Below are 57,671 nucleotides of genomic sequence, written 5' to 3'. Positions count from 1 at the left end.
AGGTAACATTGTTGACGTGCTTGAGCTGGCTTTCCGCCGCGACGAGCGCATCATCCGGTTTTTGACCACCGTGCTCGATAAGCACGCCGTGGACTATAACAACCGTCGCCGCAACGGCGAGATGAACCTGCAAAAGGCTGCGAAGGAAACCGAAAGCGTAGCCCAATAACCCAGTAGTAACATGGCAACTCCCGCATACAACCGGAACAACGACCGGTCGGCTATGAACAAGCCGCAGGACACCCGCAAGAAATACTGCCGCTTCAAGAAAAACGGCATTAAGTACGTGGACTACAAAGACCCGAACTTCCTGCTGAAGTTCGTGAACGAGCAGGGCCGCGTGCTGCCCCGGCGTCTCACCGGCACCAGCCTGAAGTTTCAGCGCAAAGTGACGCAGGCCATCGCAAAGGCCCGCCACTTGGCTCTGATGCCTTACGTAGCCGACGCTTTGAAATAAATTATGAGTTATAAGTTTTGAGTTTTGGGTTGCTCTCTGGGCAATTCTTAGCTCATAACTCATAATTCAGAACTCATCATTCTGAACAAGACATGGAAATTATCCTCAAAGACGACGTTAAGGGCCTCGGCTACAAGAACGACATCGTGACCGTGAAATCGGGCTACGGTCGCAACTTCTTGTTGCCGCAGGGTTTGGCCATGCTGGCCGACAAGACCAATAAAAAAATCACGGCGGAGAACGTGCGCCAGGCGGCTCACAAAGCCGACAAAATCAAGGGCGATGCCCAGGCCATTGCCGACCAGATTGGTGCTGCATTCCTGGAAATTCCCGCCAAAATCGGCGAAAGCGGCAAAATCTTCGGCCGCGTAACCACCCTGCAATTGGCCGAAGCGCTGAAAGCAAAAGGTGTGGATGTGGACCGCAAGCGTTTGTCGTTCGACCAGGAGCCAGCGGCTGCCGGCGACTTCACCGCAACGGCCAACCTGCACAAGGAAGTTAAACACACGGTTAACTTCCGCGTTGTAGCTGAGTAGTTAGTACTCAATAATTAAGTAAAAAAGCCTTGCCTTCTGGCAGGGCTTTTTTATTACCCCTCGGCCTAAACTACAGGTTAAGGGCTATTTTTGCTTCGATGTTTAGAACTGAAATACCAATTGCCCCGGCTACTGACCAGCTAGCACGCACCGCGCAGGTGCTTACCGTGGGCTCCTGCTTCGCCGATAGCATCGGTGCGCGGCTCGCGGCCAACAAGGTCAAAACGTTGGTAAACCCCTTTGGCACCGTGTTTCAGCCCTTGGCGCTGGCGCGGTTGCTGCGGGCGGCGGCCGGCGAAGACGTAGACTGGCAGCAGCACCTGGTGTATGCCCGCGGGCGCTGGCAGAGCTACGACCTGCACGGCAGCATCGGGGCCGATTCGCCGGTGGACTTGCTCCTGCACATTCAGGAGTTGGTGCGGCGCACCGGCGATTTTCTGCGGCAAGCCGACGTGGTATTGCTGACGCTGGGCACCGCCTGGACCTACCGCCTGCGCGAAACCGGCGAGCTGGTGAACAACTGCCACAAGCAGCCCGCCGACCTTTTTGTGAAGGAGCTGTTGACGCCGGACGAAGTCATCAATGCCCTGGCCGAAACGCACGCATACCTACGGCGCATCAACCCCAATCTGCGATTTGTGGTGACGGTGAGCCCGGTACGGCACCTGAAAGACACCTTGCCGCTGAACTCGGTCAGCAAATCGGTGCTGCGATTAGCGACTCATATTGTGAGTGACTTGCTGCCGGGCGTGGCCTATTTCCCGGCCTACGAGCTGCTGGTGGATGATTTGCGCGACTACCGCTTTTACGCTTCCGACATGCTGCATCCGTCGGAAGTAGCGGAGGAATACGTTTGGGATAAGTTTGCCCGAACGTATTTCGATGCCGATTTTGGTCGGTTCCGGAAGGAATGGGCGGCCGTTCGGCAGTCGCTGGGCCACCGCCCGTTGCACGAAGGGGCCCCCGAGCACAGGCAGTTCCTGGTGAACACCATGGAAAAGCTGGAGCAGCTGAGCCTGCGCAGAGTGGAGGTAACCACCGAGCTGAACGATGTACGTGCCAGAATAATGGCTTTGCCGGTACCGAAGCAGCCGGAACCCGTCGTTGTTCTGGAGGACGATGAAGAGCGGGTTGACATCGGCGAGGATGCCGGGCCTGCCCGCACCGATGTTGCCACGGCTCCGCTTATGCCCCCGGCGGCGCTTGTTGAAGGGCGGCCGCCACGCTTGTCGCCGGAAGAATTCCGGGCGCAACGCGCGGCGCGGCCGGCCCGGCCCGAACGTGGCCGCCGCGATGGCCGAGGCAAAGGCCAACCGCAGACGCCTTCCGAAAACGAGCAGTTTCAAGTGGCTGCTTCTCTGGTTCAGGACCAGTCGGAAACCACTGCTACTGATTTGCCGGTCGTGTTTGTGCCATCTGAGCTGAGCCAGGCCGAAGAAAGCCTGGAGCAAGCCGCGAACAACGAAGCGGGAACGGATGAAACCGCGAAAAAGAAGAAGCGCCGCTCGCGGGGCGGCGCCAAAAGAACCGCCCGCAAAAACGCACTACGCTTAGCCGCTGGCGAGACCATGCCGGAAGACGAATCTGGCACTGGCTTGCAGGAAGCGAATGCGGACGACCTTGGCACCACTGCCAGCGACCAATCGGAAGACCATCAGACTCCGGGCACCAACCCGGCGCCGGTGCAAAGAGGCGGGCGCCGCAATGAGACTGGGCGCGTGCAGCGGAAGGAGTTGTTTGCGGCCGGTTCTACCGCAGCTCCAGATTCGGCTATATCGGCTGAGGACGTAGCAGCGGTTTCGGCAGCGAATGAACCGCAGGCTGAGGCTCCGGCAACGGCGTTGGACGCACCAGCCGCCGCTCCTCAAAAGTCTCGTAACAACCGCAACCGCGGCAGAAAAGGCAGCGGGCCAGCCGGCGACGGCGCAGCAACCGGCACCGAGGCTCCGCGCCCCGTTATCGAAACCTCGCCCGCGACGAATGGCAATGCGGAAGACCTTTCCGGTGCTGTAGAAGCAACAGATGCGCCAGCCCGAAACCGCAATCAGCGTGGAAATCAGCCTGCCGCAACTGAAGCAGCCGCTGCTCCGGCCGAGACTGCGGTTTCGGCCGAGGCGCCGGCAGCCGCTCCGGCGCGGCGCTCCAATCGGGCAAAGCGGGCAGTGAGCGGAGCCAGAGCTGAAAAGCCAGCCGTCGATACGCCCGTTATTCCGGTGGCCGATGCGCTCCAGCTCCGCACGCAGGTGGCGGCGGGCCGCATGACGGGCTCTTCGGCATCCCTGATAGAACCGGACGCGCCCGTTAAAGCACCCGCAAAACGTACTCCTGCCACAAAAGTAGCGCCAGCGGAAAACACGCTTTCTGAAAAAGTGCCCGCTCCCAAGAAGATGGCTACTAAGAAAACTGTAGCGCCAACTCCAGTACCAGAGGCTAAGCCGACGCCTCCCGTGGCCGAGGTAAAAGCACCAGAAAAGGCTCCGACAGCAAAGAAACCCGCTTCTGCCGCCAAGCCTAAGCCTGTGGCTAAACCTAAAGCCACACCAGCGGCAAAGCCTGAAGCCAAGCCCACCGCCAAAGCCAAGCCCGTGGCAAAGCCTAAAGCCAAACCCGCCGCCAAAGCCAAACCAGTCGCTTCTGAGAAACCAGTAGCAGCGAAGCCTAAGGCTCCCCGCAAACCGGCGAAACCCGCTTGATTTGAGTGGTCAGATTTTGATGTTTTCCTACCGGACAACTGATAACGAGCAACCGACAACTAGCTTTTTTAAATGTCTACTTACTTCCAAACCCGGCCACAATGGCCGGGTTTGGTGTTTTAGCTCTTCCTTATTATCATGGACCACGCTTCGCAGTTGCCTAACCGTCTTGCTCAGGAAACCAGTCCTTACTTGCAGCAGCACGCCTATAATCCTGTGGACTGGTACCCGTGGGGTCCGGAGGCGTTGGGCCGGGCGCAGGCGGAGCAAAAGCCTATTCTGGTGAGCATCGGTTACGCGGCCTGCCACTGGTGCCACGTAATGGAACGGGAATCCTTCGAAAACGAAGCCGTTGCGGCGGTCATGAACGCCAATTTCGTTTGCATCAAAGTAGACCGGGAAGAACGGCCCGACGTGGACCAGATTTACATGGATGCGCTGCACGCCATGGGCTTGCAGGGCGGCTGGCCCCTCAACGTATTCCTGACGTCGGCCGCCAAACCCTTTTATGGCGGCACCTACTTCCCCCAGGGCAACTGGGTGAAGCTGCTCCAGAACATCGGCGAAGCCTATGCCGGCGAACACCGGGCGGAGTTAGAGCAATCGGCCGAGCGGTTTATGGAAGTCATCGGCGGTAGCGAGCTGCAAAAGCATCAGGGGCAACCGGCAGATGGTGGGGTTTCAGATGAGGAATTCAAGCTTTTGACCTACAACCTGGAAGTGCAATTTGACCGCGAGCGGGGCGGCATGAACCGAGAACCGAAGTTTCCCATGCCCAGCATCTGGCGCTTTTTGCTGGGGGCGCACGTCGTGAGCGGCAGCCAGGTGCTGCTGGACCAGACAGTGCTAACGCTGCGCGAAATGGCCTGGGGCGGCATCTACGACCAAGCGCACGGCGGCTTTGCCCGCTATTCGGTGGATGCGGAGTGGCTGGCGCCGCACTTCGAAAAAATGCTGTACGACAATGGCCAGCTGCTGAGCCTCTACAGCGAGGCGTTTCAGGCGACGCAGAACGAGCTGTTTCGCGACGTTGTGTACGATACCGTGGAATTCATTCGCCTGGAGCTGACCAATGCCGAAGGCGGCTTTTATTCGTCGCTCGATGCGGACAGTGAGGGCGAGGAGGGCCGGTTCTACGTCTTTACCAAGGACGAGCTGCGCGGAATTATTGGAGACGAGGAGCCGCTTTTCTCCGATTATTACAACTGCACGGCGGCCGGCAACTGGGAGCACGGCCGCAACATTCTGCACCGCCGCCAAACCAAAGAGGACTTTGCCACCTCCCACCAGCTAACGTCCGGCGCGGTGGCGGAACTGGTAGCGGGTTGGAAGCAAAAAATTATGGCTGTGCGCGCCACCCGCGTCCGCCCCGGCCTCGATGACAAAATCCTGACCGGCTGGAACGCCCTCATGCTTCAGGGCCTCACCGATGCTTACCGGGCCTTCGCCGAGCCGGAATTCCTGGCAATGGCCGAGCACAACGCCCGCTTCATCGAGGCCAACCTGCGGGAGGGCGCCTGCCTGTTCCGGACCTGCAAAAACGGCCGCCCCAGCATCAACGGCTTCCTGGAAGATTACGCCTTGGTCATTCAGGCCTATATCAGCCTCTACGAAGTGAGCTTCGTGGAAACGTGGCTGCGCGAAGCCGAAGCGCTGACGGAGTACGTGCTGAATAACTTTTTCGACTCTGCCGAAACGCAGTTTTTCTACACCGACAGCCGTGCCGAGCCGCTCATCGCCCGCAAAAAAGAGCTGTTCGACAACGTGATTCCCGCATCGAACTCCGTGATGGCGCACAACCTGCACCGCCTGGGCCGCCACCTGGAAAACGCCCGCTACTCGGACCTGGCTGCCGCCATGCTGGCCCAGGTGCGCCAGCTGGTGGTGAAAGAGCCGCAGCACCTCACCAACTGGGCCGCACTGTACGCAGCCCAGCTGCGGCCGGGTGCCGAAATCGCCATCATGGGCCCGGAGGCCCGCGCTTTTCGTCAGGAACTAAGCCGGCATTTTTTGTTTGATACGGTAATAGCGGGCACCAAAACAGGTTCAGCCCTCCCCCTGCTCCGGCACCTCAAGTCCGGCACCGCCGGGCGCACGGCCATCCACATTTGCCGGAACCGGGCCTGCTTGGCGCCGGTTTATAGCGTGGCGGAAGCTCTGGCAGCCTTGTAGCGCCGCGCGGTGCCCCGGCGCCTGCCCTGCTTACCTTTATTATCCGCCCCCTTCTCCGCTGCTGTTTTGAGTTTCACGCTTGATTTTATCACCCCCGCCGCCGCGCCTGCCGCCGACCGGGTGACGCTGTTTGCTGACGTTATTCTGCCCCTGCCGCTGCCCCGGCTCTACACGTACCGCGTGCCGTATGAGCTGAATGACAACGTGGTGGTTGGTGGGCGCGTTATCGTTCAGTTTGGGGCCAAAAAGACGCTCAGCTGCATTGTAGCGGCCGTGCACGAGCAGGCGCCCAAGGAATACCAGGCCAAGTACATTCTCGAATTCATCGACGATGCGCCCGTGGTGACGCAGCCGCAGCTGAAGCTGTTTCGCTGGATGGCCGACTACTACATGTGCACCATTGGTGAGGTGATAAACGCGGCCCTGCCCTCGGCGCTCAAGCTCAGCTCGGAGTCGCGGATACAGCTGCACCCGCGCTTCTCGCGGGAGGAAAACGAGTACCCGCTGAGCGCGCAGGAGGAGTTGATTGTGGACGCCCTGGGCACCACCGAAGATGGCAAAGCCCTGACCTTTACCGAAGTGGGCGAGCTGCTGGGGATTACCTCTTTTCACAAGGTGATAAAGTCGCTGATGCACAAGGAGGTCATATTCCTCTTTGAGCACACGGCCGATAAATACTCGCCCAAAGTGGTGAAAAAGGTCCGGCTGGCCCATCATTTTGTGTCGGAGGCTTCCATTGAACAGCTGTTTAACAGCCTCGCCAGCAAGCCCAAGCAGCTGGATGTGCTGCTGAAGTACCTGCAGCGCGTGCCGGTGCACCAAAACGAGTACTCCAATCAAAACGGCATTGAGAAGGCCTACCTGACCAGCAGTCCGCACCTGTCGGCCTCGGCCGTGAACACGCTCATTAAAAACGGCGTACTGGAACAGTTTGATGTGATTGTGAGCCGCTTCCCGCTGGAAGACGAGCCCACGGCCCAGCTGCATTTCACCCTCACCGAGGCCCAAACCACGGCGCGGGACGAGATAATGGCCCATTTTGGGGAGCGGGAAATAACATTGCTGCACGGCGTGACCGGCGCCGGCAAAACCGAGATTTACATCGACCTCATCCGCAAGGCTTTGGAGAGCGGCGGGCAGGTGCTGTACCTGCTGCCCGAAATTGCCCTCACCGCCCAGATTGTGACCCGCCTCATGCGCGTGTTTGGTTCGCGGCTGGGGGTTTATCATTCCAAATTCTCCGACAATGAGCGGGTGGAAGTGTGGAATGGCGTGCTCTCGGGCCGGTTTCAGGTGGTGGTGGGCGTGCGCTCGGCGGTGTTTTTGCCGTTTGATAACCTCTCGCTGATTATCGTGGACGAGGAGCATGAGTCCAGCTACAAACAGTACGACCCCGCCCCGCGCTACAACGCCCGCGAAGTAGCCCTGATGATGGCCAACTTCCAGGGCGCGAAAACGCTACTGGGCTCGGCTACGCCGGCCGTAGAAACCTATTATCAGGCTAAACAGGGTCGCTACGGGCTGGTGAGCCTCACCAAGCGCTTTGGCGAGGCCGGCATGCCCGACATTGAGCTGGTGGACACCCGCAAGGCCCGCGAGCAGAAAACCATGCACAACCACTTCACCGCCGACCTGCTGGGCGAGGTGGAGCGCACCCTGGGCCGGCAGGAACAGGTGATACTCTTTCAAAACCGGCGCGGCTATGCGCCCGTGGTGGCCTGCCAGGACTGCGGCTGGATACCCAAATGCACCAACTGCGCCGTGAGCCTGAGCTACCACAAGCACAGCCACGAGCTACGCTGCCACTACTGCGGCTACCACGACAGCATGGTGACCAAGTGCCCTGCCTGCGGCTCCCGCGCCGTAAAAACCCAGGGTTTCGGCACCGAGAAGATTGAGGATGACCTCAAAATCATGCTGCCCCAAGCCAACATTCAGCGGATGGACCTGGACACGACCCGCGCCAAAAACAGCTACCAGCAAATCATCGGCGACTTCGAGAAGCAGAACACCAACGTGCTGGTGGGCACGCAGATGGTGACGAAGGGCCTGGACTTCGCCAACGTGAGCCTCGTGGGCATCATCAACGCCGACAGCATCATTCATTACCCCGATTTCCGGGCCCACGAGCGGGCCTACCAGATGTTTGTGCAGGTGAGCGGCCGGGCCGGGCGCAAGGGCAAAAAAGGTAAGGTTATCATCCAGACTTCTGACCCCACGCAGGTGATTTTCGACAAGGTGATTCGCAATGATTACGCGGAGTTTTACAACTACGAAATCATGCAGCGGCAGGAACACGGCTACCCGCCCTTCATGCGCATCATTAAAATGACGGTGAAGCACATGGAGCAGGGCCTGGGCGAGCAGGCCGCCATTTTGCTCACCGAGCAATTGGTAGAGCGCCTGGGCCGCGCAGCCGTGCTGGGCCCGGAGGCACCCTACATCTTCCGCATCCGCAACTTCTACCTGCAGGAAATCACCATCAAACTTGACCGCGCCCATACCGCTTTGAAATGGGCCAAGGAGCAGATTTGCGCCGCCATGGACGTGGTAAAGGACCAGAAAGAATTCAAGCAGGCCCGCCTGGTGGCCGATGTGGACCCGATGTAGACCGCCGCAGATAAAGTGGTAGTGTCAGTCAAAAACAAACCCCGTCTGCGGTTGCAGACGGGGTTTGTTTTTAGTTAATTATGGGGCAATTAAACTTCGTCCAGTAGGTAAAGAACGATGAGTATGATGCCAACGATGGACAGAATCAGACCCAACAGGCCAATGATGCCGCCGATGCTGCCACCTACGGCACCACCTACGATGCCAACCAACAAGCCAACCAAGAGCAGAATTAAACCCTGCCGCAGCTTGCCTTCAAGTCTGCTGGTAGCCGCGATGTTTTCGTGCTTTTTCATGGCACCCGACTTCTGAACGAGCTTATCAATCTTGCGCGTCACGGTGTTGAGCGCGATGCGCTGGGCAAGCGTGGTTTTGGGGGCAGGAGCGGCAGCAGCCGTAGTGCTGGCCACAGCTGGAGCGGCTACCTTGGCCGTTTTGGCGGCGGCTTTAGGCTGAGCTACGGTGGTCGCTACGGCCGCGGGAGCAGACGCAACAGCAACTTCCTGGGCTACCACTGCTTCGGGCGTGGCAACAACGGCGGCGGTTTCAGCCTTAGCGGGAACCGGCGTAGCTACCCGGCTCACGCCGTGGTAAGAACCGCCCTTGGGCAGCATCGCGTAGTCGGCCCGGCTGCAGCTGCCCAGCGTGAGGGCGCAAGCGGCGAGAGCAATAAGCTTCGCGAAAGGAGAAAAAGTGTTTTTCATATGAAAAGGGGGAAATGAAAAATGGAAATGTGCGTTCTACGGCCAAATGTAATGTGAGACGAACTTATCCGACCTTTTTTTGACACAAAAAAATACTTATTGAATTTCGACAGCATAAGTCGCTGGAAGTGAAACTGCCAGACAGACAGCTGAACGCTCCCCCTCGAATTGCTGTTGGAAAACCGTAAATATGCTTACTTGCGAAACATATGAGTTATTTTTTGTTGACATGGCAGCGGGCAGTATGGGTTGCGGTAGCTGGTAGCAGTGTGGGACTGGTGGGTTTTGGCTGCACCCAGTTGCCTGCCGAAACGCGCCCCTCGGCAAGTGCCGAAGGACGCCTGCAGGCCATGGTGAAGAGTGACACCAGTGGCTACGTAACAGCTCCGCCCCGCGACCTCAACGGCATCGGCACCTATTATATGGGCCGCCAGATTGCCCACGTCATGGGCCACGAAGGAGCCGACTGGCTCGAGCGTAGCGACCGCCGCCAGGAAGAAGGGACCGATAAACTCATCAATGCGCTGAAGCTGAAACCGACCGATGTGGTGGCCGACATCGGAGCCGGCACCGGCTACTTTTCCTTCCAAATGGCCAAAAAGGTGCCCAAAGGGCAGGTATTAGCCGTTGATATTCAACCCGAAATGATTGCTACGCTGCAAGCCAACCGGCGCGAACGCAACGCGCCCAACGTGCGGCCGGTGCTGGGCACCACCACCAGCCCGGCCCTGCCAGCCGACAGCGTGGACCTGATTCTGATTGTAGATGCCTACCACGAATTTGACCGCCCTCGCGAAATGGGCCGGGCCATGCGCCAGGCGCTGAAGCCGGGTACTGGCCGCCTGGCCCTGGTCGAGTACCGGGCCGAGGACCCCAACGTGCCCATCAAACGCATTCATAAGATGAGCGTGGAGCAGGCCCGCAAGGAAATGGCCGCCGTGGGCCTGGAATTTGTGGAAGCCGTGGAAACCCTGCCGCAGCAGCATCTGCTGTTCTTTCGGCGGCCGAAGTAGGCGGTTTTGGCCGGGGTGCCCGACCTTTGCGCCATGACTGCCCCGCACCCGCGCCACCTCTCCATTCAGGATTTCACTTACCCGCTCCCGCCCGAGCGCATCGCCCCCGAACCCTTGCCAGACCGGGCCGCCAGCAAGCTGCTGGTGTGCCGCAACGGAGAAATCACCGACAAAAGCTTTCGGGAGCTACCGCAGGAGCTGCCGGCCGGGGCCCTGCTGATATTCAATGATACCCGCGTGGTGCGGGCCCGGCTCCTGGCCCGACGGCCCACGGGCGGGCAAGTGGAGTTGTTTTGTCTGGAACCCGTGGCCCCGCACCGCAGCTTGGAACTAGCCCTGCAACAAACCGGGCACTGTACCTGGCGCTGCCTGGTGGGCAACGGCCGGCGCTGGAAAGACGGCCCGGTTACCCTGGAATTCACTACCGCAGAAGGTGAGTCGGCTACCCTATGGGCCGAGCGCCGGGTACAGGAAGCTGGCACCGCTCTCGTTGACTTCCACTGGCTGCCGGCCGAGCTACCTTTTGCGGAAGTGCTGCGGGCCGGCGGCCACCTGCCCCTCCCCCCCTACCTCGGCCGAACCGACACGCCGGCCGATGCCGTGCGCTACCAAACCGTGTACGCGGCTACCGAAGGCGCCGTAGCGGCGCCCACCGCCGGGCTGCACTTCACTCCCGAAATTCTGGCGGAGTTGGCCCAGGAAGGGTTTTCGACGGGGCACGTAACGCTGCATGTGGGGGCGGGTACCTTCCAGCCGGTGAAGGCCGACCAAATGGCCGACCACCCCATGCACACCGAGCCGATTCTGGTTTCGGCCGCTTTGCTGCGGCAGCTGCTGGGCCACCGGCCCCGGCCCGTGCTAGCGGTGGGCACCACCAGCCTGCGCACCCTGGAAACCCTGTATTGGCTCGGCGTAGGCCTTTTGCAGTTGCCTCCACCGGTCCTGGCCGCAACCGAGACGGCAGCGTTGAACGTGACGCAGTGGCAGCCCTACGAAATGGCGGAAGCCGCCGCCAGCATCAGCCCCGAAGCCGCCTTAACGGCACTGCTCGACTACCTGGCTGCGGCGGGTACCGACACCTTGCAGGCCAGCACCCGCCTGCTAATTGCGCCGGGCTACCACTTCCGGTTGGTGGATGGGCTCATCACCAATTTTCACCAACCCGAGAGCACCCTTTTGCTGCTGGTGGCGGCGCTGCTGGGGCCGCAATGGCGAGCCGTGTACGACCACGCATTGGCCCACGACTACCGCTTTCTTAGCTACGGCGACAGCTCGCTGCTGCTTCCGGAGGAGAAGAAGTAAGGAGATTTAAAAACATCTGTTCCAGTGCCGCGTAGAAGGCCGCACTTATCTTTTTAAAATAGTTTCTCATGAAAAAATCGTTTTTGTTGTTCGCTGGCCTGGCCCTCGCCACCACTGCTGCCAACGCCCAGGATGTTACCCCAGCCAATACCACAACCGAAGTCGAAGTACGGGACAATGGCACGGTGAAAACCACTACTAAGACGGGTAAAACCAACGTTGGCGAGGCCCTCGACAACACCAAGGATGCCGCCGGCAACATTGCCGACAAAACCGGCAACGCAGTGAAACGTGCCGCCCGCAAAACCAGCAAAACGGCAAAGCGTGCTGCCCGCAACACCAGCAACGCCGCGAAAAAAGGCACCCGGAAACTCAAAGAGAAAACCGAATAAGCCTTCGGTTTTACGCTGCGACAGCAACCTGTCATGCAGTAGAGCCCCATTTTCAGGCAGCTCAAATTTTGGTCACAAAAAAGCCCCAACACACTGTTTGGGGCTTTTTTTGTGACCAAAATTTGAGCTTCTGAGATTTCGCGAGCCCGCCTTTTTATGCTCATCTCAAGCAAAGGGCTGCAAATTCAGCAACAGGGATTATTTAAATCTCAAGCCCGCTATACGGATGCTTTTTCGTGCGCTTCATGACGCACCCGTTCCAGAATGCCGCGCCCAAACAGGCTCATCCCGGCGTTGAGGACGACTAGTGCGCCGGTACCGGCGGCCACCCACTGCCGGGTGGGCGCTTGCTGGTCTTTGAGGCTGCCCGCCCAATGAACCAGGCAGGCGCCCGCTCCGATGGTAGCCAGGCCCAGGGGCGAAAAGAGCAGCCATTTATTTTTGTGCGTCATCAGATAAATCAATTATAAATGAAGTACTTAAAGTTCAGCATCGCGAAAAAACGAAGGCGGGCTTCCGTTCACCGCGTACCTTTCGGCTTTCTGCTTACGCACCACCCCCGGCCGTGTTACGGCACCGGGCCCGCGCCTTTGCCATGACGCCCTACGAACAGCTCCTGCACCTTGCCTTCACCGCGCCCAACGACGTGAAGTATTACCTCACCCCCACCACCCTGCGGGCCTACGACCTCCTGCAAAAGGCCCCGACGCCGGAGCGGCCCTTCCGCTTCGAACAGGTGCGCCTGGGCGTAGCCATGAGTTTGCTCAAACTGGTATCGGAGCTTGGTGAGCACGACGAGAGCCGGCAGGTGCTCGACGTGCTGCACCGCGCCCTAAGCGAAGCCCGCTCCCCCGAAGACATCGACCGCATCGTAGGCCGCGAAGCCCGTCTTTTTGACCGCCTCTACGAGAACCTGTACGTGAACGAGCAGGGCGAGGAGTTGCTTAACCTCTTCGGCCGCACGCTCGATGCCGACGCCCCGGAGCTGCTGGAGGAAGTAGCCCAGGAAGCCGTAGACTTGGCCCGAACCCTGGATTTCGGCTCTGAGGACGAAGAATAGCGCATGAGGAAAGCACCATGCTATGCTTACTGATTTCCTCGTTGCTACTATCCGCACTACTCGGACAGATTGCATAGAAAGACGCTTGGCAGAAGCTGCAAAATTCAGCTTCTGAGGCCCCGGCACAAACACCGCGCAACATCAGTTACGCAGCAACAAGAAGGGCCGTGACACATGTCACGGCCCTTCTTGTATTAAAAGGTGAATATGCTACAGGTAAAACTCGTTCTGCACCAGGTTCGGATTCACGTCGCGTTCGCGCTGAGGAATGGGTAGCACCAGCCGGGGCGCATTGAATGGGAACGCGCCCACGTTTTGTTTGAGCCGTTTGAGGTCGTGAATGCGGAATCCTTCAAATGCTAGCTCCAGACGACGCTCCAGCAGCACGGCGTTCAGGGTGGCGCTGGCAAGGGGCGCGGCGCCGGCGCGGGCCCGCACCAGGTTCAGGTCGGCCAGGGGCGTGTCGCCTACCGACGTACCCAAGCGCACGTTCCCTTCAGCCCGAATCAGGTACATCTCGGCCAATCGAATTAGCTTCACGTTGCTGTATTGTTCGTCGAACTTCAGGGTGTAAACGTCGTCGAAAAACTCGCCCCGCTCATCAGTGGCGCCATAAAGATTGATAAAATCATCGCTCACTTCAATGTCGCCGCGCTGGCTACCCGAATAGTAGGTATTGAGGTCGTTTAATCCGTCCTGGGACGTGATTTGAATCGCAAATATGTCCTCAGAGGTGTTGGTGGTGGTTTCAAATTCCTCGGCGAACGAATTGGTCAGGTCATAACGATTGGAAGCAATGACGCGGTTGGCGGCGTCGCGGGCTTCGGCAAAGCGGCCCTGCTGCAGGTACACCCGAGCCAGCATGGCCGCAGCGGCGCCTTTGGTGGCGAAGAATCCGTTGCCCGCGGGTAGCTTAGCTTCAGCGTCAACCAGGTCGGCTATGACCTGGGCATACACTTCGGCTACGGTGTTGCGGGGCACCCGCGAGGCTTCGGTTACCGCCAGCGTGGGCGTGAGCACCAGCGGTACCCCCAGGTTGGTTTGGGGGTTGCCGTCGTTCCAATCACGGCCGTACAGTCGCACCAGCTCAAAATAAAGCGAGGCCCGAATGAACTTGGCCTCGGCCTCTACCCGGTTTTGGCGCACGGCAACTACCTTGTCCTTATTAGCCAGCACGTTGTTGGTACCGTTGATGGCATTGTAGGCGTCAATCCAGGTAGCGGCGGCAAAGGTGTTGCCCACGAGTATCGTTTTTTGAATGAACTCGCGGGGCTGGGTGAACGTGCCGACAAAAGCAATGTCGCCGTTATCGCCCAGCAGCTCGGCCAGAAACTGAATGTAGCCCGCGTACAGGCGGTTGCTGCTGAGGGCACTGTAGGAGCCCACCAGAGCGGCCTCCACGTCGGCAGAGGTCAGCAGGGCTTTTTCGGCTCGGACCCGGTCAATGGGTTCCACGTCGAGCTTGCCATTGCAGCCAGCCAACGGACCCGCAGCTAACGCGGCGGCCAAAGCGAGGAATTGTAATATCTTTTTCATGAAGAGTATATTCGAAAGGGTGAAAAACCGACCGTTGTCAATAGCGGCTACGCGGGCCTAAAAGCCCACGTTGACGCCAAACGTGAAGGTTTTGGCTTGGGGAGCCGAATAAAAGTCGTTGCCTTGGGCAATGTTGCCGGTGTTGGCGCCACTGGACAAGTAGTCGGCATTGACTTCCGGGTCCCAGCCCTTGTAATCGGTAAAAGTCAGCAGGTTGACGGCGCTGAAGTAAAGCCGGGCCGACTGTAGGCGGGCCGGTTTGAGGAAACCCGACGGAATGTTGTAGCCCAGGGTCACGGTTTTCAGGCGCACGTAGGAACCATCGGAGAGGAAGCGCGACGACTCGCCTCCGCCGCCCGTGCCGTACACGTCGAAGAGCACGGCGCGGGGTACGTTGGTGATGTCGCCGGGCTTCTGCCAGCGGTCCAGCTGGTCGCGGGTCAGGTTGTCGAAGCCGCCGCCGGCGTTGGCCGACTGGAACTTGCCGCCGCCGTCGTACACGTCGTTGCCGAACACGCCCTGAAAGGTGAAGCTCAGGTCGATGCCCTTGTAGCCGAACGTGTTGGTAACGCCCCCGCTCCACTTGGGGTTGGGGTTGCCGATGAGCACCCGCTCGGCATCGGCGTAGCTGCTGGTCGTGTCGCGGTTGAGGCTGCCGTCGGCATTAGGCGTGTTCAGGTAGTACACCGCCGAGCCGTTGCGGGGGTTCACGCCGGCGTACTCCTGGCCGTAGAACGCGCCCAGCGGCTGGCCCTCGATGGCCCGGTTGAGAAAGCCGCCCTCAATTACCTGCCCGTCGAGGTTGGTGACCTTGTTGCGGTTGATGGAAGCGTTGAAGCTGGTGTTCCAGGTGAAGTCCCCGATGAGGTTGCGCGTGTTCAGCACAAACTCGATGCCCCGGTTTTCCAGCTTGCCCACGTTACGAAACTGCCGCAAAAAACCAGAGGTGCCGGGCACGTTCACGTTGAGGGCCAAATCATTGGTTTTCTTTTGGTACACGTCCACCTCGCCGCTCAGGCGGTTGTCCAGGAATCCAAACTCCAGGCCGACATCAACCTGAGCCGTCGACTCCCATTTAAGGTCTTTGTTTTCGAGTTGGCTGGGGCGCTGGCCGGGAATGCCCGCGTAGCCGGCGTCGCCGGCAAACAAACCCAGCGAGCCAAAGTCGCCAAACTCCTGGTTGCCGGTCAGTCCGTAGCTCACGCGCGGCTTAAGAAAACTAAGCACGTTTTGGTCCTGTAAAAACGATTCTTCGGTGATAACCCACCCCACGGAAGCGGCTGGGAAATAGCCGTACCGTTGGTTATCGCCAAAGCGCGATGAGCCGTCGACGCGCAGGCTGGCGCTGACCAGATATTTGTTGGCAAACGCAAAGTTACCGCGTCCGAAATAAGACAACAGCGTGTTACGCGTCTCGTTGGAGCTACCGGCGTTGATGCTGGCTGCGCTGGTGATGGTTTTATAAGCATCGCTGGCAAACTGCTGGCCCGATACGCTATTGGACTTCAGGCGACGCTCTTCGAAGGCCATGCCCCCTACCACTTCCAGGGTGCTGGTTTCGTTGAAGGTTTTGCGGTAGGTAAGGAAGTTATTGGTGGTGTAGCGGCCCACGGTCACGCGGCGGTTGAAGCCATCGCCGTTGTTCGGGCCGCTGTTGCGGGCCGTGATACGGCCGGCAAACTGGTTTTCTTCCTGATTCAGCAAGTCCAGGCCCAGTTCGCTCCGAAACGTAAGGCCAGGTATTAGTTCGTATTGGGCAAACACGTTGCCCAGCGTGCGGTACACCGTGGCCACATAATCGGACCCAATGAGGCTCAACACGGGGTTGTAATACGTGGGAAAGTTGGTATTGGGGTTGCCGGTCACCGGGTCCAGGGCTCCACTCGTCAGGCCCGTGCGCGGGTCGATGGTGGGCGAGATGGGCGCCAGCGCCACAATCTGCATGGGCGTGCTAAAGGCGTTGTCATTGGAAATTCGGTTGTTGCGCGTCCGGCTCAGGGCCACGTTAACGCCGAAGGAGAGCTTGTCGGTGGCCTTTTGGTCGAGGTTGATGCGGGTTCCGATTTTCTCAAACTTGTTGCCAATCAGGATGCCGCTCTGGTTGCTGTAGAGGCCCGAAATAAAGTAGCGGGTTTTGTCGTTACCGCCGCTCGCGTTCAGGTCGTACTGGCTAAACGGCGCACGCTGGAACGCTTCTTCCTGCCAGTCGGTGTTCACGACGCCGGTTTTGTAGTCGTCGTTACCGGCGGAGTAGCGCCGCAGGCGGCCCTCGGCAAAGGCCTCAAGGCCGGCATTGCGGCCGGCTTCGCGAAAATAGTCCACGTACTCGGTGGCATTCAAGAACTCCTTTTTGTTGGTCGGCGTGCTCAGGCCAGTCTGGTAGCCCAGCGTGAAACGGCTGTCGCCAGCTTTGCCGCGCTTAGTAGTGATGAGTACCACGCCATTGGAAGCCCGTGAACCGTAGATAGCCGAAGCCGAGGCGTCTTTCAGAATGCTAAGGCTTTCGATGTCGTTCGGATTCAGGTCGGCGATGGGGTTTGTGGCCGCGTCGGTGCCCGAAAGGTTTTCCGAAATCAGCGGGATGCCGTCGATAACATATAGGGGCTGGTTGCCGCCGCTCACCGAGCTGGTGCCGCGCACCCGCACCTTGATGCCCTGGCCGAGCTTACCGCTGCTGTTTTCTATGAATACCCCCGCCGCTTTGCCCTGAATAGCCTGCTCGAAGCTGGGTACCGGCGCGTTGGCTATCTCCCGGCCCGAAATCTGAGTCACCGAGCCCGTCAGGTCGGCCTTCGATTGGGTGCCGTAGCCCACCACCACCGCCTCGCTGAGCTGCGTGGTGTTGATTGCCAAGGTCACATTAATAGTGGACTGCGAGCCTACCGGAACGGTTTGGGAAGTATATCCTACCGAGCTGATAAGCAGCGTTGCGCTGGGCTGCACCGTGAGGCTGAACGCCCCGTCGGCGTTGGTGCTGACGCCGTTGGTCGTGCCGCGCTCCAGAACGGTGGCGCCAGGTACCGCCGTACCGTCGGCCCCGATAATACGGCCACTAATGGCTTGCTGGGCCCAGGCGGGCGCCGCCAGCAGGCACGCAAGCAGCAGCGAAAACAACTTGAGATGAGTAAAAATTTTGTGTTTCATGGGAAAAAAGTGTTGGTGAGTGACTAGAAGAATGGTTACTACATGGCTTTTTTTGAAATACAAGAACAACTTCAAGACAAGCCTAACACGCTTCATTAAGCAATTGGCCCTTTTGGGCATTGTTTGAAGAATAGTAATTATACAAATCATTTTCTGTATATACAACCTGCGGCCAGGCGGATACCCGATGATGGGCGACGGGCTGGAGGCCAATTCTTAGCGCAACATTGCCCCGAACCAGCACTGCCTAGCCGACTGTCCTGCGAGTGCTTGCGTGGCGTGCCTACCTTTGCCCCGTGCGGGACTCTGCCCGCTGTTTTGCCTTTCCGCCTCCATGCCCACCATTCATTACCTGACCACCGCCGAAGCCATTGGCGATGCCGCCGCCCACTTTGCCACGTTGCCCCGCATTGGCATCGATTTGGAGTTTGATGACATGCGCCACCGCTACGGACGCCATCTGGCGCTGATTCAGGTATTTGACGGACAGCAGGCTTACCTTATTGACCCGCTGCCACTGGCAGATATGGCCGCAGACCTCGAACCGCTTTTTGCGGTGCTGCGCGACCCGGCTGTGGCCAAGGTGTTCCACTCCTGCAAGTCGGATATTCTGTTGCTGGACGAGGTGTTTGGGGTGAACTGCCGCAACATTGTCGATACCAGCGTACAGTTCACGCTGCTGGCGGCTGAGGATAACAACATTTCGCTGGGCCGCCTCATTCAGGCCGAACTGGGCTTCGAGGTAGATAAGGGCGAACAGAAGTCCAACTGGCTCAAGCGTCCCCTCACCGATGCCCAGATGGAATACGCCGCCAACGATGTGCTCTACCTTTTTGAGCTCACCGACCGCCTCAGCCTGCGCTTGGCTGAAATGGGACGCAACGAGTGGGCCGCCCAGGAAAATATTGCCCTGGAAGCCGTACGCTACGGCCGCGACGACCCGCGCCCCTGGTCGCGCAACGCCGCCAAGTACAAGATTTCGTCCCAGGAAATGCCTTTTTTTCGGGAGCTTTACATGCTGCGTGATGCCGTGGCCCGGCAGCTTGACCGCCCCCCGTACCACGTAATCAGCAACGACCGGCTGGCCGAGCTGGCCCGCAACCCCATCGAAACGCCGCTCCAGCTGCGCACCGCCAACGGCCTGCACCCCGAGCTGAAACGCGCGCCCTACGCCGAGCAGCTGCTGGCCATCGGCACCACCGATTTGGCGCCCGACGCGCCACTCGCGCCCGAGAGCCGCAAGTTTCCGTTTCGCCGCCGGCTCAACGGAGCAGCCGCTACCCGCGCCGAAGCCCGCGAAACCCTGCTCAATACGCTCAAAGCGCACCTTATTGCTGACCAAGGCGCTACCCTGGCCAACATGGTGCTCAGCAACCGGCTAATCGCCGAAATTATTGAGCAAGGAGCCACTACGGCTCTGCGGCCCTGGCAGCAGGAGTTGCTGCGCGAATCAGCCGCGCGGCATGGCGAAGACTTCGGGCAGATTGCCGAGCCATTTTAAACCATAAACAGGACTCGCATTAGGCTGAATTCCGCAGCCTTAGCGCCTGGTGCTTTAGGTGCTAAGGCTGGTTGAGTCCTGATTTGGCGCCTTTTATTCCAGCCGTTTGGATGAGGCGCGAACCAGCAGGTCGGGTTGGAGCACGATGCGGCGGGGCGAAAACGTGCTGTTGCCAGCTTCCAGCATTTCGAGGAAAAGCCGCATGGCCGACTGGCCCAATTGCTCGCAACGCTGGTCTACCGATGTGAGCATGGGCTCGGTGAGGGAGGTAAACGTCTCGTTGCTGAAACCTACTAAGGCCACGTCCTGGGGCACTTGCAGCCCGTGGCGCTTGATTTCCTGGAGGGCGCCCACCACGGAGAAGTCGCTGGCGGAGAAAACGGCATCGGGCGGCTGCGGCAGGCTGAGCATGCGCCGCATACCGAGGGCGCCGTCTTCCTGGGTCATGTCGCAGTAGTGCACCAGCGTTTCGTCAAGGGGCAGGCCCGCTTCGAGCAGCGCGTCGACGTAGCCTTGCCGGCGATGCTTGTAGATATTGAGGTGCTGCGGGCCGCCGAAATGGGCAATGCGGCGGCATCCTTGCGCCAGCAGGTGCCTGGTGCATTGGTAGCCGCCTTCCCGGTCGTCGATGACCACCGCATTCACGTCGGTTCCATCCAGCACCCGGTCGAAGAATACGAGGGGAATGTCCTGCTTACGCACCTTATCGAAGTGCTTGAAATCGCGGGTGTTGCGGGCCAGCGATACCAGAATACCCTCCACCTGGGCGCCGAGCAGCGTCTCAATATTTTTGCGCTCGTGCGTCACGTCTTCGTTCGACTGGCAAATCATCACGTTGAAGCCGGCCTTGCTCGCTACGGCTTCAATACCCTTCACCACCAAAGCAAAAAAATGGCCATCGATGTGCGGCACAATCACTCCGAGTATGTTGCTGCGGCCCTTCCGCAAGCCGGCGGCGAGGTGGTTGGGTTGGAAATGCAGCTCTTTGGCCAGCTGCCAGACGCGTTTTTTGGTGGCCGCGCTGATGGAAGGATGGTCGTTCAGGGACCTGGATACGGTAGACACCGACACGCCAAGCTGACTGGCCAAATCCGAAATGGAATACTTTGCTCGGGCCAAGGTCGTGTCGGATAGAAGCAGATTGCGTGGAAAGAAACTTCCGGAAGCAGCACAAATAAGCCCCGAATTCCATACAAACTTAGCTGTTTTGCAAGCGAATGGGCTGTCTCACCGCTCAGCGTTCCGCATTACTACGGCTCAGCTAAAATAAATGCGACGCAAATTGGCGCTAATCAATACGCCATGCTTCATTCGGTTTCTTAACGCAAAACAGGCAGCTACGCATCAGCCCAGCCCATTTTAGGGTCGCGGCTGCGGCGTGTAGGTCGGTCCCACACAACGCGGGCCCTGCGCCGTCCAGGCCAGCTTGTCGATGCAGAGCTGGCGCTCCTTCATGGCCGGGTCCCAGGCGTGGTACACCAGGTATTCGGTGCGGCCGTCGGGGCTCATCACGTGCGAGTGGTGGCCGGGGCCGCGCACGTGGCCGGGCACGGCGTGGAGCACGCGCGGTCCCTTTTCGGCCCCGGCATCGGAATAAGGCCCCATAATGGTGCTGGCCACGCAATAATCCACGCCGTAACGCGGGGTCAGGAAGTTGGCCCCGCTGTAGAAACAGTAGTACTTGCCCGCGTGCTGCCGGATAAACGGCCCTTCCAGGGTGTGCCATTCGGCAAAGTTGCGGTTGTCGTAGAGCGGCATGGTGCGGTTTTTCTCGAACACCGTCCAATCGTGGCGGGCACGCATTACGGTGCGACTGTCGCCGGCCAGCCGGGTCATGTCCAGCAGGCGGTCCACTACCAGGCCGGTGCCGGGCCGGTAGCCGTCATCCGAGTCGATGAAGTCGCGGGCATAAAACAGGTACCACTGCCCATCGGTATCAAGGAATGGGTGCGCGTCGATGGTGAACTGGCTGCCGGGCACGTCAAGCACGGCCACCTGCTGGTAAGGTCCCTGCGGCGTTTTGCTGGTGGCCACGTGCAGCCGGTGGCCCACGGTGGCCGCAATGGCCCCTCCCCCCATCGAGTAGTACATGTAAAACGTTCCCTGGTGGTACACTACCTCGGGCGCCCAGAAGTCCGCTCCTTCTGCACCGGCGGGCGGACTGAGCGCACCGCCGGCCACTTCCCAGTCCACGAGATTAGCAGAAGTGAGCAGGGTGAAGATGCGGCCGTCGGCGGTGCGGCCCTGCCCGGTGGTACCAAACGCGTAGTAGCGGCCCTGGTGCTTGAGCACGAACGGGTCGGGAAACTGGCCGGCGAACACCGGGTTGGTGTAGGTGCTACCGGCCGCCTGGGCCGCCTGGTGCAGCACGGCCAATGAAGCCAGACCCGTGCCGGCTTGCTGAAGGAATTTGCGACGAGAAACCATGTGGAGCAGGAAGGTTAAGGAAAAAATACTACGTTGGAAAAAGCAGTTAATGGCGTCCCTGTTCAAGAGAAACAACAACTAATGGCCAATGCTGCGCCAGCAAAAGTGAGCCTCAACTTGGGCGAAGGTCGGGAAAACATTGTAAGTTGCTAACAAATACGCAAACGTTTGCGCATTGCCCCCGTTGTCAGCGGCTGTTGGAGTGCGGCCACTTCCTGCCGAAGCACGCAGTAGGCACGCCCCGGCACCGGCTGGCCAGCCCAGCACCGCAGGTTGGGCTGCAGGCATTACGGAACACTTTTTGGCATTTACAACTCACCCTTTTGCATTCGCTTTCCCATGAAAAAACTAGTTGTTCTACTGCTGCTGCTGTCCTCGTTCACCACCGACTCCTGGGGCCAAAAAGCCAAATCAAAAGCCAAAGGCAGCGCGCCAATAGCCGCCGACCAACGTTGGTCGGCGGAGAAAGCCAATGCCTGGTACCGCACCTATCCGTGGATGAGCGGCGCCAATTTTACGCCGAGCACGGCCATCAACCAGCTGGAAATGTGGCAGGCCGCCACCTTCGACCCCGCTACCATTGACCGGGAGCTGGGCTGGGCCGAGGGCATTGGCTTCAATACCATGCGGGTATTTCTGCACAGCCTGGCCTGGCAGCAAGACCCCGAAGGCTTCAAAAAGCGCATGGACACCTATCTGGCCATTGCCGACAAGCACCAAATAAAGACGATGTTCGTGTTTTTTGACGACTGCTGGAACAAGGACGCCAAACCCGGCCCGCAGCCCGCGCCCAAACCCGGCGTGCACAACTCCGGCTGGGTGCAGGACCCCGGCGACCCGGAATCGCGCGACTCGCTCACCTTCAGCAAGCTGCGCCCTTACGTGCAGGACGTGCTCACGCACTTTGCCCACGACAAGCGCATCCTGCTGTGGGACCTGTTCAACGAGCCCGGCAACTCGGGCAAGCTGGCTACCTCGCTGCCGCTGGTGCGCAACGTGTTTGCCTGGGCCCAGGCCGTGCGCCCCGACCAGCCCCTGACCGTGGGCCTGTGGAACTGGGATTTCGAAGCCCTGAACACCTACCAGGCCCTTCATTCCGACATCATCACCTACCACAACTACGACGAGGTGCCCGCGCACCAGCGAATTATTGAGCTGCTGGCAACCCACGGCCGCCCCCTCATCTGCACCGAATACATGGCCCGCCCCCGCAACAGCCGGTTTGCCAACATCTTGCCCTTGCTGAAGAAGCAGAATGTGGGCGCCATCAACTGGGGCCTGGTGGATGGCAAAACCAACACCAAATACCAGTGGGATGTGCCCATTGCCGACGGCGGCGAGCCCGTGGAGTGGTTCCACGAAGTGTTTCGCAAGGACGGCACGCCCTACCGCGCCGACGAAACCAATTTGATTAGAAAAATGAACGGCAAATGAGCCGTGGCCGCTTCCTTTTCCGATTTCGTGCGATGACTAGAACCTTGTTCGTCTTACTACTGGCGTTGGTGCTGTGGGTGCCCGGCCTGGCGCAGCCCACGGCCAACCAAGCCGATGCCACCTTCACCAACCCCGTGCTGCCGGCCGGGGCCGACCCGTGGAGCATTTACCGCGACGGCTACTATTACTACACCCACACCACGGGCCGCAATATCACGCTCTGGAAAACCCGCTCGCTGAGCCAGCTCGACAGCGCGCCCAAAACGGTGGTGTGGACGCCGCCCGCCACGGGCCCGAACTCGCGCGATATCTGGGCCCCAGAACTGCATTTTCTGAACAACAAGTGGTATCTCTACTACGCCGCCGACGCCGCTACCAACCAGACGCACCGGCTTTTCGTGCTGGAGAATGCCTCCCCCGACCCTACGCAGGGCACCTGGACCGATAAGGGACAGATAACGGACACTACCGATAAGTGGGCCATCGACGGCTCGGTGTTCGAAAACAACGGCCAGCTGTACTTCGTGTGGTCGGGTTGGGAGGGCGACGTGAACGGCCGACAGAATATTTACCTGGCGCGCATGAAAAACCCCTGGACCATCGCCGGCCCGCGCCTGAAGGTGTCGACGCCGGTGTTTGCCTGGGAGCGCAACGGCGACCTGCCCCCAACCGAAACGCCCGCCCATGTCGACGTGAACGAAGGGCCGCAGGTGATACGGCGCGGCAATAAGCTGGTGCTGATTTACTCCGCCAGCGGCTGTTGGACTGATACCTACGCGCTGGGCATGCTCACGGCCCCGGCCGACAGCGACTTGCTGCAACCGGGCTCCTGGACGAAGTCGCCGGTGCCCGTGTTCCAGCAGGACCCTGCCCGAAAGGTGTACGCACCGGGCCACAACTCCTTTTTTAAGTCGCCCGACGGCACCGAGGACTGGATACTTTACCACGCCAACGACGCTGCCGGCCAGGGCTGCGGCAATTTCCGTTCGCCCCGCGCTCAGCCGTTCACCTGGCGCCCCAACGGCACCCCCGATTTTGGCCGCCCCGTGGCCCCCGGACAGCCCCTGGCCCGCCCGGCGGGTGAGAGGTAAGGCCTCTGCGCAAAGGTTTGCAGAAAAGAATTATATTCATTGCTGTTAAAGGCTGATTATCCGGCCCGCAACGCTACCCGCCCTCCTTTTTGACCCAGAATAGGGCGCGCGTTAGAAGTGTTTGAATACCCTAACCATGGCATTTAGCGGCGTAAAGACCGTATTCCTGTCGCCTAATTGGCCTTTGCAACGCAATCAAGAGTGCTTTTCAACCTCGAAACGTATTCAACAGGAATTAATTAGCACCAAATTCAACATTTTGTGTAATTTTATGCAAACGTTTGCTTTGGCTCTTATATTTGTCTCTCCCACTCACTTTTTCACCTATGAATAATTCTTACTTTAGGCTGAGCCGCCAAGCCGTGCCGGCCCTGCTTTGCTGCCTCCCGCTGGGCGCCGCCGCGCTGGTGGGGCTACCCGCCACCGCTCGTCCCGCCACCGATGGCATCGGCTGGGCCGTAGCTCCGGTGCAGACCGTGACCGGGCGCGTGGTCGACGAGAAAGGACAGGGCATGCCGGGAGTGACGGTGCTTGAAAAAGGCACCTCCAACGGCATCACCACGTCGGCTGACGGCAATTATTCGCTTACGGTGGGCGACAATGCCACGCTCACATTCTCGTTCGTTGGCTATTCGAGCCAGGACGTAGCCGTGGCCGGGCGGAGCGAAATCAACGTTTCGCTGGCCCTTGATGCCAAGCAGCTTAATGAAGTGGTGGTGGTAGGCTACCTCACCCAGAAGCGCGAGAACGTGACCGGCGCGGTGGCCAGCGTGAGTGCCCAGGAAGTGCGCCGGGCGCCGGTGGCGTCGGTGGCCGAGGCCATTCAGGGCCGGATGCCGGGCGTGACGGTAACCAACTCCGGTGCGCCGGGGCAGGCGCCGGTTATCAATATTCGCGGGCTGGGCACCATTGCCAGCGGCAGCGGCCCGCTCTACGTCATCGACGGCCTGTGGGTGCAGAATGCCGGCGGGCAGCGCGACTTCAACCCCTCCGACGTGGAGTCGATACAGGTGCTGAAGGACGCCGCTTCGCTGGCGCCCTACGGCGCTTCGGGTGCCAACGGCGTGGTTATCGTCACCACTAAAAAAGGCAAAGCGGGTGTGCCCGCCATCACATTCAGCGCCAACGGCGGGGTTCAGAACCTGGCCAACACCCTGGATTTGGCCAATGCTTCCCAGTGGGCCGCCCTCAACAACCAGGCGTATGATAACGCGGCGGCGGCGCGCCAGCCTTTCGCGGCCAACCCGCCGGCCGGCGTCGATACGGACTGGCAGAAAGAATTTTTCAAGCAAGGCTCGGTGCAGGACTACAACCTGGGCTTTTCGGGCGGCGGCCCCAACTCCACCTTCAACGTGTCGGGCGGCTACTTCAAGCAGGACGGTACGGTGCAGGGGCCGAAGTTTGACCGCTACAGCTTCCGGGTAAACACGGGCTTCAACCGCGGCCGGTTCCGCGTGGGCCAGAACGCCCTGCTTACGCGCACCAATCAGACCCGCGTCAACGGCAATCCCTTCATCGAAATCCTGCGCATGCTGCCCGTGATTCCGGTGTTTGACAACACCGTACCCGGCGGCTTCGGCATCGGCAACAACAACGCCAACACCTTCGGCACCAACCCCATTGCGTTGCAAAGTCTGCTCAACGACACTGGGGTGTCGAGCCGCCTGCAGGGCAACGTGTACGGCGAGGTTTCCATCTTCGACTTTCTGCGCTACCGCCTGAACCTGGCCACCGAGTACCACGGTTTCCGCGACCAGCAGAAGCGGCAGTTTGGCGTGTGGCGCCGCAACGACCCCATCCGGCCCTCGGCTTTTGGCGACACGCAGGGCACGGAGGTGTTTGGTATGGCCGAGAACACCCTCACCTTCGACAAAAGCTTCGGTGAGCACAACCTGACTGCGGTGGGCGGCTATAGCCAGCAGCGCACCCGGCAGGAAGTGACGCGGGGCGTGAACTTCGAGTACGGCCGCGGCCCCATCTACTACTGGGCCCTCGACGCGGGCAGCGAAACGCCGCAGGTAGTAGGCTCGTCGTTCACGCACACCAAGGAGTCGTTTTTCGGGCAGCTCACCTACGACTACGACCAGCGCTACCTGTTCACGGCGGCGTACCGGCGCGACGGCTCGTCGCGCTTCCGGGCCGACAACCGCTACGGCAATTTCGGCGCCGCTTCGGTGGGCTGGCGCGTGTCGAAGGAGAAGTTTTTTGAAGGCATCACGGCCGTATCCGACCTCAAGCTGCGGGCTTCCTACGGGCAGCTCGGCAACGACTTGCTGGGCGGAGACTACGGCGGCTCGTACCGCTACCAGGGGTTCATCAACACCAACGCCAACTACTTGCTGGGCGGCGCCATCCAGAACGGGGCGCTGCAAACCCAGTTCGCCAGCCCCGACATCCGTTGGGAAACCCGCCGCACCACCAACGTGGGCTTCGACGCCGGCTTCCTGGAAAACCGGCTCACGTTGTCGGCCGACTACTACATATCGCAAACCACGGACGCGCTGGTTGACCCCGCCCTGCCGGTGGTGTTCGGCAACGCCGGCAGCAACCCGTTCCGCAACCTGGGCAAGCTCGAAAACAAAGGTTTTGAGTTGCAGCTGGGCTACAACGACAACAGCGGCCCGTTCCGCTATGGCGCCTCGGTGAACCTGACGACCATCGCCAACAAAGTGCTGGACCTGGGCAATGCCGGCAACGACCCCAGCGGCACGCCCAACTTTTTCAACGGCGGCCCCGGCGCCATCACCCGCACCGAAGTGGGCCAGGAAATCGGCTCTTTCTTCCTGTATGAGTTCGACGGCATTTACCAGAGCGGCGACACCGGCATACCGGCCGGCCTCAGCCCCGGCGACGTGCGCTACAAAGACAACAACGGCAACGGCCGCACCGACGACGGCGACCGGGTGCACGTGGGCAACGTGTTTCCCAAGGTGCAGTACGGCGCCAACCTGAACCTGGGCTACGGCGTGCTCGACCTGTCGGCCTTCATCCAGGGCGTGCAGGGCAACGACGTATTCAACGTAAGCAAGTTCTGGCTCGACCGCACCGACGACAACGGCAACCACCGGGCCGACTTCAACCCCTGGACGGCGCAAAACCCCTCCACCACGACGCCACGGGCGCTGATTGCGGGCGGCCCCAACAGCGGCATCTCGGCCGGCCACAATGCCCGTTTCAACAGCACGCGCTGGCTGGAAAGCGGCTCGTACCTGCGTATGAAGAACCTGCAGGTGGGCCTGACGGTGCCTAAAGCCCTGCTGGTACGCACGAAGTACGTGGCCTCGATGCGCTTGTACGCCACTGCCCAAAACCTGTTCACGATAACCAAGTACAGCGGCTACGACCCCGAAACCGTGGGTGCGGGCCAGCTGGCCCGCGGCGTCGATGATGGCTCGTATCCCAACCTGCGCTCGTTCACGCTGGGCATTCAGGCCGGCTTCTAAGCGTTGTTTCTTTCGATTTTTTAATAACTAGCGATATGAAAACCAATTTTTTAGCCCGTTTGGGTTTGGCTGGGCTGCTGCTGATTTCGGCCACGGCCTGCGAGAAGGACCTGCTGAACCAGGTGAACCCCAACCTGCCCACCACCGAGTCGTTTTTCAAAACCAGTGAGGATGCCGTACGGGCTTCCACGGCCGTGTATGCCGGCCTGCAGGGTCTGGGCATGTACCGGCGCTGGCTGAACTTCGCCTTCGACTTGCGCTCGGACGAGGGCTTCAGCCAAAGCCCCTGGGGCGAGCTGGCCGATTTCACCCGCTTCGTGCAAAACAACTACGATTTTGAGGTGTCGTTCCACATTTACCGCGACCACTACCGCACCATATACCGCGCCAACCAGGTGCTTGCCAACGTGCCCGGCATTCAGATGGACGCCACTTTGCAGAAGCGCGTGCTGGCCGAAGCCCGGTTTTTGCGGGCGCTGAGCTACTTCAACCTCGTGTCGCTCTACGGCAACGTGCCGCTGGCCACGACGCCTCCAATCGATTTGAACGTTTTACCGCCGCAGGGCACCGAAGCCGAGGTGTGGGCCTTGGTCATTGATGACCTGACCAAGGCGCAGCCCGACCTGCCGGCTTCGTACACCGGCGCCGACCTGGGGCGGGCCACCCGCGGCGCGGCCACCACGCTGCTGGGCAAGGCCTACATGCAAAACCGCCGCTGGGCCGATGCGCAGGCGCAGTTCGCGCAGGTTATCAGTTCGGGCACCTACCGCCTTACTGCGAACTACACCGACAACTTCCGCCACACTACGGAAAACAATCAGGAATCTATTTTTGAGGTGCAGTTTTCGGACGATAAGCGGGGGGGGAACGACTCCGGCGGAGGCCCCGATGCCACCTCCTCGCAGGGCGGGCAGCGCTCGCAGTTCTGGGGCGTGCCGGGCTTCGGCTTCAACGATGGCGAGCTGCGCCCCTGGGTGGTGCGCGAGTTTTTGCAGGAAGGCACGGCCCAGGGCCAGCGCGACCCGCGCCTGGCCGCCACCGCGTTCTACAACCGGTTCGACCTGACCCAGTTCCCAACCGCCCTGGCGCCCGACAACGACCGGGGTGTGTACGGCAGCGGCAACTTTGAAAACCGCTACGGTGGCAATGCCCGCGACCTGGGCCGCGTGTACTACCGCAAGTATGCTACCGATTACTACCGCACTTTCGAGGATTTCGATTCGCCCATCAACCAGCGCGTGATGCGCTACGCCGACGTGCTGCTGCTGCAGGCCGAGGCCTTGAACGAGCAAAACAACCCGGCTAGCGCCATCCCACTGGTCAACCTGGTGCGTGCCCGCTCGGGACTGGCGCCCCTAGCAGCGGGGCTATCGCAGGCTGAGCTGCGCACGCAGCTCCGGCACGAGCGGGTAACCGAACTGACCGGTGAGGGCTTGCGTTGGTTCGACCTGCAGCGCTACGGCGTGCTCACCACCCAGGCCGGCATCGACCAGCTGAAGCAGCGCGACCCCAGCTTCAACGATTTCCAGATAGGCCGCGACCGCTTGCTGCCCATTCTGCAAATCGACGTAGACCTGGCCCGATTAACCCAAAACCCTAATTACTAGATAAGTATTAAGTACCGGCGCAAAAATAATCGTAGCAGAAAAGTTGTCGTGCTGAGCGCAGCCGAAGCATCGCTACCGCTTCGTCCGCACCGTGCAACGAAGCGGTAGCAATGCTTCAACAAGCAGACGCCAAATGGAGCATGACAAACCCGATACAACACGGTTAATTCTGTACGGTCAGTTAGGCACTGATAACGATTGTTACGCAACGACTGGCTTGGCACTATACGCTGACTGTTTACTCCCTCAATTTCCTTTCCCTTTCCCATTATTATGTTGTTATTCCGTTCTTCCTTTTGGGCCATGCTGCTACTGGCAGGCACACTGGGCTGCTCGAAAAGCTCGCCCACGGTTGCCCCTCAGGTACCGCCGGCCCCGCCCGCCGCTACCACGTTCACCAACCCGCTGCTGGCTAGTGGCCCCGACCCGTGGGTGTACCAGAAGGACGGGTTTTATTACTACATGCACACTACTGGCAACAACGTAATACTGCGCAAAACCGCTAAAATGAGCGAGTTGGGCTCGGCCGTGAGCACTACTATCTGGACGGCCCCAGCTACGGGCCCGTACTCCCAGAACGTGTGGGCGCCGGAGCTGCATTTTCTCGATGGCAAGTGGTACGTCTACTTCACCGCGGGCCCTCCCGGCTGCTGCGGCGGCCAGCGCCTGTGGACGCTCGAAAACGCCAACCCTGACCCTACCATCGGCGCCTGGACGGAGCGCGGCCAGCTAGCCGTGCCGGGTCAGGATTTGTGGGCCATCGATGCCACCATTCTGGAACAGAACGGCGGGCGTTACCTGCTCTGGTCAGGCCAGGAGCCCAACTCCGACCAACAAAACCTCTACATCTGCCGCATGAGCAGTCCCACGGCCCTCACCGGGGCCCGGGCGCGGCTCAGCATTCCGCAATACGGTTGGGAGCTGAACGGCTTCCCGAAGGTGAACGAGGCCCCGCAGATACTCAAGCATGGCGGTAAAACCGTACTGATTTATTCGGCCAGCCATTGCAGCACCGACGATTACGCCCTGGGCATGCTCACGGCATCCACCACCGCCGACCCCATGCTGCCGGCCTCATGGACCAAGGCGCCCACCCCCGTTTTCGTAAAAAATACTGCGGGCCAAGCCTTCGGGCCGGGCCACAACGGCTTCTTCACCTCGCGCGATGGCAGCGAGGACTGGATTGTGTACCACGCCAACCCGCGCACGGGTCAGGGCTGCAGCGACACCCGTAGCCCCCGAATGCAAAAATTCACTTGGCGTGCTGACGACACGCCGGACTTTGGTACCCCGGTGCCGTTGGGCATCCCGCTGCCCCGCCCGGCCGGCGAATAGCAGCTGCTTTTCTTTTTCCCACCGCATTGGTAACTGTCCGCTTGAGTTTTATGACGCCATTTATTCGATGCTTGAGCAGTGCCGCGCTGCTGGCCAGCGGGCTGCTGGCGAGTTGCCAGCAGCCCGCTGCTACCACTGGTACCGCGTCAGCCGCGCTGGTTATCGCCAACCCGGTGGTGCCTGGCGATTTTCCTGACCCGTCGGTGGTGAAGGTGGGCGATACGTATTGGGCCACCGCCACCACCTCGAACTGGGGCCCGGTGTTTCCGCTGCTGTCCTCCAAAAACCTGACCGATTGGAAGCTGGTGGGCCACGTGTTTCCGGGCGAGCGGCCGGATTGGGCCGACTATTACTTCTGGGCCCCGGAAATCAGCCAGGACGGCGGCAAGACGTACGTGTTCTACTCCGCCCACAAGCGGGGCGGTAATCTGGCCGTGGGCGTGGCCAGTGCCCCGCGTCCCGAAGGCCCTTACACCGACCACGGGCCGCTGGTGGGCCAGCCTGCCGGCTCGATTGACGGCTTCCCGATGCGCGACGAAAACGGCCAGCTTTACCTTATCTGGAAAGAGGATGGCAACAGCGTGCAGCAGCCCACGCCCATCTGGGCGCAACGCCTGAACGACGCCCGCACCGCGTTGGTGGGCGAAAAAACGGAGTTGTTTCGCAACGACCCTGCTACCTGGGAAGGCAATCTGGTGGAAGGCGTATCAATCGTGCGCCACGAGGGGTATTTCTACGCTTTTTACGCCGGCAACGGCTGCTGCGGGCGTGGCTGCACCTACGCTACGGGCGTGGCCAGGGCTAAAACCCTGCTCGGCCCTTGGGAAAAACACGCCGGCAACCCAATTCTGCTCAACAACGACACCTGGAAGTGTCCTGGCCACGGCACTGCACTGGAGCATCAGGGCCGCTGGTACATGCTGCACCACGCCTACGAAGCCGGCAGCCACGAGTTTGCGGGCCGCCAGGGCGTGCTGAGCGAGTTTGAATGGACGGCGGCGGGCTGGCCGGCGTTCCGGGGCAAAAGCACGCCAGTTGCCGCGCCAGCCATAGTTGCCCGAGCCAGCGCGGTGGCCGACGAGTTTACGGGCCGGACCCTGGACCTGGCCTGGCAGTGGCCGGTGGAATATCGGCCCACATTCGCGGTAAGCGGCGGCCAGTTGCGCCTCACGGCTCGGCCCGACCACAGTGGCGCGGCACTCGGCCGCTCCACCACTGCCGCCGCCTATACCGCCACCACCACCTTGCTGAACCCTGGCACCTTGGCCGGGGCTTGTGCCGGTCTGGCTGCCCACGGCGACCCCGACAACACCCTGATGCTAGTGGCCAGCGTCGGCAAGGTGCAGCTGCTGCAACTGGAAAAAGGACAAACCAAAACCCTGGCCGAGGCGTCCCTGCCTACGACCAAAGCCTTGGAACTGCGCCTGCAGGCCCGTAAAGGCAGTGAATTCACTTTTGCCTGGCGCCCTACCGGCAGCACCAATTGGCAAACCCTGCCCGTAGCGGGCACCGCCGTCGACGGCCGTTTCCTGCCGCCCTGGGACCGGGGCGTACGCGTGGGTGTGGTGGCCCAAGGCGCGCCAACTGCCGTGGCCGCGTTCGAAAATTTCACCCTGACTGCCCAGCCCTGACCCCAATTCCGGGCCGCTGTCCGGTAAGCTGCCTGTTTCAACGCCTCATTTTTCAATATGCCTGTTTCTCTCCGCGCTAGCTTGGCTGGCATCTTAACCAACTTGGCTTTGCTGACTGCCTGCAACTCCGCGACCTCTACCAACGCTGCCGAAGGGGCCGATGGCCGCCCGGCCGGGACGACTGACTCCAGCGCTTCTGCTGCGCAGGCATTACCCGTTGCTAAGGAGTTCGGCAAAACTGTCGACGGGCAGGCGGTGCAGCTTTTCACCCTTACCAACGCCCACGGCCTCAAAGCCACCATCAGTACCTACGGCGGCACGCTCACCAGCCTGCTCACACCCGACCGCAACGGCAAACTGGGCGACGTGGTGCTGGGCTTCGACGACTTGGCCGGCTATACGAGCGACCTATACCTCAAGGAAGGCCCTTATTTTGGGGCGTTGATTGGACGCTATGGCAACCGCATCAAGCAGGGCAAATTCTCGCTCGATGGCAAACAATATACGATGGCGCTCAACAACGCCCCCAATACGCTGCATGGCGGCAAACGAGGGTTCGACAAAGTGGTGTGGACGGCCCAGCCCGGCACCTCGGCCGCCGGCCAGACCCTCACGCTCAGCTACACAAGCCCGGACGGCGAGGAGGGCTACCCCGGCACGGTGGTAGTGAAAGTGGTGTATACCATTACCGATGACGACGCACTGCGCCTCGACTACTCTGCCACGACTGATAAGGCTACGCCCCTCAACCTCACCAATCACAGCTACTTTAACCTCAACCACGGCCAGGCCAAAAATGCCCTCGGCCACGAGCTGACCCTGAACGCCGACCGGTTCACGGTAGTAGATGCCACCCTGATTCCAACGGGCGAGCTCCGGCCGGTGCAGGGTACGCCCATGGACTTCCGGGCGCCCCACGCCATTGGCGAGCGCATTGCGCAGGTGCCCGGTGCCGCACCCGGCGGCTACGACCACAACTGGGTGCTGGCCGACCAGATGCGTACCGCTCCCGCCCTGGCTGCTACCGTGTTCGAGCCCGTATCGGGCCGCACCATGAGCGTATTCACCGACCAGCCTGGCATTCAGTTCTATTCCGGCAACTTCCTGAAAGGCAACCTAAAGGGCAAAGGCGGCGTGGCTTACCCGCAACACTACGGCTTCTGCCTCGAAACCCAGCATTTCCCCGATTCCCCCAATCAGCCCACTTTCCCCAGCACCGTGCTGCGTCCGAACAAAGCGTTCCACTCCGTTACGGAATACCGCTTTGGGGTGCGCCAATAATCTGGCTATTGCATTGGGCAGCATCGACGGACACAGTGCTGCACAAGCTCCTTCGGGAGCAAAGCCATTCAGCTGTGCTTTACCCAAGCAGTACTTCGAACGAAACGAATAAAATATTTTGAGGTCACAAAGGGCATTGGAAGCCAATGATGCATGATTTTTAGCTCTAAAATCATTGGGCAAACGTTTGCGTAATAATGACAAAAAAACGGAAACTACGCTTTACATTTATAAAGTCTTTACTAAGCGGCTCGATAGCCGCTGTTTCATTCAACTTCCCTCAACTCATTCCATTTTCACCATGAAAAAATCCTTACTTTTCAGTTCACTGGCGGCAATTGCCCTCCTATTTGCCGGGCCATCAGCCTCTGCCCAGTTCTCGTCCGGTCCCATCGTGAACGGTGGTACTTATAAGATAACGCACTACTTCGTAACGGCGACCAACGGCGACCCGCTTTGCGTGGAAGTGGCCGGTAACTCGGCAGCGGCTGGGGCGGCGGTGCAACAGTTCAACGACAATGGGAACGATGCCCAGCGCTTCGTCTTCGAGCTGCAGGCCGATGGGTCTTACAAGCTGCGCCATAAAGGAACCGACATGTACATCCAGACCGTGGGACTAAGCTCGGCGGTGTTTGCGGAACTGGAGCAGAACGTATCGACCGACGACTTCGCGCAACGTTGGGTTATCACCGAAAATCCGGGCAGCAACGTCGACAATCCCAACCCTCCGGCCGGCTTGTACGAGTTTAAGCTAAAGAAGTCGGTCGGACAGATGCCCTTTGAAATGTGCATGGAAGTACCCAGCGCCAACAACGTGTCGGGGCAGCGCCTGAAGCTTTTTGACGACAACGAATACGCCCGCGCCCAACGCTTCCAGCTCACGCTGATATCGACGCCAACCGCCACCAAAAACGCCAGCCAACTGGTGCTCAAGGCGCAGGCTTACCCCAACCCATTTGGCCAGGGCGAGGCCCTATCGGTTAGCATCGATGCCCTGACCGGAGGAACCGTCTCCATCAGCGTGATTGACGCATTGGGCCACGCGGTACACAGCCAGCGGGCCACGTTGCGGGCCGGCGCTAATACCGTAAAACTCAGCAACCCGGTGCTGGCCGCCGGCCTCTACGTGGTGCGCGTGAGCCAAGGCAAAAACACCCAGCAAATCCACGTAGCGCAGCAATAAAACACCTGCATACTTTGTACAAAGAATAAGACGCCGTTTTATAGCAGTCATATATTAACAGTAAAAAGGGCCGCCCAATTGGGCGGCCCTTTTTACTGAACATTCTAAATCAGAACCCGGGGAAAGAACTGTGCACAAAATCCGTGAAATCCGTCGTTAATCCGACTAATCCGTGATTTAGAATTGTGCTTCTTCGGTGCTGCCCACCAGCGCGGAGGTGCTGGTTTGGTTGCTCGTCACCACGTTTTGCACAGCATCGAAGTAGCCGGTGCCCACGAAGGACTGGTGTTTCACGGCCTGGTAGCCGTCTTTGGCCAGCGCAAATTCCCGCTCCTGCAGCTCCGAGTAGCCCGCCATGCCGCGCTGCCGGTACGCCTGGGCCAGCTCGAACATGCTGGTGTTGAGGGCGTGGAAGCCGGCCAAAGTGATGAACTGAAACTTGTAGCCCAGCGCCGCCAGCTCCTCGCGGAAGGTGCCCATCTGCTCCACGCTGAGCTTGGAGGCCCAGTTGAACGACGGCGAGCAGTTGTAGGCCAGGAGCTTGCCGGGGAATTGGGCGTGAATGGCTTCGGCGAATTTGCGGGCGTCTTCCAGGTCGGGGTGCGAGGTTTCCATCCAGATAAGGTCGGCGTAGGGCGCGTAGGCCAGGCCACGCGCAATGCCGGCCTCCACGCCACAGCGGATGCGGTAGAAGCCTTCGTTGGTGCGCTCGGCTTCCTGCAGAATGAAGGGCTGGTCGCGCGGGTCCACGTCGGCAGTCAGCAGGTCGGCCGCGTCGGCATCAGTGCGGGCCACGATGAGCGTGGGCACGCCCAGCACGTCGGCCGCGAGGCGGGCAGCCACCAGCTTGTTGATGGCTTCCTGCGTGGGCACCAGCACTTTGCCGCCCAGGTGCCCGCACTTTTTGGCCGACGAAAGCTGGTCTTCAAAATGCACACCGGCCGCGCCGGCTTCAATCATCATCTTCATCAGCTCGAAGGCATTCAGGTTGCCGCCAAAGCCCGCTTCGGCATCGGCCACGATGGGCGCCAGCCAATGCACCTTGCCTTCGCCGCTGAGGTGCTGAATCTGGTCGGCCCGCAGCAGGGCGTTGTTGATACGGCGCACCACGGCCGGCACGCTGTCCACGGGGTACAGGCTTTGGTCGGGGTACATGTGGCCGGCGCCGTTGGCATCGGCCGCTACCTGCCAACCACTGAGGTAAATGGCCTGCAGGCCGGCCTGAATTTCCTGCACCGCCTGGTTGCCGGTGAGAGCACCCAGGCCCGCCACGTATTCCTGCGAATGCAGCAGCTCCCAGAGCCGCTCGGCGCCCTGGCGGGCCAGCGAGTATTCGATGTGGATGGAGCCTTGCAGCTTCACTACGTCTTCGGGCGAGTAAGGGCGCTGAATGCCAATCCAACGGGGGTTGTGGGCCCAGTCGAGGGCAATTTCGGCGGCGCGTTGCTGGTGCTGTTTCATCTTGGTTGATGGGGATTGAATGAGGAAATGATTTGCGGTTCAGAAAGGACAAAGCGTGGCCTGGCTACCTGTCAGGCGGCTTTTTTCAAAGTCAGAAGGGGTTGGGACGCACCGTGGTGCGTTGCTACAATCGTGCTATGCCAGCTGCTCGTAGGCCGGAATGGTCAGAAATTCCACGAATTCCTTGCTCATCACCAGACGGTCGAACAGGCGGGCGGCTTCCAGGTACTGGCCATTTTCATAGGCCTCCTCCCCTACCAGGGCTTTGATTTTTTCGAGCTGGCCGGGCACCAGGGAGCGGTAAAGCTCCGTGGTGACGGGGCGGCCGTCGGCCAGCGTGGTGCCGGGCGTGTGCAGCCACTGCCACACCTGGGCCCGGCTGATTTCGGCCGTTGCGGCGTCCTCCATCAGGTTGTAAATCGGCACGCAGCCGTTGCCGCCCAGCCACGAAGCCAGGTATTGCACGGCCACGTCGATGTTCAGCTTCAGGCCCGCTTCGGTGATGTCGCCCTGGGGGGCACGCACCAGGTCGGCGGCCGTTACCTGCACGTCGAGGCGCTTGTTTTCGATTTGGTTGGGGCCGGGCATCAGGCGGTTGAATACCTCCAGGGCCACGGGCACCAGGCCAGGGTGCGCCACCCAGGTACCGTCGTGGCCGTTGGTAGCTTCCCGGATTTTGTCCTGCCGCACCTTCTCCAACGCAGCCTCGTTGGCCGTAGGGTCGTTTTTGATGGGAATCTGGGCCGCCATGCCGCCGATGGCGTGCACCCCGCGCCGGTGGCAGGTCTGGATAACGAGCTGCGAGTAGGCAGCCATGAAGGGCACGCTCATCGTCACGTCGGCGCGGTTGGGCAGCCGGAATTCGGGGTTGAGGCCCAGGCGCTTGATGTAGCTGAAAATGTAGTCCCAGCGCCCGCAGTTGAGGCCGGCACTGTGCTCACGCAGCTCGTACAGGATTTCATTCAGCTCGAACGCCGCCGGCAGCGTCTCGATGAGAACGGTGGCCTTGATGAGACATTTGGGCAGCTTCATCGACCACTGGGCAAAGCCGAACACGTCATTCCACAACCGTGCTTCGAGGTGACTTTCCAGTTTGGGTAGGTAGAAGTAGGGTGCCGAGCCGCGGGCACACAGCTCGTGGGCATTATGAAAATAATAAAGGCCAAAATCGAGCAGCGAGGCGCTGATGGGCTCGCCGTCGACCAGAATGTGCTTGTCGAGCAAATGCCAGCCGCGGGGCCGCACCATGAGCACGGCGGTTTTCTCGTTCAGCCGGTACTCTTTGGTGGGCGTGCTGAGCGAAATGGTGCGGCGCACGGCATCGCGCAGGTTGATTTGGCCCTGCACCACGTTGTCCCAAGTGGGGGCATTGGAGTCCTCCAAATCGGCCATGAACACGCTGGCGCCGGAGTTCAGGGCGTTGATAATCATCTTCCGCTCCACGGGGCCGGTGATTTCCACGCGGCGGTCCTGCAGCTCCTGCGGCACGGGCGCCACGGTCCAGTCCTGCTCGCGGATGCGCTTGGTTTCGGGCAGAAAATCGGGCATCACCCCGGCGTCAAAATCAGTCTGCCGCTCAATCCGACGGCCCAGCAGCGCCTGGCGCGTGGGGTCGAAGCGCCGGTGCAGCTCGGCCACGAAGGCCAGGGCCGAGGGCGTGAGGATTTCCGCGTACTCGGACGTGAAGCGACCGATGACTTTCACCCGCTCGGGGGTGAGAAAGGTGGGCTTGGGGGCGGGCGCAGTGTGAGTGAAAGGCATGCTTTATAGATGTGGAAAGGTGGGAATTTGAGAATGGGGAAATGAATCCGGGTGGCCACCTTCTCACAACTCCTGCGAAGCGACCGATGCAAACATACTAAAGCGAATTTAAATATTCAGCGAATATTCGCTAAAATAATAAAATTTGCTCTCCGTCTTACCTTTGTTTGGTTCTTGGAATTATCTCCAAACCGGGATATTAGGGCTTGCAAAGGGGTTTTTATTTGTGCTGTTGCTTGTGTGAAAATTCTCCAAAAAATTTCTCACATCTCCTAATCACCCCATTTTCACATCTTCCTCATTCCTCACATTTCCCACATCCTCCCATTTTCACATTTAAAAACATGCTCAATCACGGCCAGGTAGTGCGCCTCATCTTCGGCTTGAAACTGCGCGAGCTGCGGCAGGAACGCGGCCTCAGTCCCGCCGAGCTGGCGCGCTCCTGCGACGTCTCCGTCAGCTACCTGAATGAGATTGAGAAGGGCAAGAAATATCCCAAGGCCGACAAGATTCTGAGCCTGAGCCAGTGCCTGGGTGTGCGCTATGACCAGCTGACTTCGCTGCAGCTGCCGCGCCGCCTCGAACCCATTGCGGAGCTGCTCAACTCCAGGATGCTCAAGGAATTTCCCCTGGAGATGTACGGATTGGAGCCCGCCCGCATCATCGACCTGATTGCTAATGCGCCGGCCAAGATGAATGCCTTCATCAGCACCATCTTCGAGATAGCGCGCAACTACGAGATGCGCCAGGAACATCTGTTTCTAGCCGCGCTGCGCTCGTTTCAGGAGATGCACGACAACTACTTTGAGGACCTGGAGCAGGACGCCCGCGCCTTTGTAGGCAGCCACCAACTCAGCACCACCGCCCCGTTCGACCTCCGCCAGCTGGAGCGCGTGCTCACCGACAAGTACGGCTACACGCTGGACCGCGAAACGCTGGGCCAGCACGCCGTGGCCACGCAGGCCCGGCTGCGCTCGGTGTTTCAGCCCAAAACCAAGCGGCTGCTGCTGCGGCCTGGCCTGAGCCGGGGCCAGCAAGCCTTTGTGCTGGGCCGGGAGGTAGCCTTCAACTACCTCAAGCTGACGGAGCGGCCCTACGTGAGCAGCAGCACGCAGGTGCGCTCTTTTGATGAGGTGCTGAACAACTTCAAAGCGTCGTATTTCGCCGGGGCGCTGCTGATGGAGGAGGAAAACCTGCTGCGCGATTTGCGCAAGGTTTTCGGGGCTAAAAAGTGGGCTCCGGGCCTGCTGCTGGATTTGCTGACGCAGTACGACGTGAGCCCGGAGATGTTTATGCAGCGACTGACCACGCTGCTGCCCCGGCATTTCGGCCTGCAAAGCCTGTTCTTTCTGCGCTTCGACCAGACCACTGCCGACGCGTCCTACGAGCTGACCAAGGAGCTGCACCTGGCCCGCCTGCACAACCCGCACGGCAACGAGCTGAACGAGCATTACTGCCGCCGCTGGGTGAGTCTGCGGCTGCTGGACGAAGCGCGGGCGCTGCCCGTCCCCGACACCGCCGCCGCTCCCGTCACGGTGGCCGGTGCCCAGAAATCGCGCTACTTTGGCACCGAAGATGAGTATTTGTGCTTCACCCTGGCGCGGGCCGGCACGCCCACCCAGCCCGCCGTGAGCGTGACCGTGGGCCTGCGCTGCGACGACAACCTGCGCGCCCAGGTCCGTTTCCTGGCCGACCCCGCCCTGCCCTTCCGCATCGTGAACGAAACCTGCGAGCGCTGCCCCATTCCCGACTGCGAGTCGCGCGCCGCGGCACCCACCGAAATCATCCGCCAAGCGGAGCGCGAAGCTTTCGAAGCCGCCGTGACGGCCCTCGTGCAAGGCGAATGATGCACGAAGTGCGGTAAACTTTAGTTTGCCATCCGGTGTGCTACCGGAGAATGGCACAGGCCAGAAACTGTTGCACAATGGTTGCTCCAGGCCAGCCTGGCTTTCCTCTCTCCGACCGCGGACTTCTATTCGTATTATTCTGAATTTATGCGCTTATCCGTTATTAAGGCATCCTTTTTCCTTCTTTTCCTCTTGCTGGCGGCGGGCAGCTACGCCGCGTGGCGCGTGCTGTACCGGCCCAATGTGCGCACTTTAGCCGAGGGGCCGGCCTTCCTGTACATCCGTACCGGGACTGGTTTTACGGCGGTACTGGATTCCTTGCAGAAATACCAGCTGCTGCGCGAGCCCGCTGAATTTGCCTGGGTGGCGCGGCAGCAGAACTACCCCGCGCAAGTGCGGGCCGGCCGCTACCGGCTCGACCCCAATCTGGGCAACCTGGACCTGGTGCGGCGGCTGGCGGCCGGCCACCAGGACACCGTGCAGTTTGACCTGAAACCGTTTCACTACCTCGACCGCCTCCCGCGCCAGGTGAGCCGGCAGCTGGAAACCGATTCCTTCAAGCTGGAGCTGCTGCTGGGTGATAACGCTGGCCTACTGAGTCGTTATCAACTTGACACCTGCACGGTGCGCACCCTGTTTATTCCGGGCCGCTACCAGCTGCTGTGGAACACCAGCGCGGCGGCTTTTCTGGATAGCGTGGCGGCCACGCACCGCCGCTTCTGGACGGCTGAGCGCCGGGCCCGGGCCGACTCCATCAAGCTCACGCCCGTGCAGGTGAGCGTACTGGCCAGCATTGTGCAGCGCGAAACGGCCCAGCTTACCGACAAGCCCCTGATTGCGGCCGTGTACCTCAACCGCCTGCGCCGGGGCCAGCCCCTGCAAGCCGACCCCACGCTGCTGTGGCCGCTGCACGGCCTCGGCACCCGCAAGCGCGTGCTGAACGTGGACAAGAAAGTAGATTCGCCCTACAACACGTACCGGCACAAGGGCCTGCCGCCCGGCCCCATCACCACGCCCCTGCCCAGCTCCCTCAATGCCGTGCTGCGGCCGGCCCACAACCAGAACCTGTTCTTCTGCGCCCGCCCCGATGGCAGCGGCTTTTCGGACTTTGCCGAAACCTACGCCCAGCACAAAATCAATGCCCGCCGCTACCAGCACCAGCTCGACAGCCTGGGCGTGAAGCGCTAGCCCGGCTTCCCGGCTTTGACTTTGGCTTTGCTGGAATAATTGGTTTTGGCCCCGGCAGTTCAGAATGCATGGCGGAAAGGGCTTCACAAGGGGCTGGTGTCGTGCTAGCAGCAGGGTGCGTACTTTTGCTTCCCAATTTCCCGCAAAACCGTTCGTATGCGCCTACGTTTCCTCTTCTTACTTCCGCTCTTCTCTGGATTGACGGCTTCGGCCGGCGGATTCGACACTGGCCCGCAGGGCGCGCGGGTGCTGGGCCTGGGCGGCGCCAGCACCGCTTACATCGGCAGCATTGCTGGCATTAGCGTCAATCCGGGCTTGCTGGGACATCTCGGCGACTCGCTGCTGCGAGTGAGCATGGGCGGCATGGGCCAGGTGCGGCGCTCATCCTTTATTGGCCAGGATACCTACCAACGCACCGACCAGGACCTGACCGTGCAGCCGGGCGGCTATTTCTACGCCACCCACGCCGTGAGCCACCGCTTTGCGGTGGGCCTGGCGGTCACCACGCCCTACGGCTACCACACCAAATGGCCCGAAACCTGGGAAGGCCGCTCCGTTATTCAGGAAAGCCGGCTCAACACCTACTTCGTGCAGCCCACGGTAGGCATTAAGCTGAACGACAATTTCAACGCTGGCCTGGGCGTGGTGTACGCGTTTGGCAAATACAGCCAGCGCCGGGCCCTGGGCCAGTACGACGACCCTACGGCGCAGGCCAAATACACCAGCAGCGGGTCGGGCCTGGGCCTGAACGTGGGCCTGTACGGCCGCACCGGCGACAACCTGTCCTTCGGCATCAGCTACCGCAGCGGGGTGAAGCTGAAGATGACCAACGGCAAAGCCACGACCACCGGCATTCCGGACCGCGACGGGGCGCTGTATCCGCGAACCGGTGATTTCACCACGGATTTCAGCCTGCCCAGCTCGCTTTCGGTGGGCGTTGCCAACCGCATTACCAAAAACCTGTTGGTTTCTTTTGATTTCACACTCACCGGCTGGAGCACCCAGGATTCACTCCGCTTGAACGTATCGGCCAGCGGCGACGCCCCAGACCGCCGCATCACCACCGCGCGCCGCTACGAAGACGCCCTGGCCTTCCGGGTAGGCGCCGAGTATCAGATTGGCCCCAAATTTACCGCCCTGGCCGGCCTGCGCTACGACGAAACGCCCATCCGCGACGAGTACATCAACCCCGAGTTTATCGACGCCAACCGTCTCGGGCTTTCCACCGGCTTCAGCTACCAGTTCAGCCCACGGCTGGCCCTGGAAGCGGGCTATGCCTTCGACTACGGCCAGCTGCGCAACGCCCGCGCCGACCAGCTGAACGAAGCCGTTGCCAATATCAGCGGCTCGTACCGCACCACTACCCACACGGCTTCGGTGGGCGTAGCATTGGCTTTTTAGGCAGTATCCGGCCGTCCTCACCGTGTTCCCGACCTACTTCTACCTCCGGGTTGAGGGTCTGTATTTCGTTATTTCGATGAAGAATTTTTGTCTTGCTCCGTGGCACTGCGCCGGTTTTGTAGCCGCCGCGTTGCTTCTCAATGCCTGCGCTCCCAACCAGGACACGCCCACGCCCACCACCCGCGTGGACGTGAGCCGCTACCTGGCCGTGGGCGACACCTACACGTCCGGTTTTAGCGCGGGCGGCCTCACGCGGGCCAGCCAGGAATACGCGTATCCAAACCTGATAGCGCGGCAATTGCAGGGCGCCTCGAACGGGGCCAGTTTCAGCCAGCCGCTGCTGGAAGCCGGCACTGGGGCGGGCTATTTCAGTCTGGTGGACTTTCCGGCCGATGGCTTTTTTCGCACCCGCCGGGTAGATGGCCAGGCCGTTCGCGCCACCGTTATTAACCCTGCGGCTTGTGCCGGCGCCGATACGGTGCGCTTGCTGGCCCGCAGCGCCACGGCCGGCACGCTGCCCCAAAACCTGGGCGTGCCCGGCCTGCGCCTGACCCAAATCGAATTTCCTGGCTTGGGCAACGAAAACCTGGCCGTGCCGGGCGCCACGTTCAACCCTTATTTCGAGCGGCTGCTGTCCACCGGCAGCGACCAGACGTACCTGAAGTCTGTCACGGATGCCACCGCCACGTCTACGTTCTTCACCTTCTTTCTCGGCATCGACGACCTGATGCCCTATGTGCGCGCCGGCGGGCAGTGCGGCCCCGTCCCCAATTCGACGCTGACCACCCAGCTGCGCCAGAACGCCAAAAAAATCCTGGACCAGCTCACGGCGGGTGGGCGGCCCGGCATCATTGCCCGGCTTCCTTCCTTTACCAACCTGCCCCTGCTGCGTGCGGGCAAAGGGCTGGACTTGCAGGCCCGCTTGCAAAGCAAATTCAAGGATGACGCGTTGATTTACATCGAAGACCCGATTGGCCTGGGCCGCACCCAGCCCATCACGGACGATGACTACGTGCTGGCCACTACGATTCCGCGCGTGGGACAGCTCACGGAGGTTTTGGTGGGGACTACTACCCTGGTGCTGCCGTACGGCCGCGACATCCGCAATCCGCTACGCGACGCCGATGTGCTGGACAAGGACGAGCTTAGCCGCGTTTCGGTGGTGGTGAGCAGCTACAACAACGAGCTGGACCGCCTCGCCAGCGAGGTGTATAAACTGCCCGTTATCACACCCGCCAAAAAACAAAGCACTCTGGATTTGGACGTTGCGCTGTTCAATCCCGTGGCCGGTTCCATTTCGGTGGCCGGCGTTACTTACACGGCCGAACCCGTGCGGGGCAACTTCTTTTCGTTGGACTACTACTCCCTCACGCCCCGCGGCAACGCATTGTTGGCCAATACTTTTATCTCGGCATTCAACAAAGCATACCGGGCCAACATTCCTACTATCGATGCGAACAACCTGCCCACTTCGGCCCAGTAAATTGTTCGTTGTTAGTTGCTCGTTGTTAGTGGTTAGCCAATTCCTTACCTCATTACTAACCACTGATAACGAGCAACTAACAACAACCTATCGCAACCGATAAAGCCGCAGGGGCAGCGAATCGGTGGCGGCCGTTTGTTGGGCAGCCAAGGTTTCCTCGTAGCTGAGGCCCGTGAACTCCGAGTGCTCCAGAAATAGCAGCGGCTGCTGGAGCTGGGGCGCGGGCCAGGCGGCCACGGGCTGTTGGCGCCGCAACGAATCGAAACGCGCCACCCCGGCTACGCGCCAGTAGCCGTCCAGCAGCACGTATTGGTAGCCTTGTTGGCGCAGGCCGGCCAGCTGGCGTTCGTCGGTGACCACGACCAAAGTTTGGTTGGGCACCAGGTAGGGCGCGATACCGGCGCCCACGGTGCTGGCTACTCTGGTGGCACCGTGGCGCTGGAGCCACGCCGCCACCTGAGGGTATTGCGTGGGCAGCGGCACATACAGCTCCCGGTGAATCCGGAATACGTTGAAGGCCACAGCCGCCAGCGCAAGGCTAAGAACGGCCGCACCGGGCAGCAAGCGCCGCCCACTCAGCACCGCCAGCGCCGCCAACGGCAGGAACGCGAACAAGAGCCCACGGGGCGCTTTGATAAGCAGTGACATACCCGCCAGCAAGCAGCCGGCCCACACCAGCAGGTAGAGCAGCAGCGGCATGGCGGACGCCCGCTCCGCCCCGCCCTTGCGCCAGCTACGCCACACCAGCCAGCCAGCCGCCACCAGCCCGGCCAGCAGCAAAGGCGATTCGTATCCGGCCAGGTAGCGCGGGTAGTACAACAGGTCGAGGTGCAGCGTGGCCTGCCGGCCGGCAGCGTTGGCCGCCGCCGGCACCACCGTGCGCAGGTAGAAGGTCGCCCACCGGTACCACGGCAAGCCCGCCAATGCACCCATCGCACCAAATACCAGGTACGGGAGGGCAAGCACCAGCCCGGTGCGCCACCACAGCCCGCGCTGCCGCCAGATTCCATCGGCCCGCCACAATTCCAACACCCCGATAATGGGCAGCGCGAACAGGAATTTATAGTTGAAACACAGCCCGGCCGCCAGCCAGCCAGCCACGCGCAGTACTGCCGCCGGGCCGGGCCGTTGCAGCCGCGCGTAATGGCTGCGCAGCAAGCCCGCAAACAGCACCAGGCTGGCCGAGCTCATGGTGAAGTCGCGGCCGGAAAAGGTGAGCAGCAGCGAGGTGCCGCCCAGCAGCGTGAGGGCGGCGGCTTCGGGCCCGGTCAGGCGGGCCTGCCGGGTGACCCAGGCGGCGAAGAAGCCCAGCCCACTTATCCCCAACAGGGCGTTAATGGTTTGAAAAATGACGAAATCACGCGTCAGCGCCGCCACTGGCACATATAGTAACAGAAAACCCGGACTGCCGTGATGAAACAGATTGGCATAACTACCCTGCGCGAACTCCTGAACGACTTGCCAGTTGCGCACCGAGTCGTAATCAGTGGGGCCGGCTTCGGGCAAGCGCCACAGCCGCAGGCTGCTAACGGCCAGCAACGCCCCCAACAGCCACCACCCGCGGAATGCGGGTTGGGAATGACTGGGTAGGCGAGCTGGCGAAATCGGCATGGACGGCGGGAGCGTTAAGGCCGCGAAGGTCGGAAGGGTGCGTCCAACATCGGCTGGCTGCTTTACTTTTGAGACTTGTTGGGCTGGCCAGTCCTTTTGAAATTAGCCAATCAACGCGCCCAATCCTTTTTCATCCATTCATGCGTCTCGTTATTCAGCGCGTCAGCGAAGCTCAGGTCACCGTCGAAGGCCAGATTACCGGACGCATTGGGCCGGGCTTGCTGGTGCTGGCCGGGTTCGCCCCTACCGATACCACCGCCAACCTTACCTGGATGTGCCGCAAGCTGGTGCAGCTGCGCATTTTTGGCGATGAAAACGGGCAGATGAACCGTAGCGTGGTGGATACCAACGGGGAAATCCTGGTAGTGAGCCAGTTTACGCTGCTGGCCGACGCGCGCAAGGGCAACCGCCCCAGCTACATCGGCGCGGCACCTCCGGCCCTGGCCGAGCCACTGTACCGGCAGTTTGTGGCAATGGTGGCGGCCGACCTGGGCAAGCCCGTACCCACCGGCATATTTGGCGCCGACATGAAAGTAAGCCTGCTCAACGACGGCCCGGTTACCATTGTACTCGACACGCCGCCGGCTTAACCAACGTTCCCATGACCATCGAAGAAGCCCAAAAAACCGTTGACACCTGGATTACGACCACCGGCGTCCGCTACTTCAACGAGCTGACCAACCTGGCCATTCTCACCGAGGAAGTGGGCGAAGTGGCGCGCCTCATCTCCCGGCAGTACGGCGAGCAGTCGTTCAAGGAGTCGGACAAAGGGCGCGAGTTGGGCGATGAGCTGGCCGATGTGCTGTTCGTAGTCATCTGCCTGGCCAACCAAACCGGCATTGACCTAACCGATGCCCTGGCCCGCAACCTAGCCAAGAAAACCCAGCGCGACAGCCAGCGCCATCACAACAACGACAAGCTGAAATAATAGCGGTTAGTGGTGAACGGTTAGTTTAGACACTAACCGCTACCAAACGGTCGGTTTGCCAACGGGGCAACACGTCGGCGTAAGCGTCCAAGCGCAGGCAGAACTCAAAATCCTGGCTGGCTTCCAGGGAATTGAGGCGGCGTACGTGCGCCGATTGCAGCAGGTAGCCCGCCAAATCGGGCTTGGCCTGCTGCCAGAGGTGCAACGCGGCCAGCGTCGCATCGGAGCCGCGCACGTCAAAATCATCCGATAGTTGCTCCGCCAGCGCGCCACCAAATACGGTGTCCTCCAGGCAAAACTGGCCCTTCCAGCCGGCGCAGACTACCAGCACGTCGCGGCCCTGCGCGCGGGCAAACGCAGCCACTGCGGCGAGATTGAGGAAAGCCCCCACTACCACCGCCTCGGCAGCCAGCGACTGGCGCAGAGCCGCCGTACCATTGGTGGTACTGATGGAGAGGGCCCGGCCCCGCACCACGCGCCCGGCATCCAGAAAGCCAAACGGAGAGTTGCCCAGGTCGAAACCAACGGCCGGCAGGCCGTCACGCTCGGCCGCCGTCAGGCAGCCGTGCTGCTGGCCCAGAGCGGCGCACTCTTCCAGCGAAGCCACCGGAAAAACGTGGCTCACGCCCTCCCCCAGCGCCGTTACAATGGTGCTGGAAGCCCGCAAAATATCAACGATGACAGCCACTTTGCCGCGCAGGTCATGCAGCGGCAGCAGCTCGGGCGAGAAGCAAATATCTAATTTGGGCACGTTTTGAAGACTAATACCAGCCGCTAAACTGAGCTGGCATCTTGCTGATGAAGTTGTTTAAAAACTAAAATCGAACGTCATGCTGAGCCTGCCGAAGCATCTTTACCGCTGCACTAAACTGGATTAGTTACGCGGTAGAGATGCTTCGACAGGCTCAGCATGACGTTCGATTCATTTTCCGAATAGGTTCTAAACCTCTGCTCCCTTGGTCAGGGGCAATTTATTGATTGTAGCGGGCAGGTTTTTGCCCCGAATCTGCACGAAAATCTGGGTGCCGGGCGCGGCAAACTCGGTTTTCACGTAGCCCATGCCGATGCCTTTGCTCAGGGAAGGCGACTGCGTACCGCTGGTGACGTCGCCAATTTTCTGCCCGTCCGCATCAACCAGTTCGTAGTGCCCGCGCGGAATGCCCTGGCCGTCCATAATAAAGGCCACCAGCTTTTTGTTGACGCCGGCTTCCTTCTGTTTTTTCAGGTTTTCGGCGTTGGTGAAGTCCTTGGTGAATTTCGTAATCCAGCCCAGGCCGGCTTCCAGCGGCGACGTGGTGTCATCGATGTCATTGCCGTAGAGGGCAAAACCCATTTCGAGGCGTAGGGTGTCGCGGGCGCCCAAGCCGATGGGCTTAATGCCATGCGCCTGGCCAGCAGTCATGATTTTATCCCATACCGCCGCCGCGTGCTCGTTGGGGATGTACAACTCAAAGCCGCCCGCGCCGGTGTAGCCCGTGGCCGAAATAATGACGTCGGGCGCGCCGGCAAAAGTACCCTGCACGAACGAATAATAGGGAATACTGGTCAGGTCCACGTCGGTTAGGGGTTGCAGGGCGGCAATGGCTTTGGGGCCCTGCACGGCAAACAGGCTGGTCCGGTCAGAAATGTCTTCCATCTCCGCGCCTTGCGTGTTGTGCTGCTGAATCCAATTCCAGTCTTTATCGATGTTAGAGGCATTCACCACGAGCAGGTAGTCCTCATCGGCAAGCTTGTACACCAGCAGGTCGTCCACGATGCCGCCGTCGTTGTTTGGCAGGCAGGAGTACTGGGCCTTGCCGTCGGCGAGCTTGCTGGCATCGTTGCTGGTTACGCGCTGAATCAGGTCGAGGGCCTGCGGGCCCCGAACCCGGAACTCGCCCATGTGCGACACGTCGAACATGCCCACGGCACGGCGCACCGTGTGGTGCTCGTCCAGGTCGGAAGAATAGCGCACGGGCATGTCGTAGCCCGCAAAAGGCACCATTTTAGCGCCCAGCTGGCGGTGCGTAGCATCAAGGGTAACGGTTTTCAGGGAAACGGACATAAGGGTGGCTGAATGACGGAGTAACTGAATGAAGAGTGGGAATGGACTTGGTGCCGCAAAGGTGGGGCAAAAAAGAAAAGCCGCTTCGTCCGGAAGCGGCTTTTTCCAAATTTCAGCGGAATTAAGGACCTTTCTAAGTCACTCAGTCACTCCGCCGCTCAGTTACTCTTAGCTCGCTACACGCGCACCATCCAGTCGTGGATGTCGGCACCTTCGCCGGCGCGAATGGCATCGAGGGCAGCGCGGACGCGGTGCGAGAAAGCGGTGGCGGGTGCTACGGGCAGGTCGTAATCCTGGCCTTCGTAGCCGATGGTGGCGATGGTGGCGATGGTAGCGGCCGTGCCCACGCCAAAGGCTTCTTCGAGCTTGCCGGCGGCCAGGGCCTCCATTATTTCAACGCTGCTCACTTTGCGCTCTTCCACGGTCAGCCCCATGTCGCGGGCCAGGGCCAGTACGCTGCGGCGCGTGATACCGTCCAGAATCGACGTGCTCAGGGCCGGGGTCACAACCTTGCCATCCAGCACGAAAACGATGTTCATCGTGCCCGATTCCTCCACGTAGCGGTGCTCCGAGGCATCGGTCCAGATGAGGTTGTGGTAGCCCTGGTCCTGGGCCAGCTTGCTGGGATACATGGCGCCGCCGTAGTTGCCGGCCGCTTTGGCATAGCCCGCGCCGCCCTCGGCCGAGCGTACGTACGTCTGCTCGAAGCGCACGCGCAACGGCTTGGTATAGTACTTATTAACCGGGCAGGTAAAAATTATGAAGCGGTAGCTGAACGACGGCCGGACGCCAATAAAGCCGTCGGTAGCAAACATAAACGGCCGGATGTAGAGCGAGCTGCCCGGCTTGGCCGGCACCCACTGCGCATCGAGCCGAATCAGCTCTTTGAGGCCCTGCATGAACAGGTCTTCCGGTATTTCAGGCATGCACATGCGCTGGGCCGAGACGTTGAGGCGCGCCCAGTTGTCGAGCGGCCGGAACAGCGCCACGCCGCCATCGGCCTGGTGGTAGGCTTTCATGCCCTCAAAAATGGCCTGGCCGTAGTGCAGGGCCGAATTGGCCGGACTCACCACAATGTCACCGTACGGCACAATGTGCGGCTCCTGCCACTCGCCGTCCACAAAATCAACGGCAAACATGTGGTCGGAAAACACCTTGCCGAACTCAATGTGGTCGAAATCGACAGATTCGAGCCGCGAAGTGTCCGTTTTTTGCGTGTTGATGGGAAGAATATCAATCATACTAGGAGAATTTTGTGATGCGGGTGGGTGGGATTTTGGAGGTACGCAGGATGGAGGTAAAAAGGCGGCGCTTGCGCAGCCGCAGAAAAAACAAAGGCACTAAAACTGCCTCAAGGAACAGAACGGAGGTTTTGAGCTCCGGCAGAATCAATAACCGAACAGGGCTTAAAGTCGTGCCTTCCAGGTCACTTCTTCCACGCCCAGCTCGTGGGCCATGTAGCGGCTGAGCACGAACAGGTAGTCCGATAACCGGTTCAGGTACACCACTACCAGCTCGGCCACGAACGATTCCTCGCCCAGGTGAATGACCATGCGCTCGGCGCGGCGGCACACGCAGCGGGCCACGTGGGCGTGGCTCACGGCGGGGTGCCCGCCCGGCAGAATGAAGGCCCGCAGCTCCGGCAGCTCGGCGTTCATGCGGTCCATTTCGTCCTCCAGCAGCGTCACGTCGGCTTCGTGGAGGTCGGGCAGCTTCATCTTCGACTTCTCCGGGTCGGCGGCCAGGGCCGAGCCCATCGTGAAAAGCCGGTCCTGGATTTCCTTAAGTAGCGGGCGGCGGGCAGCGTTCACATCCTGGTCGCGCACGAGGCCGATGTGCGAATTCAGCTCATCCACCGTGCCGTAACAGTCGATTCGCAGGCTGCTCTTGGGCACGCGGGTGCCGCCAATGAGGGAAGTGAGGCCTTTGTCGCCGGTTTTAGTGTATATTTTCATAGCAGCAGAACAACATTTGAACGAAAAACTCCCCAGCTGGTGAGGCCGGGGAGTTAGGGGCGGGTTAGTGACTGGCGAGGGCGTGCGTGGTAATCTCTTTGTTTTCCTCGTCCGATTCTACCAAGCCGTCGCGCAGGCGCACAATTCGGTGGGCGTAGCGCGCGATGTCTTCTTCGTGCGTTACCATAATAATGGTGTTGCCTTTGGAGTAGAGCGCCTCAAAAAGGTCCATGATTTCGTGACTGGTTTTCGAGTCTAGGGCGCCGGTGGGTTCGTCGGCCAGCAGCACGCTGGGGTTGTTGACGAGGGCACGGGCAATGGCCACGCGCTGGCGCTGGCCCCCGCTAAGCTCGTTGGGACGGTGAAAAGCCCGGTCGGCCAGGCCCACCGACCGCAGCGACTCCATGGCCCGCTCGGTGCGGTCGCCCTTGCTCAGGCCCGCGTAAATGAGCGGCAGGGCCACATTATCGAGGGCGCTGGCGCGGGGCAGCAGGTTAAAGCTCTGGAAAACGAAGCCGATTTCCTTGTTCCGCACCTCGGCCAGCTGGTTGTCGCTCATGCGGCTCACGTCCTGCCCGTTCAAAATATACTGCCCCTTGGAAGGCGTATCGAGGCAGCCCACAATGTTCATCAGCGTGGATTTGCCCGAACCCGACGGGCCCATGAACGCCACGTACTCGCCGCGCGGAATCTGGATGCTGACCGAGCGCAGGGCGTGAATTACTTCCGCGCCCATCACGTAATTTTTGGCGATGTCCGTGGTTTCAATAACGTTTGAGTTCATGGCACTGGGGTTTTATTGCAGAGGAGAGGTGAAAGGGACGCCGGAGAAGGACGCCGCCGCGGCCGCACGGGCTGCCTGGCGGGCATTGTATTCGGCTGCTAAAGTAGCATAAGCAGCCGGGGAAAGCTGCTGCCGCAGCTCAACCAGCGCATCGGCGGCGTAGTCCGTAAGCCCGGCATCGGCGGCAGCCAGCACGTAGCCTCTCAACAGCGGCAGCGAGCGGGGGTTTTCGTCGAGCCCGGCGCGCAAAGCCTCGTAGGCAGCCACCGGGTTCGGCTGGCGGGTGTAGAAACGGGCCGCCGCCAGCATTGCCGCTTCATTAAATGGTGCTTCGCGCACGATGCGGCGGTAATTGCGGGCGGCTTCGGCGGTTTTGTTTTGTTGCTCGGCCTGCCGGGCCCGAGCCAGCCAATTAGTACCAATGCGCGCCGAAGTATTTTCAGCCGGGGTCAGGCGGATGCTGGTCAGCAGCTCTTGCACCTGTAGGCCCGCCTGCCGCCGGGCCGAATCTGGCGAAGCCACCAGCCGCGTGGCTGCTGCCCGGGCCGAATCGGCCTGCCCGCTCCAGGCCAGCGCCAGCACCCGGGTTTCGAGCGCACTGGTAGCACCGTGTTGTGCGGCGTAAGCAAGCTGGTCGGCGGCGCGCGCAAACTGGCCTTGCTGCAGCTGCCACAACCCCAGCAGCTGCTGGTAATACGCAGCGCTGGCGTTGGTGCCGGCCGCCAGCGGGGCCAGCAGCTGCCGGGCAGTTTGCTCCTCCCCGCGCCCATGGCGGGCCAGCGCCTGCAAAAACAGCAGCTGCTCGTAGAAAGCCTCGTTGGCGGGGTGGTTAGCCAGCTGCGAGAGGCGCCGGAGCAGCGCCGGGGTAAGCTGGTCCTTGCGCCGCGCCACGCCCAGCAGCACCTCGTGGTATAGCCGGGCAAAACTGGCCGCATCCAATTCCATGGCAGCAGCGGCGGGTACGGCAAGGGCGGGGGCCGGCTGGGCACTCAGCAGCTGCAACAGCAGGTAATTGCTGGCCAGAGCCGGCTGGCCGGCTTCCAGCTTCCACTCCTTGCTCAGCTTCTGAGCTTCCTCCAGCAAATTCTGATTTAGCAGAAAGCCCAGCTGGTTGGTTTGGCTGGGGTAGCTGCCGGGTGCCAGCTGCTCGGCTTTGTCCAGGTAAAAAGCGACCGAATCGGTAAGGGAGGTCTGGGTGAAAAGTTGCGCCAGGTCGCCGGCCAGGGCGGCACTGCGGGGCTGCGCTGCCAGGCCGAGCCGCAGCACTTCCAGGCCCTCAAACAAATCCGTCGGCTCGGTGAAGTGGGTGGCTAAACGCAGGAAGACCTTTTCGCCGGGCTCGCGCACCAGGGCGCGGCGCAGGGCGTTGATTTCGTTTTGACGCTGCTGGCGGAAGCGGTAGAGCGCGGCCCGGCCCATTTGCGCGTGCAGGTCGCCGCGGTAGAGCACGTCGCCGGCTTCGGCGTAGTAGCGCTCGGCCAGCAGGCCCAGTCCTACGTCGTTGGGCTGGGCCTCGCTCTGCTGGCGGGTAAGGTCGCCGAGGTTGTTGTACTCGCCGGCCGCTACCTGGTCGGGCAGCGGCCGGTTGTTGCGCACCTGCACCATAATCAGCCCGCCCACCGCCAGAATATACACCGTGTAAAACGGCAGGCGGCGCGGCTCAAACACCACCCGGTATACCCGCAGCCGCCGCCGAATCAGGGGGGCGAAGTTCATGAGCACATACGCCAGAAACGCCCCGCCCAGGAACAGCAGCGCCAACGAAGTGAAGTCGCGGGCGGCCTGCAGCAAGGGCGTGTTGGCCGTGGCAAAGGCGTAGCCCAACGCCCCCGCCGCCGGCAAAATCAGCAGCGCATAGAGTTGCGCCGCCCGCGTGTAAGGCACCCATTCGCCGTAGGAGAGCGCCCGTAGGCGCAGGCCCAGGCCGCCCGCCAGCAGGGCCGGCAGTAACAGCACCAGCGGGTCGAGCTGCACGCCCGGAAATAGCTCCAGCTGGCCGTTGTTCCACACCAGCCATAGCAGGACGCCCAAATACAGGCTGCTGGCCACCACGAAGGGCACCAGCCCAAACCGGCTGCCCGGCTGCTCGGCCTGGGTATTGAACCAGAGCAAGGCCCGGACATTCTCAAACCCCACCCAAAGCACTACCAAGGCCACCATGACCGCCCCGCCAGTAGTGGCGTAAGCCGCCAGCTGCAAAGTGGTTTCGGCCGGTGACAAGTCACTTTTCAGGTAAAGCAAAATGCTTAACCCTAGAATCAGCACGGCGAAAATCAGCCAGCGCCACACCAGTCTGAGGCCCTCGGCAAAGGCGTGAAACCCACAGGCGCCGCCCACCAGCAGGCCCAGCGTCAGGTACAGGAAATAGCGCTGGCCGGGCTCAAATACGCCTGCCACGTCCAGGTTCAGCGACATTAGCAGGAAGATAACCAGGGCCATGCCCGCCACAAATGCCCCTCGGCCCAACGTACTCACCACGGCCAGCCAGCCCGCCAGCGCAAAGGCCAGCAGCAGCAGGAACAGCCCCGCCGCCACCGGCTGCGTGAACGGCCCGGCCACGTCGTGCGTCAGGCTCACCACAAAGCCGCTGGCCTGCACCGGCAGGCGCACGGCGCCCAGCACCACCTGCTCCAGCACCACGGGCACGGGTTGCAAGTGCGGCACCAGCTGCACCGGCAGCGTGGCGGCGTGGCCCGTGAAGTAGTAAAACCCGGCCAGTCCGACGGCCAGCGCGGCGAGGATGGCCAGCCAGCCGGGCAACCCAAACCGTTTGAAGATTGGTTGCGCCACCCCTATTCCAGCACTTTAGGCACCCGGAAATAATCCGAGTCCTTGCGCGGCGCGTTGCGCAGGCCGTCCTGATGGCTCACGGTGTTGCGCGCCACGTCGTCACGCAGCACGTTCACCTCTTGCGAAAGGTGCACCAGCGGCTCCACTCCCGTCGTGTCGAGGCCGTCGAGCTGGGCCACGAAATCGAGGATGTTATTGAGGTCGCCGAGCATTTGCTGCTCGCGGGTGGCATCAAGTTCGAGGCGGGCCAGATGGGCCAGGCCCCGCAGGGTATTCAGGTCGGTGCTCAAGAGAATTACGAAAGTATAGTGGTTAAATCAGGAATTGATGGGCTGCGACCGGGTAGTATGGTCCGGAGCGCGCCACGTACTGGGGCCCGGCTTATGGGCGCCCTCGGGCAGAAAATCGGCCGTTAGCTGGGCGGCAACCTGCGCTTTCAGCGCCGGAATATCGGCCAGTGTGAGGCCAGTGGTAGGAATAGGTGGATGAAAAACGATTTTGAGCCGATGATGCCGCACCCGCAAATCGTGCGGGACGTCGGGCATAAACATATGGTTCAGGGGCATGCCCACCAGCACCAGCGGCACCCCCGCTTCCAAGGCCAGCAGAAAGGCTCCGTCCAGCAGCGGCAGCAGCTCTTTGCCCGGCGTGGCAGAAATGCGGCCCTCGGCAAAAATGGCGATGCTTTTGCCCTCGGCCAGGGTGCGGCGGGCCGCTACCACGGCGCGGCCCCGGCTTACGGCACTGCCGCGGTCCACGGTGATGTAGACCCGCCCAAAAAGCGGCCCCCACACCGGCACCTGCGCCAGCGAGGACTTGCCCATCATGTTCAGAAAGCCTGGAATGTATTTGAACAACATCATGATATCGACATAGGAGCCGTGGTTGGCCACGTACACGCACGGTCGCGGGTTGGGCCCGGCACTTTCGCGCACCACTTCCACCGGAATGGCCCACATCGTAATCGAAAACCACGACCAGAACCGATTCAAGGCATGCACCACGGCCCCACCGTCCGGCCGCCGGCTAAAGAACCACTGCAACGGAAAGATGAGCACAAACGGCACAATGAACCAGAAAACGGCCCAAGTAGTGTAGAGGCGCTGGCCGATGTAACGAAGCAGGTGGCGCATACCGGCAAAGTTAAGGCACGAAGACAGGAGCGGCTGCGGAGCGGCGATAATCGGGCGAAGACAGCGCTTTCGTGCGGCTTCGCCTCACGTTTTAAAGCTTCCGCTCGCGCCCGGCAAGTACCTTTTCCGCCTTCAGCAGGCCCGCCACGCTGATGCTATCGGTGATGCGGTCGGCCATTACCATGCTAATGGCTTCGGCCAGGGGCAGCTTCCAGAGGCGCAGGTCCTCGGTTTCTTCGGGCTCCAGGTCGCCCTGGGTCAGGTCTTCGGCCAGGTACACAAAGCCTTCTTCGTCGGTGACGGAGTTGGAGGTGTGCAGCCGGGCAATGCGCGTCCAGCGGGCCGCCGTGAGTCCCGTTTCCTCCTTCAGCTCGCGCTGGGCCGATTCCAGTATGTCGCGCTCCACCAGCCCCCCGCCCATGGGAATTTCCCAGGAATACTCGTTCAGCGGGTAGCGGTATTGGCCCACCAGCCAGGTATTGCCCTCAGCATCAATGGGAACAATACCCAACGCCTTGTTCTTCATGCTCACCACGCCGTAGATGCCCTGGCCACCACCGGGGTTCCGCACCTGGTCTTCGCGCACCGAAATCCAGGGGTTCTGGTATTTCACCTCCGTGCCCAGGGTTTGCCAGGGGTTGTGGGTTTCGTCAAAATCGGGCGCGGCGGCGACAAGGGGCATGGGGGAAATGTAAGTCGAAGAACGGTCAAAATTACGTTTTGTCCGGCAACCGGGCGGGTGGGTTGGCTTGCTAAAGTGCTCCATCCGCCGTGCGGATACAGCCGTTAGTCGGCCAAAGATGTCATTTGGTCTGAAAATCATTGCGTGTGCCCCGGCCAATTGTGTACCTTTGAATCATAAGTACCCCCGCACGGGCTGGAAATGTGGAAAGGAAGGACCTCTCGTGCGGCGGCGTTCTGGCTGAAAAGGTGGGGTAGACACCTTCAAGCCAGACCCGCCACTTTAAGGCCGTCGCATTCGTGTGGCGGCCTTTTTTTGTGCATCAGATAATTGCGCAGCGTTGCTTCACGAAGCTTGTCCGGCCTGATGCGCCCTCTTTCTGGCAACGCAGCACCCAACCCCGGCCACCCGGTCATCGTATCCATTAAGGAAGCCGACCGTCCACTTTCCGGTCCTCTCTTACTACTCCAATGGCCAATACTCCCAAAAAAACCGACGCCGATAAGACAGACATTAAAACCGGCGACCCGCTCTTCAATTTGCACCACGCCCAAGCCGAAGCGGAGCTCGCCAAAAAGAACGGCGGCCTCGGCCCCACCACTAACGTGTACGTAACCAGCGAAGAAGAGGAAAATATTGACGCGGCCATTGCTCCGCGCGACAGTCAGGGCTTCACCCGTGGCGAGGAAGAGCCCGGCATCATCGGCAGCAATGCCGGCGACCACAACTAGCCTCCAAATCCCCATCCTGCAACGCCCGTGCATCCGCCAATACTGCGGGCGCACGGGCGTTGTCTTTTGCCTGATTTTGGGGCGTAAAGCTGTTATTTTTGCGGTCCCATGTCCCTCCTCCTACCTTCCTACACCGGCCAGCTGCTCGAAGCCGGCCTCGACGAAGCCGGGCGCGGCTGCCTGGCCGGCCCCGTGTTCGCAGCGGCAGTGATTCTGCCACCCAATTTTAACCCACGCTTTCTCAACGATTCCAAGCAGCTCACCGCCAAACGGCGCGAAGCCCTACGTCCCATTATTTGCGCGGAAGCCACCGCCTGGGCCGTTGGCACGGCTTCCGTGGAGGAAATCGGCCGCATCAACATCGCGCAAGCCAGCTACCTGGCCATGCACCGGGCAGTAGCCGCGCTCGCTGTTGTTCCCACGCACTTGCTGGTCGATGGCAACCGGTTTCAGCCACTGGTCGGTTTTGCCCATAGCTGCATCATTGGCGGCGACGGCCTGTACCGCAGTATTGCCGCCGCCTCCATCCTCGCCAAAACGTTTCGCGATGAGCATATGCAGGCCCTGGCGGCCGACTATCCGGCCTACGGCTGGGCGCAAAATGCGGGTTACCCGACCATCAGCCATCGCGCGGCAATTCGGGAGCACGGCCCCACGCCGCACCACCGGCCAGGGTTCCGGCTACTCTAGAAACTGCTGACCTGGAAAACCGGGCGGGGCTTATTGCTTCAGCCGCAGCAAATCCAGAAACAAGCTGAACCCATCGACGCTCGTGCCGCCCTCACCGAAAGTATCAAAGCTCAGCGGCTTAATGATATAACCACTCACAGACAGCTTCTTAGCCTTCAACCGGTCCGATTCGAGGTCGGAAGTCGTCATAATGAAGACATTGAGGTCGGCAAACTCGGCGTCAGCCCGAAGCGCTTCCAGCAACTCCAAGCCGTTCATGCGGGGCATGTTGATGTCGAGCATGACCAGGCTGGGCTTGGCCATTTTCGGCTCGCCGCCTTCACCACGAAGCATTTTGAGTGCGTCACGGCCGTTTCGGGCGTGTACTAGCGGCACATCAATGTTCTGGCGGCGCAACTCGCGCTGCACGTTCATGACGTCCATCTGGTCGTCTTCCACGAGCAAAATACTGGGCGTGGGGTGGTCGGGTGACATAAGCTAGGGCGTGAGGACATTAAGAAATGAGTTATTCATCTAAGCCAATCAAGTGCTGCTCCGATATGCCAGAACGCGAGGAAGGAAACGATGGTCTTCTCGTAGCGGGTGGCCAAGCGGCGATACTGCTTCATGCGTCCGAAAAAGCGTTCGATT

General features: G+C 60.7%; 47 protein-coding genes (1 of these 47 running past the window's edge). 27 read left to right on the top strand and 20 right to left on the bottom strand.

Going from position 1 to position 57,671, the window contains the following annotated elements; all coding sequences use genetic code 11:
* The 6 genes from rpsF to priA all read left to right on the top strand — a co-directional run.
* On the top strand, nt 1–169 hold the 3' end of the coding sequence (rpsF, locus tag GM79_RS07210; RefSeq protein WP_035561441.1) for a 30S ribosomal protein S6. The gene continues 209 nt to the left of window position 1, outside the view; 169 of the gene's 378 nt are visible here — the last part of the coding sequence; the start codon falls outside the window, past its left edge; it ends in the stop codon at nt 167–169.
* A gap of 54 nt (nt 170–223) precedes the next feature.
* Nucleotides 224–457, top strand: coding sequence for a 30S ribosomal protein S18 (rpsR, locus tag GM79_RS07205; protein WP_035561439.1), 234 nt, complete (start codon nt 224–226; stop codon nt 455–457).
* 92 nt (nt 458–549) lie between these two features.
* A complete protein-coding gene (gene rplI / locus GM79_RS07200; protein ID WP_035561436.1) occupies nt 550–993 on the top strand; it encodes a 50S ribosomal protein L9 in 444 nt (147 codons plus the stop codon).
* Between the two features lie 98 nt (nt 994–1,091).
* Nucleotides 1,092–3,686: a GSCFA domain-containing protein gene (locus GM79_RS22805; RefSeq protein ID WP_051718618.1), complete on the top strand. Its 2,595-nt coding sequence runs from the start codon at nt 1,092–1,094 to the stop codon at nt 3,684–3,686.
* Between the two features lie 138 nt (nt 3,687–3,824).
* Nucleotides 3,825–5,858 (top strand): thioredoxin domain-containing protein, encoded by a 2,034-nt coding sequence (locus tag GM79_RS07185; RefSeq protein WP_035561433.1) that lies wholly within the window; start codon nt 3,825–3,827, stop codon nt 5,856–5,858.
* A 66-nt stretch (nt 5,859–5,924) separates the two neighbouring features.
* Nucleotides 5,925–8,468 (top strand): primosomal protein N', encoded by a 2,544-nt coding sequence (gene priA / locus GM79_RS07180; protein WP_035561429.1) that lies wholly within the window; start codon nt 5,925–5,927, stop codon nt 8,466–8,468.
* Between the two features lie 89 nt (nt 8,469–8,557).
* Here priA and GM79_RS07175 read toward each other — a convergent pair whose 3' ends face one another.
* On the bottom strand, nt 8,558–9,172 hold the full coding sequence (locus tag GM79_RS07175; protein ID WP_035561425.1) for a hypothetical protein: 615 nt from the start codon (nt 9,170–9,172) through the stop codon (nt 8,558–8,560).
* A gap of 209 nt (nt 9,173–9,381) precedes the next feature.
* Between GM79_RS07175 and GM79_RS07170 the strand changes: the two genes are divergently transcribed.
* From GM79_RS07170 to GM79_RS07160, 3 genes are all read left to right on the top strand, one after another.
* Entirely contained in the window at nt 9,382–10,185 is an 804-nt protein-coding gene (locus GM79_RS07170) for a class I SAM-dependent methyltransferase (RefSeq protein ID WP_235183941.1), read from the top strand.
* A 33-nt stretch (nt 10,186–10,218) separates the two neighbouring features.
* Nucleotides 10,219–11,487, top strand: coding sequence for an S-adenosylmethionine:tRNA ribosyltransferase-isomerase (locus GM79_RS07165; RefSeq protein WP_035561422.1), 1,269 nt, complete (start codon nt 10,219–10,221; stop codon nt 11,485–11,487).
* A gap of 68 nt (nt 11,488–11,555) precedes the next feature.
* A complete protein-coding gene (locus GM79_RS07160) occupies nt 11,556–11,879 on the top strand; it encodes a hypothetical protein (RefSeq protein ID WP_035561419.1) in 324 nt (107 codons plus the stop codon).
* A 218-nt stretch (nt 11,880–12,097) separates the two neighbouring features.
* On the opposite strand, the gene GM79_RS07155 is transcribed toward GM79_RS07160, so the two are convergent.
* Nucleotides 12,098–12,331: a hypothetical protein gene (locus GM79_RS07155; RefSeq protein ID WP_051718617.1), complete on the bottom strand. Its 234-nt coding sequence runs from the start codon at nt 12,329–12,331 to the stop codon at nt 12,098–12,100.
* A 143-nt stretch (nt 12,332–12,474) separates the two neighbouring features.
* Between GM79_RS07155 and GM79_RS07150 the strand changes: the two genes are divergently transcribed.
* On the top strand, nt 12,475–12,939 hold the full coding sequence (locus GM79_RS07150) for a hypothetical protein (protein WP_152559885.1): 465 nt from the start codon (nt 12,475–12,477) through the stop codon (nt 12,937–12,939).
* Between the two features lie 210 nt (nt 12,940–13,149).
* Here the strand turns inward: GM79_RS07150 and GM79_RS07145 are convergent, their stop codons facing one another.
* Both GM79_RS07145 and GM79_RS07140 read right to left on the bottom strand, forming a co-directional pair.
* The gene (locus GM79_RS07145) at nt 13,150–14,475 is read right to left on the bottom strand and encodes a RagB/SusD family nutrient uptake outer membrane protein (RefSeq protein WP_035561416.1); all 1,326 of its coding nucleotides are present in this window, start codon (nt 14,473–14,475) and stop codon (nt 13,150–13,152) included.
* 57 nt (nt 14,476–14,532) lie between these two features.
* A complete protein-coding gene (locus GM79_RS07140) occupies nt 14,533–17,619 on the bottom strand; it encodes a SusC/RagA family TonB-linked outer membrane protein (protein ID WP_051718626.1) in 3,087 nt (1,028 codons plus the stop codon).
* A gap of 334 nt (nt 17,620–17,953) precedes the next feature.
* On the opposite strand from GM79_RS07140, the gene GM79_RS07135 reads away from it, so the two are divergent.
* Nucleotides 17,954–19,120 carry a ribonuclease D gene (locus GM79_RS07135; protein WP_035561414.1) on the top strand — a complete coding sequence of 389 codons (1,167 nt, stop codon included), beginning with the start codon at nt 17,954–17,956 and terminating at the stop codon, nt 19,118–19,120.
* A 93-nt stretch (nt 19,121–19,213) separates the two neighbouring features.
* Here GM79_RS07135 and GM79_RS07130 read toward each other — a convergent pair whose 3' ends face one another.
* Nucleotides 19,214–20,209: a LacI family DNA-binding transcriptional regulator gene (locus GM79_RS07130; RefSeq protein ID WP_316930104.1), complete on the bottom strand. Its 996-nt coding sequence runs from the start codon at nt 20,207–20,209 to the stop codon at nt 19,214–19,216.
* A gap of 270 nt (nt 20,210–20,479) precedes the next feature.
* The gene (locus tag GM79_RS07125) at nt 20,480–21,547 is read right to left on the bottom strand and encodes a glycoside hydrolase family 43 protein (protein ID WP_081867609.1); all 1,068 of its coding nucleotides are present in this window, start codon (nt 21,545–21,547) and stop codon (nt 20,480–20,482) included.
* Between the two features lie 339 nt (nt 21,548–21,886).
* Here GM79_RS07125 and GM79_RS07120 point away from each other — a divergent pair, with 339 nt between their 5' ends.
* The 8 genes from GM79_RS07120 (at nt 21,887) to GM79_RS07085 (ending at nt 34,552) form a co-directional block, all read left to right on the top strand.
* Nucleotides 21,887–22,981 (top strand): 1,4-beta-xylanase, encoded by a 1,095-nt coding sequence (locus GM79_RS07120; RefSeq protein WP_035561407.1) that lies wholly within the window; start codon nt 21,887–21,889, stop codon nt 22,979–22,981.
* A gap of 32 nt (nt 22,982–23,013) precedes the next feature.
* Nucleotides 23,014–24,072 carry a family 43 glycosylhydrolase gene (locus GM79_RS07115; RefSeq protein ID WP_072008559.1) on the top strand — a complete coding sequence of 353 codons (1,059 nt, stop codon included), beginning with the start codon at nt 23,014–23,016 and terminating at the stop codon, nt 24,070–24,072.
* Nucleotides 24,073–24,398: 326 nt separating this feature from the next.
* Entirely contained in the window at nt 24,399–27,515 is a 3,117-nt protein-coding gene (locus tag GM79_RS07110) for a SusC/RagA family TonB-linked outer membrane protein (RefSeq protein WP_051718614.1), read from the top strand.
* Between the two features lie 35 nt (nt 27,516–27,550).
* The gene (locus GM79_RS07105; protein WP_035561390.1) at nt 27,551–29,122 is read left to right on the top strand and encodes a RagB/SusD family nutrient uptake outer membrane protein; all 1,572 of its coding nucleotides are present in this window, start codon (nt 27,551–27,553) and stop codon (nt 29,120–29,122) included.
* Between the two features lie 273 nt (nt 29,123–29,395).
* Nucleotides 29,396–30,457 (top strand): family 43 glycosylhydrolase, encoded by a 1,062-nt coding sequence (locus GM79_RS07100; RefSeq protein WP_035561387.1) that lies wholly within the window; start codon nt 29,396–29,398, stop codon nt 30,455–30,457.
* Nucleotides 30,458–30,507: 50 nt separating this feature from the next.
* Complete coding sequence (locus GM79_RS07095) at nt 30,508–32,088, top strand: glycoside hydrolase family 43 protein (protein WP_081867608.1); 1,581 nt, start codon at nt 30,508–30,510, stop codon at nt 32,086–32,088.
* 102 nt (nt 32,089–32,190) lie between these two features.
* Nucleotides 32,191–33,369, top strand: a complete 1,179-nt coding sequence (locus GM79_RS07090; RefSeq protein ID WP_235183936.1) for an aldose epimerase family protein — start codon at nt 32,191–32,193, stop codon at nt 33,367–33,369.
* 301 nt (nt 33,370–33,670) lie between these two features.
* A complete protein-coding gene (locus GM79_RS07085; protein ID WP_152559884.1) occupies nt 33,671–34,552 on the top strand; it encodes an RICIN domain-containing protein in 882 nt (293 codons plus the stop codon).
* A 177-nt stretch (nt 34,553–34,729) separates the two neighbouring features.
* On the opposite strand, the gene aceA is transcribed toward GM79_RS07085, so the two are convergent.
* Both aceA and aceB read right to left on the bottom strand, forming a co-directional pair.
* Nucleotides 34,730–36,013 carry an isocitrate lyase gene (gene aceA, locus GM79_RS07080; RefSeq protein ID WP_035561378.1) on the bottom strand — a complete coding sequence of 428 codons (1,284 nt, stop codon included), beginning with the start codon at nt 36,011–36,013 and terminating at the stop codon, nt 34,730–34,732.
* A 135-nt stretch (nt 36,014–36,148) separates the two neighbouring features.
* Entirely contained in the window at nt 36,149–37,774 is a 1,626-nt protein-coding gene (aceB, locus tag GM79_RS07075; protein WP_081867607.1) for a malate synthase A, read from the bottom strand.
* Nucleotides 37,775–38,118: 344 nt separating this feature from the next.
* Between aceB and GM79_RS07070 the strand changes: the two genes are divergently transcribed.
* The 4 genes from GM79_RS07070 (at nt 38,119) to GM79_RS07055 (ending at nt 43,693) form a co-directional block, all read left to right on the top strand.
* Entirely contained in the window at nt 38,119–39,621 is a 1,503-nt protein-coding gene (locus tag GM79_RS07070; RefSeq protein WP_035561375.1) for a helix-turn-helix domain-containing protein, read from the top strand.
* A gap of 147 nt (nt 39,622–39,768) precedes the next feature.
* Nucleotides 39,769–40,809, top strand: coding sequence for an endolytic transglycosylase MltG (gene mltG, locus GM79_RS07065; RefSeq protein ID WP_072008564.1), 1,041 nt, complete (start codon nt 39,769–39,771; stop codon nt 40,807–40,809).
* Nucleotides 40,810–40,965: 156 nt separating this feature from the next.
* Nucleotides 40,966–42,210, top strand: a complete 1,245-nt coding sequence (locus tag GM79_RS07060) for an OmpP1/FadL family transporter (RefSeq protein ID WP_081867605.1) — start codon at nt 40,966–40,968, stop codon at nt 42,208–42,210.
* 76 nt (nt 42,211–42,286) lie between these two features.
* Nucleotides 42,287–43,693 carry a hypothetical protein gene (locus GM79_RS07055; RefSeq protein WP_035561369.1) on the top strand — a complete coding sequence of 469 codons (1,407 nt, stop codon included), beginning with the start codon at nt 42,287–42,289 and terminating at the stop codon, nt 43,691–43,693.
* 87 nt (nt 43,694–43,780) lie between these two features.
* Here the strand turns inward: GM79_RS07055 and GM79_RS07050 are convergent, their stop codons facing one another.
* Complete coding sequence (locus GM79_RS07050; protein ID WP_152559883.1) at nt 43,781–45,304, bottom strand: hypothetical protein; 1,524 nt, start codon at nt 45,302–45,304, stop codon at nt 43,781–43,783.
* Nucleotides 45,305–45,444: 140 nt separating this feature from the next.
* Here GM79_RS07050 and dtd point away from each other — a divergent pair, with 140 nt between their 5' ends.
* On the top strand, nt 45,445–45,894 hold the full coding sequence (dtd, locus tag GM79_RS07045) for a D-aminoacyl-tRNA deacylase (protein ID WP_035561364.1): 450 nt from the start codon (nt 45,445–45,447) through the stop codon (nt 45,892–45,894).
* 11 nt (nt 45,895–45,905) lie between these two features.
* Nucleotides 45,906–46,232, top strand: a complete 327-nt coding sequence (locus GM79_RS07040; RefSeq protein WP_035561361.1) for a nucleotide pyrophosphohydrolase — start codon at nt 45,906–45,908, stop codon at nt 46,230–46,232.
* 25 nt (nt 46,233–46,257) lie between these two features.
* Here GM79_RS07040 and GM79_RS07035 read toward each other — a convergent pair whose 3' ends face one another.
* The 9 genes from GM79_RS07035 to GM79_RS06995 all read right to left on the bottom strand — a co-directional run bounded on the left by GM79_RS07035 (nt 46,258) and on the right by GM79_RS06995 (nt 55,620).
* Entirely contained in the window at nt 46,258–46,983 is a 726-nt protein-coding gene (locus GM79_RS07035; RefSeq protein WP_035561358.1) for a 2-phosphosulfolactate phosphatase, read from the bottom strand.
* 189 nt (nt 46,984–47,172) lie between these two features.
* A complete protein-coding gene (gene gcvT, locus GM79_RS07030) occupies nt 47,173–48,276 on the bottom strand; it encodes a glycine cleavage system aminomethyltransferase GcvT (RefSeq protein WP_081867604.1) in 1,104 nt (367 codons plus the stop codon).
* 176 nt (nt 48,277–48,452) lie between these two features.
* The gene (locus GM79_RS07025) at nt 48,453–49,517 is read right to left on the bottom strand and encodes a branched-chain amino acid aminotransferase (protein ID WP_051718612.1); all 1,065 of its coding nucleotides are present in this window, start codon (nt 49,515–49,517) and stop codon (nt 48,453–48,455) included.
* Between the two features lie 165 nt (nt 49,518–49,682).
* Nucleotides 49,683–50,231, bottom strand: a complete 549-nt coding sequence (locus GM79_RS07020) for a cob(I)yrinic acid a,c-diamide adenosyltransferase (RefSeq protein WP_035561355.1) — start codon at nt 50,229–50,231, stop codon at nt 49,683–49,685.
* Between the two features lie 64 nt (nt 50,232–50,295).
* Nucleotides 50,296–51,015: an ABC transporter ATP-binding protein gene (locus tag GM79_RS07015; protein ID WP_035561352.1), complete on the bottom strand. Its 720-nt coding sequence runs from the start codon at nt 51,013–51,015 to the stop codon at nt 50,296–50,298.
* Nucleotides 51,016–51,027: 12 nt separating this feature from the next.
* On the bottom strand, nt 51,028–53,775 hold the full coding sequence (locus tag GM79_RS07010) for a hypothetical protein (protein ID WP_161787136.1): 2,748 nt from the start codon (nt 53,773–53,775) through the stop codon (nt 51,028–51,030).
* A 32-nt stretch (nt 53,776–53,807) separates the two neighbouring features.
* Nucleotides 53,808–54,095 (bottom strand): Asp-tRNA(Asn)/Glu-tRNA(Gln) amidotransferase subunit GatC, encoded by a 288-nt coding sequence (gene gatC / locus GM79_RS07005; protein ID WP_035561346.1) that lies wholly within the window; start codon nt 54,093–54,095, stop codon nt 53,808–53,810.
* A gap of 27 nt (nt 54,096–54,122) precedes the next feature.
* Nucleotides 54,123–54,938: a lysophospholipid acyltransferase family protein gene (locus GM79_RS07000; protein ID WP_051718611.1), complete on the bottom strand. Its 816-nt coding sequence runs from the start codon at nt 54,936–54,938 to the stop codon at nt 54,123–54,125.
* Nucleotides 54,939–55,029: 91 nt separating this feature from the next.
* Nucleotides 55,030–55,620, bottom strand: a complete 591-nt coding sequence (locus GM79_RS06995; RefSeq protein WP_035561343.1) for an NUDIX domain-containing protein — start codon at nt 55,618–55,620, stop codon at nt 55,030–55,032.
* Between the two features lie 470 nt (nt 55,621–56,090).
* Between GM79_RS06995 and GM79_RS06990 the strand changes: the two genes are divergently transcribed.
* The gene (locus GM79_RS06990; protein ID WP_035561341.1) at nt 56,091–56,351 is read left to right on the top strand and encodes a hypothetical protein; all 261 of its coding nucleotides are present in this window, start codon (nt 56,091–56,093) and stop codon (nt 56,349–56,351) included.
* Nucleotides 56,352–56,459: 108 nt separating this feature from the next.
* A complete protein-coding gene (locus GM79_RS06985; protein ID WP_035561338.1) occupies nt 56,460–57,041 on the top strand; it encodes a ribonuclease HII in 582 nt (193 codons plus the stop codon).
* 30 nt (nt 57,042–57,071) lie between these two features.
* On the opposite strand, the gene GM79_RS06980 is transcribed toward GM79_RS06985, so the two are convergent.
* Nucleotides 57,072–57,515 carry a response regulator gene (locus GM79_RS06980; protein WP_035561334.1) on the bottom strand — a complete coding sequence of 148 codons (444 nt, stop codon included), beginning with the start codon at nt 57,513–57,515 and terminating at the stop codon, nt 57,072–57,074.
* Between the two features lie 35 nt (nt 57,516–57,550).
* Nucleotides 57,551–57,670: a transposase gene (locus GM79_RS26470; RefSeq protein ID WP_410471173.1), complete on the bottom strand. Its 120-nt coding sequence runs from the start codon at nt 57,668–57,670 to the stop codon at nt 57,551–57,553.
* Nucleotide 57,671: the final 1 nt, after the last annotated feature.

Origin of the sequence: Hymenobacter sp. IS2118 (assembly GCF_000715495.1) — a bacterium.
In the GTDB taxonomy this organism is placed as follows: domain Bacteria; phylum Bacteroidota; class Bacteroidia; order Cytophagales; family Hymenobacteraceae; genus Hymenobacter.
The sequence above is the reverse complement of the archived record's forward strand: the minus strand, read 5'-3'. Positions and strand labels throughout refer to the sequence as shown.

Excerpts from the sequence above, each read along its gene's own strand:
- rpsR (WP_035561439.1), top strand. The coding sequence starts at position 224 with ATGAACAAGCCGCAGGACACCCGCAAGAAATACTGCCGCTTCAAGAAA.
- rplI (WP_035561436.1), top strand. The coding sequence starts at position 550 with ATGGAAATTATCCTCAAAGACGACGTTAAGGGCCTCGGCTACAAGAAC.
- GM79_RS22805 (WP_051718618.1), top strand. The coding sequence starts at position 1,092 with ATGTTTAGAACTGAAATACCAATTGCCCCGGCTACTGACCAGCTAGCA.
- GM79_RS07185 (WP_035561433.1), top strand. The coding sequence starts at position 3,825 with ATGGACCACGCTTCGCAGTTGCCTAACCGTCTTGCTCAGGAAACCAGT.
- GM79_RS07175 (WP_035561425.1), bottom strand. The coding sequence starts at position 9,172 with ATGAAAAACACTTTTTCTCCTTTCGCGAAGCTTATTGCTCTCGCCGCT.
- GM79_RS07170 (WP_235183941.1), top strand. The coding sequence starts at position 9,382 with ATGAGTTATTTTTTGTTGACATGGCAGCGGGCAGTATGGGTTGCGGTA.
- GM79_RS07165 (WP_035561422.1), top strand. The coding sequence starts at position 10,219 with ATGACTGCCCCGCACCCGCGCCACCTCTCCATTCAGGATTTCACTTAC.
- GM79_RS07160 (WP_035561419.1), top strand. The coding sequence starts at position 11,556 with ATGAAAAAATCGTTTTTGTTGTTCGCTGGCCTGGCCCTCGCCACCACT.
- GM79_RS07155 (WP_051718617.1), bottom strand. The coding sequence starts at position 12,331 with ATGACGCACAAAAATAAATGGCTGCTCTTTTCGCCCCTGGGCCTGGCT.
- GM79_RS07150 (WP_152559885.1), top strand. The coding sequence starts at position 12,475 with ATGACGCCCTACGAACAGCTCCTGCACCTTGCCTTCACCGCGCCCAAC.
- GM79_RS07145 (WP_035561416.1), bottom strand. The coding sequence starts at position 14,475 with ATGAAAAAGATATTACAATTCCTCGCTTTGGCCGCCGCGTTAGCTGCG.
- GM79_RS07140 (WP_051718626.1), bottom strand. The coding sequence starts at position 17,619 with ATGAAACACAAAATTTTTACTCATCTCAAGTTGTTTTCGCTGCTGCTT.
- GM79_RS07135 (WP_035561414.1), top strand. The coding sequence starts at position 17,954 with ATGCCCACCATTCATTACCTGACCACCGCCGAAGCCATTGGCGATGCC.
- GM79_RS07125 (WP_081867609.1), bottom strand. The coding sequence starts at position 21,547 with ATGGTTTCTCGTCGCAAATTCCTTCAGCAAGCCGGCACGGGTCTGGCT.
- GM79_RS07120 (WP_035561407.1), top strand. The coding sequence starts at position 21,887 with ATGAAAAAACTAGTTGTTCTACTGCTGCTGCTGTCCTCGTTCACCACC.
- GM79_RS07115 (WP_072008559.1), top strand. The coding sequence starts at position 23,014 with ATGACTAGAACCTTGTTCGTCTTACTACTGGCGTTGGTGCTGTGGGTG.
- GM79_RS07110 (WP_051718614.1), top strand. The coding sequence starts at position 24,399 with ATGAATAATTCTTACTTTAGGCTGAGCCGCCAAGCCGTGCCGGCCCTG.
- GM79_RS07105 (WP_035561390.1), top strand. The coding sequence starts at position 27,551 with ATGAAAACCAATTTTTTAGCCCGTTTGGGTTTGGCTGGGCTGCTGCTG.
- GM79_RS07100 (WP_035561387.1), top strand. The coding sequence starts at position 29,396 with ATGTTGTTATTCCGTTCTTCCTTTTGGGCCATGCTGCTACTGGCAGGC.
- GM79_RS07095 (WP_081867608.1), top strand. The coding sequence starts at position 30,508 with ATGACGCCATTTATTCGATGCTTGAGCAGTGCCGCGCTGCTGGCCAGC.
- GM79_RS07085 (WP_152559884.1), top strand. The coding sequence starts at position 33,671 with ATGAAAAAATCCTTACTTTTCAGTTCACTGGCGGCAATTGCCCTCCTA.
- aceA (WP_035561378.1), bottom strand. The coding sequence starts at position 36,013 with ATGAAACAGCACCAGCAACGCGCCGCCGAAATTGCCCTCGACTGGGCC.
- aceB (WP_081867607.1), bottom strand. The coding sequence starts at position 37,774 with ATGCCTTTCACTCACACTGCGCCCGCCCCCAAGCCCACCTTTCTCACC.
- GM79_RS07070 (WP_035561375.1), top strand. The coding sequence starts at position 38,119 with ATGCTCAATCACGGCCAGGTAGTGCGCCTCATCTTCGGCTTGAAACTG.
- mltG (WP_072008564.1), top strand. The coding sequence starts at position 39,769 with ATGCGCTTATCCGTTATTAAGGCATCCTTTTTCCTTCTTTTCCTCTTG.
- GM79_RS07060 (WP_081867605.1), top strand. The coding sequence starts at position 40,966 with ATGCGCCTACGTTTCCTCTTCTTACTTCCGCTCTTCTCTGGATTGACG.
- GM79_RS07055 (WP_035561369.1), top strand. The coding sequence starts at position 42,287 with ATGAAGAATTTTTGTCTTGCTCCGTGGCACTGCGCCGGTTTTGTAGCC.
- GM79_RS07050 (WP_152559883.1), bottom strand. The coding sequence starts at position 45,304 with ATGCCGATTTCGCCAGCTCGCCTACCCAGTCATTCCCAACCCGCATTC.
- dtd (WP_035561364.1), top strand. The coding sequence starts at position 45,445 with ATGCGTCTCGTTATTCAGCGCGTCAGCGAAGCTCAGGTCACCGTCGAA.
- GM79_RS07040 (WP_035561361.1), top strand. The coding sequence starts at position 45,906 with ATGACCATCGAAGAAGCCCAAAAAACCGTTGACACCTGGATTACGACC.
- gcvT (WP_081867604.1), bottom strand. The coding sequence starts at position 48,276 with ATGTCCGTTTCCCTGAAAACCGTTACCCTTGATGCTACGCACCGCCAG.
- GM79_RS07025 (WP_051718612.1), bottom strand. The coding sequence starts at position 49,517 with ATGATTGATATTCTTCCCATCAACACGCAAAAAACGGACACTTCGCGG.
- GM79_RS07020 (WP_035561355.1), bottom strand. The coding sequence starts at position 50,231 with ATGAAAATATACACTAAAACCGGCGACAAAGGCCTCACTTCCCTCATT.
- GM79_RS07015 (WP_035561352.1), bottom strand. The coding sequence starts at position 51,015 with ATGAACTCAAACGTTATTGAAACCACGGACATCGCCAAAAATTACGTG.
- GM79_RS07000 (WP_051718611.1), bottom strand. The coding sequence starts at position 54,938 with ATGCGCCACCTGCTTCGTTACATCGGCCAGCGCCTCTACACTACTTGG.
- GM79_RS06995 (WP_035561343.1), bottom strand. The coding sequence starts at position 55,620 with ATGCCCCTTGTCGCCGCCGCGCCCGATTTTGACGAAACCCACAACCCC.
- GM79_RS06990 (WP_035561341.1), top strand. The coding sequence starts at position 56,091 with ATGGCCAATACTCCCAAAAAAACCGACGCCGATAAGACAGACATTAAA.
- GM79_RS06985 (WP_035561338.1), top strand. The coding sequence starts at position 56,460 with ATGTCCCTCCTCCTACCTTCCTACACCGGCCAGCTGCTCGAAGCCGGC.
- GM79_RS06980 (WP_035561334.1), bottom strand. The coding sequence starts at position 57,515 with ATGTCACCCGACCACCCCACGCCCAGTATTTTGCTCGTGGAAGACGAC.